The organism is Paraburkholderia kirstenboschensis, assembly GCF_032806925.1.
In the GTDB taxonomy this organism is placed as follows: Bacteria; Pseudomonadota; Gammaproteobacteria; order Burkholderiales; family Burkholderiaceae; genus Paraburkholderia; species Paraburkholderia kirstenboschensis.
The window spans coordinates 2414861-2472133 of sequence record NZ_CP136513.1; the positions used below are offsets into that span (position 1 = coordinate 2414861).

Sequence of the window (57273 nt, forward strand, 5' to 3'; positions counted from 1 at the left end):
TGAAAAAGCGTGTTGCATAGCCGGCCGTGCCGAGCCCGTCGAGCACCGAGCGGCCGAGCGAGCTGATCAGTGAACCGATCATGACTGACCTCCGCCGACGCCGAAATCCGCCGCCAGCGGCGTCTTGCTCGGATAGTGAAATTTGAACGGGCCGTCTGGCGCGCCGTCGATGAATTGCCGCACCGTCGGATCATTGGACGCACGCAGTTGCGCGGGCGTGCCCTCGGCATGGACGCCGCCGTTGGCCAGGAAATAAACGTAATCGGCGATGGCGAACGATTCCGGCACGTCGTGCGTCACCAGAATAGACGTCGCGCCGAGCGCCTGATTGAGCGCCCGGATGAGGTTCGCGGTGATGCCGAGCGAAATCGGATCGAGACCGGCGAACGGCTCGTCGTACATCATCAGTTCGGGGTCGAGGGCGATGGCGCGCGCGAGCGCCACCCGCCGTGCCATGCCGCCCGAAATTTCCGACGGCAGCAGGTCGCGCGCGCCACGCAGGCCGACGGCGTTGAGCTTCATCAGCACGAGGTCGCGGATGAGTTCCTCGGGAAGCTCGGTATGCTCGCGCAGCGCGAACGCGACGTTCTCGAACACCGACATGTCTGTAAACAGCGCGCCGAACTGGAACAACATGCCCATCTTGCGGCGCAGCGCGTACAGGCCTTCGCGCGTCTGTGCGCCGACGTTCTCGCCGTCGAACAGGATCTCGCCGCGCTGGGCGCGCACCAGACCGCCGATCAGCCGTAGCACCGTGGTCTTGCCGCAGCCCGAGCCGCCCATGACCGCGACGACCTGACCGCGCTTGAAGCGCAGGCTCAGGTTCGACAGGACGAGCCGGTCGCCATAACCGAAGTCGACATTGCGCAGCTCGAGTAAGGTCTCGGAGGGGGAAGACACTGACTGACAGTCCTTTTACACGGAAGGCCGAATTATAGGGCCATCATGCAAAAGTTGCCGTGAGGGGCCCTGTGCCTTAACGAATCATCCGGATTATCGCGTAAACCCTTGCTGCAGTGCGGAAACCGCGGCAGCGGGATCGGCTGCTTCTGTCACGGCGCGCACGACTGCAGCGCACCCTACACCGGTTGCCAGCACTTGAGGCAGCACCTGCAGATCGATGCCGCCGATTGCGACCAGCGGCACGACGCCGTCCAGCAGACGGACATAGCGCGCGAGGCGCTTGAGGCCCTGCGGCGCGGTAGGCATCACCTTGGTCGTGGTCGGAAACACCGCGCCCAATGCGATGTAACTAGGGCGAAAATGCAACGCCTTCAGAATTTCGTAGAACCCGTGCGTTGAGAGTCCGAGCCGCACGCCGGCCGCGGCGATCGCCGACAGATCCGCCGTATGCACGTCTTCCTGGCCTAGATGCACGCCGTAAGCGCCCGCATCGAGCGCGGACTGCCAGTGGTCGTTGATGAAAACCTGCGCGTCGTGCTGGCGCCCCGCAGCCACGCAGCGGGCGATTTCGCGCTGAAGCTCGTCGGCGGGATGGGCGGACTTCCGGCGCAACTGCACCGTTTTCACGCCGAAGCCCACCACCCGTTCGACCCACTCCGCGCTCGGCAGAACCGGATAGAGACCAAGCCGCTCCGGGCAGCGCGGAAAGGCCTGCGCTGGCGCCTGCGGCAAACCGGCAAGACGCGGGAAAGTCGCCAGATCGCAGGGGAAAGCGTCACCGTCGGCATTGCTCCGGGTTTCGTCGCCGTCGCGCCACGCGAGCGCCAGCACGAGCGCGTCGTGCGGATCGAAACCGCAATCGAGAAATGCGGCCAGCGCGGGAATCCAGTCTTCCGCGAGATGCCCTTCAAGGCGATATTTTTCGCCGCCCAAGTGCAGCGTGGCCTTGTTCTCGGCGGCTTCGACCACCGCCGCGCCCCTTACCAGCCAGTGCGCCATCTGCTCGCCGTGCCGGCCAGCGTCGGCGAGCACTATCAGGTCGCCGCCGTTCGGTTCGTCCGGCGCGGTCAAACAGATACGCCAGGGCGCGTGAGTAGGCGGCCAGTCGCCGAGGCGCGCGCGGATGCGCTCGGTCGCCTCAGTGAGTTCGTCGGCGGGCGGCCAGAACAGGTCGCGGTCTTTCAAAGCCAATGTTTGCGTCATGCGGCGCTCCCGTCCTGATGCCAGAACGGCATGCCGACCACCGGCGTGCTCGCGTGCGCGCTCTCGCGCTCGGCCATCGGTCCCGCGAGAAACGCCTGGCGCCCCGCTTCGACGCCCAGCGCGAAAGCGCGCGCCATCGCGTCCGGATGCGTGGCCTGCGACACGGCCGTGTTCAGCAGCACCCCGTCGAAGCCCCATTCCATCACCTGCGCCGCATGCGACGGCACGCCAAGTCCGGCGTCGACGATGAGCGGCACGTCCGGCAGCCGCTCGCGCAGCACGCGCAAGCCGTACGGATTGATGACGCCCTTGCCGGTGCCGATCGGCGCGCCCCAAGGCATCAGCGCTTCGCAACCGGCATCCAGCAGACGGCGGCCGATCACCAGGTCTTCGGTGCAATACGGCAGCACCTTGAAGCCGTCTTTGACGAGCTTCGCGGCCGCTTCGATCAGACCGACCGGATCGGGTTGCAATGTGTAGTCGTCGCCGATCAGTTCGAGCTTGATCCACTCGGTTTCGAAAATTTCGCGTGCCATGTGCGCGGTCGCCACGGCCTCGCCGACGGTCAGGCACCCTGCCGTATTGGGCAGCAGCGGCACGCCATGGCGCTTGAGCAGATCGAAGAAGCCGGCTTCGGCGCCGCCTTCGTTCATCTGCCGGCGCAGCGCGACCGTCACCATGCCGGGTCGGGCGGCGTCAATGGAATCCGACAGCGATTGCAGAGACGGGTAACGCGACGTGCCAAGCAGCACGCGGCTCGCGAAGGGTTGGCCGTACAGCGTGAGCGCGTCGGCGGCCTGTGGGGTAGTCATTTGCATGGTCCTGGTCTCCTGCAATGCGTGGCGGCTTTAGCCGCCGGCCACGGGTTGCACGACATCGAGCTTGTCGCCCGGTTGCAGCGCGCGCGCCGCGTGCTGCGCGCGCGCGACGAAATCGCCGTTCAGCGCGACGGCGAACGGCGGCCGCGCGCCGTAAGCGGCGAGCGCATCGGCGACAGTCGCGCCTTCGGGCAGCGACAGCGGCTTCTGGTTGATGTGAATGTCCATGATGTTCAAATACGGTTCAGTCGATGGCTAAAGCACAAGCGTGCTAACGGCACTGCAGCACGGTTCGGCGCTCATGCCGGCTCCCGCGCACAATCGTGCTGGAAAAGCTCGCTCCAGCGCGCGCCGCGCTGCCAGTCCGCGAACGCGTCGGCGTTGCCGATGCGCCCGTCCAGCAGCGCCGTCGCGAAGCGCATGGCTTCGTCGGCGACTTCGGGCACGATCATGTAGCCGTGCCGGTAAAGGCCGTTCACCCGCAGTGTCTGCGCGCCGTCCCACAGCAACGCCGGCCGATGATCGGGCAAGGTCGGGCGGCACTGCGAATTCAGCTCGAGAATGCGTGCCTCGCCAAAGCCCGGATGCACGGAAAACGCAGCGCTCAGAAGCTCCAGCGCGGAACGCACGCTGACGGGCGACATGTCCTCGCCTTCCACCTCGGTCGCGCCGATCACGTAGAGGTCGTCCTGCTTCGGCGCGATATAGAGCGGATAGCGCGGATGCAGCAGCCGCACCGGGCGCGCCAAGTTGATGCCTGGCGCATGCACGCGTGCGACCTCACCGCGAATGCCGCGCAGCGTCGGCAGCACGGGTTTGGCGCCGAGTCCGCGGCAGTCGACGGTGACGCGTGCGGGCGGCAGCGCGCCGTCGCTGACGGGCGTATTCCAGTGGGTCTGAACGCCGCGTTGAGCAAGCCCCGCCGCAAGCGCGCGAAGCACCTGGCGGTTGTCGAGCTGGCCTTCGCGCGGCAGGAGCCACCCCTGACTGAAGCGTCCCGCCAGCGCCGGCTCGGCCGCGCCGAGCTGGGCGCCGGACAGCGTGACGAAGCCGCCCTCCAGCAATTCGGCCGGCGCGTTCGAGCGCACACGTCTTTCGAACAACGGCGCCTCGGTGCGATCCGCGTGATGCCAGACGACGAGCGTGCCATTGCGCTGAAAGAACACCGGTTCGGGCAGTTCAGCCAGCACTTGCGGCCAGGTATCGAGCGAGGCCGCGCCCAGTCGCGTGATCAAAAGTTCGGCACTCGCCGCTTCGGCAAGCGGCGCGAGCATCGCTGCGGCGACCCACGCCGCGGCTTGCGAGCCGGCTGCGTCGCCGCGCTCATATAGCGCAACGCGATGCCCTTGCCCAGCAAGCCGCCACGCGACGAGACGCCCGCACAGGCCGCCGCCGAGCACCGCGAAATCGGGTTGTGCGGCGCGGCTCATCGTGCGCGCTCCAATTCGATGCAACGGGCAATGGCGAGGCAGTGCACGCCACCGGCGACGCGACAAGGGGCAAGAAACATAACTGAAGAATAGGCGGTCATCGAGTCCTTTCCGTACGGCCAAAAAGAAGCGCGTACCCAGGACGAAACCGGCGGGCAAGGCCGGCCAGGCAATAGCGTGCTCCAATGAAGAACGCCGCCCGGCGGGGAATGGAAGACTGGCTGCTTCCGGAAACTTCCCGCGCCGGTATTACCCGGATCGGGTGCAAAGGGTCTCTCTCAGCCTCGCTGCCGCAGCGTGAAAATCACGCCGCTCAAGTGCGAAGCACCCCTGTTTCGTCGAAGGTCATTAGACCATAAAAGGCGCGGCGCTCGCAAACGAGCGGCGCGCGATATCGCACGCCCTTGATCCGGCACCGCGTTTGGCGTCACCGATATCGGCGGCGCGGCGCTCTGGCACAATGCCAGCAGAGATGGCGCGGCGAATGCGGCAGTACGCCGGGCCCGGCGGCGCGAAGTTGCGGCAACGCATGCACGACACCCGCAGCGTGATCGTCGGGAAGACTTGCGCCGATCATTAATTTTCGCTTAAGGGCTTCGCGCCAGAATCGGCGATCGTACCGGCGGGGCTCGCCGGATGTCGCGACCCGCACAGACACAAATACCCGCAATGGGCCGGCCTGCGTGGGTCAGCCCGAATGGAACAGCACTCCTCAGGACGCTCATGACAACGAATACATCCGTCAGCCCCGCGCTGCCGCCCGACGAGAAAGTCTCCGCATGGAGCCTGATCAAGCCCTACTGGGTGTCGGAAGAACGCAAGACGGCGTGGGCGTTGCTCCTCGCGATCATCGTGATGAATCTGCTGGTCGTGTGGATCAACGTCCGGCTCAACCGCTGGAGCGCGGACTTCTACAACGCGCTGCAAACCAAGAATGTGCGGGACTTCCCGCATCTGCTGATGGTGTTTTCGGGGCTGGCGTTCGGCTACATCATTCTCGCGGTCTATGGCCGTTATATGCGGCAGATGCTCGGATTCCGCTGGCGTCAGTGGCTCACCACGCGCTATCTGAACGAGTGGCTGCACGACAGCGCGTTCTACCGGATCGAGCGCGACCGCCTCGCCGACAACCCCGACCAGCGGATCAGCGACGACCTCCAGTCGTTCGCCACCACCACGCTGTCGCTCACGCTCGACCTGCTGTCCACTGTCGTCACTCTGGTGTCGTTCATCACGATCCTGTGGTCGCTCGCCGGCGCGCTGACCATCACGCTCGGCGGCGTCCCGCTGCACATCCCCGGCTATATGGTGTGGGCGGCCGCGCTTTACGCGGTGGTCGGATCGCTCGTGATCCAGAAAGTCGGCCACCCGCTCGTGCCGATCAACTATCAGGCGCAGAAAGTCGAGGCGGATTTCCGTTTCGGCCTGATCCGTCTGCGTGAAAACGCGGAGCAGATCGCCTTCTACAACGGCATGGACACGGAGAAGAAAAACGCGCATTCGCTGTTCGGCCGGATTCGCGACAACTGGTGGCAGGTCATGAAGTACACGAAGCGGTTGACCTTCGTGCTGAGCTTCTACGGCCAGATCGCGATCATTTTCCCGCTCGTCGTGGCCGCGCCGCGCTACTTCGCGGGCGCCTTCACGTTCGGCGTGCTGATGCAGATTTCGAGCGCGTTCGGCACCGTCAGCGATTCGTTCTCGTGGTTCATCAACAGTTACTCGACGCTCGTCGAGTGGCGCGCGACCGTGAACCGGTTGCGCGAATTCAAGCGGGTCGTGCATGCGCCGCGTCTGAAGGAATCGGTGTCGCCCGCCACCGCGCACGGCGGCATCAACCTCCATTTCGTCGATGCCGACTCGCTCACCACCGACGGCCTCAAGCTCGCGCTTCCCAACGGCAGTCCGCTGTCGCGCATCCGCGATATCGCGATCGAACCCGGCTCACGGTGGCTCGTGCGCGGCGCATCCGGCTCGGGCAAGAGCACGCTGATGCGCGCGCTCGCCGGCCTCTGGCCATTCGGCGACGGCTCGATAGACGCGCCGGTCAACGCGCGCATGATGTTCATCCCGCAGGTCAGCTACATGCCGATCGGCACGCTGAAGGCAGCGCTCACCTATCCGTCGGCAGCCGACACTTATACCGACGACGAATGCCGCGAGGCGCTCGTCACCTGCCATCTGTCGCACTACGCGGACCGTTTGCAGGAATCGGGGCACTGGACGCGCATGTTGTCGCCGGGCGAGCAACAGCGTCTCGCCGCCGCACGCGTGCTGTTGCACAAGCCGGACTACTTGTTCCTCGACGAAGCGACGAGCGCGCTCGACGCCGAAAACGAAGCGCGGCTCTATCGCCTCTTCACCGAGCGCCTGCCGAAGGCGGCGATTGTCAGCGTCGCGCACCGCGAATCGCTTGCTGCGTTCCATGACGAGACGCTCGAAGTCGAGCGCGCCAGCGAAGCGGTCGCCGCATGATTTCCGACAACGACGCGGCGAGCGGCAGCAGCGCGGCTTTCGAGCGCGTCATACTGATCACCGGCGCGGGGTCGGGAATCGGGGCGGCGCTGGCCCGGCGGCTCTCTGCCCCGCGGACGGCCGCCTTCCAGATGGCCGCCCCGGGGACAGGCGCCGCGTCGACCGCCGCGCCCTTGACCGGCACCCCACGCATTGCGCTGATGCTGCACGCACGCGGAGCCGATCACGAATCGCGTCAGCGTCTCGCTCAGGTCGCCGCCGATTGCAGCGCGAATGGCGCGGCCTGCGCCACCGTCTTCGGCGACCTTGCCGAGCGAGGCGCGGCCGAACATGTGGTGCATCAAACGCTCGCAACCTTTGGCGCGCTCGATCAACTGGTCGCCAACGCGGGTCACGCGCACCGCCAAACCCTGCAGACACTCGATCCCGACACGTTGAGCGCGGCGTTCGGCGCGATGCCCGCCGCGTTTGCAGCGCTTGTGAAACGCGCCACGCCGGCACTGGAAACGTCGAGGCGCGGACGCGTGGTCGCGCTCAGTTCGTTCGTCGTACATCGGTATCGCGCCGACGCGCCGTTTGCCGCCACAGCGGCCGCCAAGGCGGCGCTGGAATCGCTCGCGAAAACCGCGGCCGCCGAACTCGCGCCGCATGGCGTGACCGTCAATTGCGTCGCGCCCGGCTATACGCGCAAGGATCGCGGGCCGAGCGCCGATAACGCCGCAGTGTGGACGCACGCGGCCGAGTCGACGCCGCTTGGCCACATCGCCGAACCGGCCGACGTCGCAGCGCTGATTGCATTTCTGCTTTCCGACGAAGCGCGTCACATCACCGGCCAGGTGATTCACGTCGACGGCGGATTGACCTTGGGCTGAACCACCGAGTCGAACGAGGGACGCGAGCAACGCGCCGGAACAACGGCCGTAAGCAAAGAAGCGGGCGACACGCGGGCCGCACAACGGCAACATCCGGAAACACGCGAGAACAGTTCGAAAGCATTTGCGAAGCGGGCGAGCTTTTCCGCCCTTTGAAAAGAGCCCACTACAGCGACGATAGTCGTGCGAGCCCTCCCCGCGGCCCGCAGCCATTCACTGCTAACGGACTCTTCGCTCATGTCACTCGATCGCCGCTCTCCTCAGTTCAGTCACCGCCTCGCGCTTGCTCTCGGCACAGCCTTGCTGCTCGCGAGCGCCGCGCAAGCAGCACAAACCACTCCGCCGAACGAGCCGGCTGACGTGTGCCCCGCGCTCAAGCACATCGTCGAGGCGTCCGACTTCAAGCAGTTGCATACGCAACCGGCCGCACAACTGCCGGGCGTCGCAAGTGCCGAAGATTGCCGCTCCAACGCGCACGCATACGATTGCCACTGGCGCGCGCATTGGCAGGCCGACGGAGTGGTCAACGATCCGCTCGAAGAAATCGGCGCGGACATCGCCGCCTGCTTTCCGAACGTCGTGCACGACGTCAATACGCCGACACGCCAGCACTTTGTCGTCACGACCGCCGAGCGCCGCGTCAACGTGACGGCGAGCGTGCAAGGGCAAAACGAGTTGCGCCTGCGCGTCACGCGCTAAGCGTCGGGGCGATGCGCGTCTTCCTGCGTCCCGCGCATACGGTTGATCTCTGTTGCTTGTCCTCATCGTCACCTGGTTCTGCTTCATGACCTTCCTGCCCCGCACACGCGCTAACGCGTTCACGCAAGCCCCTCGCGCGGCCTGGGTCAGGTTGCGGCGGCCGAGCGCACGGCTCGTCGCCTGTACCACGCTGACAGTGGGACTGAACGGCTGCGCGTGGACGCTGATCCAGGCAGCCGACGCCACCGGCTCCGTGATCCAGGCCGGCTACGCGATTGCCGCCCACTATTCGTCGCCAACCTTCGTGAACGGCCGTCCCGCCGATGTGCGCCATGTTTGCATTGAAGTGAATCAGACGGTGTCGGTGGGCGACTTCGTGCCGGCGCTGCAACTCGCGCTGGATCGGCGCGGCATTCGTTCGGACGTCTACAATCCCGGCACTTCGCCCGCCGGCTGCGAGGCGCGCCTCGTCTACAACGCCGCGATCGACTACGGCCGCCGTTCGTTCAGCGACGAGTCGATCCAGTACCTGTCGATCATCGACCTGACGCTCGTACAGAACGGCCGCATCCTCGTCACCGCCCGCTATCAGACGGGCGGCCTGAACACCGACCGGTTCTCTTCGGCGTCGACCAAGCTCAATGGACTCATCGACAAGATGGTCGTCGATCAGACCGACTTCAGCCGCCAGACCCTGCAAACGATTCAGACCTCGCAAGTCAATTGAACCGCGCTCATGGCTCTCTCTCATTTCTCTCCTTACGCAGGAAAGGTTTGGAAAGCATCAGCCGCTTTGCTGCGCCCGCGCCGCTCACTAAGATGATCTGAATGAACCAATCCATTCTGGTCGTCGACGACGACCCCGTCGTACGTGAGCTCGTCAGCCAGTATCTGGAGGGGCGCGGCTTCAAGGTCGCCACGCTCGAGCACGGCATGGCGCTACAGCGCAAGCTTCAGGACGAGCGCCCGGCGCTGATCGTGCTCGACATCATGATGCCGGAGCTCGACGGCATCAGCGCGCTGCGCGCGTTGCGCGTCGCGGGCGACGATATTCCCGTGATCCTTCTCACTGCGCGCGCGGATCCGATCGACCGCGTGATCGGTCTCGAACTCGGCGCCGACGATTACCTCGGCAAGCCATTTGAACCAAGTGAACTGGTCGCGCGCATTCGCACGGTGTTGCGGCGTCGCGGCTCGATTGCGCCGAGCGCACCCGAACAGCGTGCGCCGTATCGCTTTGGCCGCTTCGAAGTCAACTTCCCGGCGCGCGAACTGCGCCTCGACGGCGAGCGCATCACGCTGCGTTCGAGCGAATTCGCGATGCTCAAAGTGTTCGTCACGCACGCGATGACAGTGCTCACGCGCGCGCAGTTGCTCGAAAAATTGCACGGCAATAGCGAGGCGCATCGCAATCGCAGTCTCGATGTGTCGATCTGGCGCTTGCGCCGTCTAATCGAGGTCGATCCGTCAGAGCCGCGCTATGTGCAAACGGTGTGGGGGCGCGGCTACGTGTTCGTCCCGGACGGAGAAATCGGCGCGGCTGAGCGCGGCCCAACTGCTCTTTCACAGTAGGCGGGCAAGAGGGTGACAAGCGCCGCGGCAACCCGCGGCTCGACTCGGACACGGCGCAGACACAATAGAGAGGCGGCGCAAACACGGCGCGCCGCATTGCGCCGTGTCCACGTCAAAAAGTCAGAACGCTGAGAAACATTCGTTGCAGCCAGCCCATGGTCGTCGCATCGGAGATCATCCCCACGCCCGCCTGTTCGATGCGTGCATTCGCGACCTTGCTCGAAGCCACGTAGTTACCTGCTTCGATATCCTTAGGATTGATGACGCCCGACAGACGCAGGCGGTCGCGGTTACCGCTCATCGAAATGATCTTTTCACCCGACACCACCAGGTTGCCGGTGGGCATAGTGCCGATCACCGTGACGGCGAGCGTGCCGGTCATGCCGCTCGCGTCGGTGAGGCTGCCTTGCCCTTTGAACTCGGTGCTTGCTGAGCCGACGTTGAAGAGCCTTGCGAGCCGGGCGGCGGCTCCGCTCGAATGATCGGCGGCATCAGCAGTGATGCTGCTTGCGCGGCTCGCCGCTGCCGTCGAGCTATTGTTGCCGCTATATGACTCCGACAGTCGGATCGTGAGCACGTCGCCAATGTGCTGCGCGCGCGGCGTCTCGTACAGCACCATCAGCGTCCCGGCCTGGTAGATGGCGCCCTGCGTGTTGACATTCAGCGGCGCGGACACGAGCGGCGGCGCCATCGGCGTTTCGACGATCGACTTCTGTCCGCCGGCACAAGCCGATAGACCCAACACCGCGCACATTGCGACGGAAAAACGAAGCGTAGGCATTGTTTGACTCCCTGGCCTGATCGGCCTCATCTTCGAGTGCATTGGCTGTAAAGGCCGCATGGCGCATCAACCGGCTTCCGCATCGCTTGCCTGCCACTGTCGCACGACCGACTTGACCCACGCGTCCGAACCCTTGAGCAGGTAAGTCAGCGTGCCGTTGCGAGTGCCCGGCAAAAAACACAACGTGATCGAACTGACCGCGTTTTCCCATACGTAGACCGGCAGCGCGCCGGGCGCCGACACGTTCTGCGTCGCGTGACGCGGCGGCCCGTAGCGCTCCGCGAGCGCCTCGCGCAAGTCCTCGGCGGTGACTTCGTCGATCACGAAGGAGATTTCGTAGAGACGCAGCGCGCTTTGTTCTTCGCGCTGTTCTTCGCTCCGACCTTCGCTTCGACCTTCGCTTCGACCTTCGCTTCGTCCCGCGATACGCGCGAAGCGCAGCACGTGCTCGGCCGCCGGCGCGCCGTCGACCACCGCTTGCGACAACGCCCAACCGTTGTCGTCGCGATGTGCCCAGCGGCACGCGACTGTCAAACTCTCGTGCGACTTCAGCCGCATGCCGAGCACGCCCGCCTGCACATCCGTCTCGCAGACGGGCACACTGCCGATCGGCGTCGCACGCACCTTCGAGCCCGCGCGGAATTCGTCGAGCGTGATGCCAAGCGCAATGCCGCGGAAAGCGAACGGCGTGTCCTGCGCACGCCGCCGCGCGTCGGCCAAAGCGTCCTTCGATGCGGGAGCCGACGCGCTCGCTTCGCGCGCCGCCGGTTGCGCCGGCACGGTCAGTGAAAACGTGCTGCAAACGAGCGCCAACGCGCAGGCAATCCGTTGGGGAGTCATGATTCAGTCGATCGCGGATGAACACATGTCGAACGGGCTGGCCGCCGCATGGCCGACGACCGGGATAATTTTCAGCGTGGCTGAAGTGAGCCGGCAGGGCAGCGCGGCAACGGCGCAGCCGCCGAGCGGCAGCAGCGCCGCGCCAAGCGCGAGCCACGCAGCGGCGCGGATGAAACGCTCAAGGAGTCTCGGAGTCGACACGCGGGCCTCGGCAGGTCAGGCCGTCGTGTTGACGTGGTGGCCCACAAGGCCCGCGGGCATCGAGGGCTGCGGCTGCGTTGCGGAGCCCTTGGCTTGTGCAGTGCCGGCGGCACTTGTGGAACTGCCCGTAGACGCGGGCTTTTCCGTGGCTTGAGTGGGCGCGACTGCAGAGAAGCGGGTGGAAGTGAGGTTGCTTGGAACGGTCATGATGAGCCTCGCGTGGTTTGGCGGGATATCGGTCTTGCGCCGTGTTTCCCGGACAGAGCCGTTGGGCTCTTCCGGCGTGCGGCGCAACGTATTGCAGGACGAATCATCCCGCCGCCGGGGCCGTCGCGATACACGAAGAAAGACGCGCTTTTCGGCGGTTCTTACGACCGGTTTCGAGCGATTTCCACTACTTCCTGTTGCGCGCAAATTGTTTCCGGAAAGCGGCCCGCGGCATGAGAATGCCTTCGACGCAACGCGCGAGACGTCGGTGGCCGCATAGCCACCGCGTTGCCAACCGCGTTGCCAAATATGGCAGGGGTGAAATATGATGTGCGCCTTGGGTGACGGGAGTTGCGCGCCAACGCGCCGAATCCGCGCAGCGCCGGGTAAGCATTGGTAAGAAAACAGTCGGCCGCGCGTTGCGCGCGTCAGTCTAGAATTTCGCCATGAATCCACAGGTCCTTATCGTCGACGACGATCCGGTCGTACGCGATCTGCTTTGCAAGTTCTTGCAGTCGAACGGCTTCGACGCGTCGGTGCTGCATGACGGCACCCATCTCCAGCGCCGGCTCGAGCGCGAACGGCCATCGGTCGTCGTGCTCGACATCATGATGCCGAACACCGACGGCCTACGCGCGCTCACCGCGCTGCGCGCCGCCGGTGACGACATTCCGGTGATCTTCGTCACGGCGCGCGGGACGGTGGCCGACCGCATAGTCGGGCTCTCGCTCGGAGCAGACGACTATCTGACCAAGCCGTTCGATCCGCGCGAACTGCTCGCGCGCATCCACACGGTTCTGCGCCGCCGCGGCCCGTCGACCACGAGCGCGCCGGAAGCGCGCAAACCATACAAGTTCGGCCCGTTCGAACTGGACTTCGCCACGCGCTCGCTGTCGCGTGCGGACTCGAAGCTCCCGTTGCGCGACAGTGAGTTCGCGCTCCTGAAGATCTTCGTGAACAATCCGTATAAGGTGTTGTCGCGCGTGCTGATTCACGACCTCGTGCATCGCGACAATCTCGCATTCCGCGACCGCAGTCTCGACGTGCCGATCTGGCGGCTGCGCCGCGTGATCGAGGACGACCCGTCTAATCCGTGCTACGTGCAAACAGTGCGCGGCAAGGGTTATGTGTTCGTGCCCGATGCGGACGGCACACCGTTCTCCGACGAGGCCGCCTCGAACGCATGAGAAACCCGCTGAACACGCTGTTCGGCAGAATGGCGTTGCTTTCGACGGCGGTGCTATTCGCGATTCAGGCCGGCTGGTTCGTTCTCGTGGTGATGCAGCCGCCGCGTCATGAAATCGACGGCTTTGCGCGCGGCATCGTGCTGGTGCTGCAGGCGATCAACGGTGAGCCGATCAAGGGCGCCGCCCTCGCGCCCGCCATGCGCGTGCATCTCGTTCCGACCTGGAACATGCCGCCGAGCATCCATCTGCACGAACCGGCGGAACGTCTCGTCGCCGACCTGGCGCGGCGCCTGCGTGACGATCTCCCGCCCGGCACGAAGATCGCCGTCGACGACCTGCGTCCGCCGCAACTTTGGGTGCTGTTTCCCGGCAAGTCGAACTGGGTGGTGCTGCCGGTCGACCTTCCGCCGCCGCGGCGCTTCCTGATCGAATCCGTTTCGATGCTGGCCGCCGCGCTGATCCTGTCGCTCTTCGCGGTCTGGCAGATGCAGCGACCGCTGTCGCGCGTCGCCGATGCCGCGCGTGAGTTCGGTTCGGGCGTGCGGCCCCAACCCGTCACAGTGCAAGGTCCGCGCGAACTGCGCGATCTGATCGGCTCGTTCAACGACATGATGCGGCGCCTGAACGAAGCCGGCGACGATCAGGCCGTCATGCTCGCCGGTGTCGCGCACGACCTGAAAGCGCCGCTCACGCGCCTGAAGTTGCGCGCGAGCGTGCTGGTAGAGGAAAGCGAACGTGCGGGCTTGATACGCGATGTGGACTCGCTAACGAACATCGTCCAGCAGTTTCTCGAATTCGCCGGCCAATCCGCAGACGCGGGGCCTGCAGTAGAGGTCGACGAGTTCCTGCGCGAACAGTTTTCCGCCAGCGACAGCGTCGCCGAACATACGGACAGCGGCGACAACATGGACAGCACTTCCACCACTGCCGAGACGCCGCTCTTCGCGCTCGATCTGCGCGCTGGCCCGTCGTTCACGCTGCCGCGCACGCTGCTTGACCGGCTCGTGACGAACCTCGTCGACAACGCTTTGGAACACGGCGCGCCGCCCGTCGACATCGCCACCGAGCGCAGCGACGGACATTGGATCATCAGAGTGCGCGACCATGGCGCGGGCATTCCCGACGAGCGCATTGCCGCGGCGATGAAACCGTTCGTGCGGCTCGACGCCGCGCGTGGCGGCGAAGGCCATTGCGGCCTCGGCCTCGCGATCGTCGCGCGGCTTGCGCACGATCGCGGCGGACGTTGCCATGTACGCAATCACGCGCAAGGCGGTCTGGAGGTGTGTATCGAATTGCCGGCGGCGGCGGCGTCCACATAAGGCACTGGCTGATGCCGTGAACGAGCGCCGCCACCGATGCGCTTACGTCACCGTACCGGATCGTCTATCGCGTGGCCCGCGGCCGTATAGTTGGCCCCGGCAACCTCGATGCCGCCCTTCTCAGTCCGCCCGCTTATTCGGGGCGGATTTTTTTTGCACGCGGTTTCACGCGCGGGTTTTATGCGCGATTTTCGCCGGCTCTGACGAAGGACCTTTCCCTGCGCCGTCAGACGACAAGCCGGCTGCGCAAACTCTCGATAGCCGACTCCGACACGCCAAGGCCTTCGGTCAGATAGCGCGTCATCGTGCCGTAGCTTGCCTGCACCTGATCGAAGCCCGCCTGCAGAAAGCTATCCTGAACGCCGAGCAAGGGCTCCTGGATCGCGGCGAGCGCATCGCCGTCCTGCGCACGCAAAGTTTCTTTCTGCGACCTGATCGCCTGTGCGCGATAGACGTTGCTCAACAGGTAGTCCTGCATGATGACGTCGAGCGGCACGTTAGCAATGCTCTGCAGCAACGCGGCAACCCACCCCCCGCGGTCCTTACCGGCGTTCGAATGGAAGAGCTGCGCGCCCGCGCCATCCGCCAGCTGGCGCAGCAGCGCGCCATAGTTCGCCCGCTGCGCGCCGCCGGTTACATAGGCGCGAGCCTCGGACTCCATGAACGCCGCCGCCCCGCCCGCAGAATTGAAAGCGGGCGTGATGAAGTCCCGCACGCCAAGTACGTTCAACGTTTGCGATACCGTGGCACGAGGCAAGTTATCTGCCGTCCGCCCGATCTCGCCTGGCGTGCGCAAATCGAAGACGCTGGCAATGCCGAGTCTTTCGATCTCCGTCTGGTCAGCCACGCTGAGCGCGAGCACGTTGGCGCGAAAGAACACGCCCCGGCGCATCGTTTTCCCGTCGACGGTCGGATAGCCTGCGGCTGCGCCCGCGACATCACGGAAATTGTCGACCGAGGCCAATCGCGGCGTTTCGCCCTGCTTGTTGTCGAGGTTGCCGCCGCCGCACGCGGAGAGCAGCGAACCGCTGATGCCGGACACCAGCAGCACGCTTGCGGAACGCTTCAGAAACGTCCGGCGCGACCCGCACGCGGCAAGTTGGCGCGCGGGCGCGGCCGCGCGCGCAAAGTGGCGGCGAGGTTCCGGGCAGATTTTCGCGGTGGCGGACATTAGGCGATTAGATGTAGCAGGCGCAAGTGTGAGCAAACAATGTGCAGCCGATGCGCTGCGCGCGCAGTGTAACGGTGTTCATTATTCTTTTGGTTACGGCGTATTAGTTCGTAAGCAACGGCTTTCGCGAGCTTGCGCCGTCCTGCATGCATTGGCCGGGATGCCGTCCGGGATGCCATCGCCCGATCCGTTTCTTACGCATCTCGTCTGTTATCTGCTGCTTACCGCTTGCCGCCATGTTCGCTGCCATACTTGCTGCCAATTTTGACCACAACTGGCCGCATCTTGCCTCGTCCCCGTAGAATAGAACGACCTCCCACGAGCCGCCGGCACACAAAAAAACCTGGAGAACACAACAAACATGCCCTCTCTCCAATGGTTCACCGAACTGACGCAGCGGGAACGCCGCACCCTGTACGCCGGATTCGGCGGCTATGCGGTCGACGCGTTCGATTTCATGATCTACTCGTTCCTCATTCCGACGCTGATCGCGACGTGGGGCATGACCAAAAGCGAAGCGGGCATGATCGCCACGAGTTCGCTGATCTCGTCGGCGCTCGGCGGCTGGCTTGCCGGGATTCTGGCCGATCGGTACGGCCGCATCCGCGTGCTTCAATGGACGATTGCCACCTTCGCGCTATTCACGTTTCTGTCGGGCTTCACGCATTCGTTCTGGCAGCTGCTTGCCACGCGCACGCTGCAAGGAATCGGCTTCGGCGGTGAATGGTCGGTCGTGACGATCATGATGGCAGAGACGATCCGCTCGCCGCAGCATCGCGCGAAAGCCGTGGGCACCGTGCAAAGCAGCTGGTCGTTCGGCTGGGCGGCGGCGGCCATCGTCTACTGGGCGTTTTTCGCGTTGCTGCCGGAACAGTATGCGTGGCGCGCGTGCTTCTGGATCGGTCTGCTGCCCGCGGCCTGGATCATCTACATTCGTCGCAACGTCAGCGATCCCGACATCTATCTGCAGACGCGCCGTGCGCGTGAGAGCGGCTTTGAGACTGCGCATTTCCTGCAGATTTTCTCGGGGCCGCACTTGCGCACCACACTGCTTGGCAGCGTATTGTGCACCGGCATGCTCGGCGGTTATTACGCGATCACCACGTGGCTGCCCACCTATCTGAAGACCGTGCGTCATTTGTCCGTGTTCAACACGAGCGGCTATCTGATCGTGCTGATCGTCGGCTCGTTTACCGGTTATATCGTCGGCGCGATCTTGTGCGACAAGATTGGACGGCGCGCGTCCTTCATTCTGTTCGCAATCGGCTCGTTCGTGCTCGGCATGGTCTACACGATGTTGCCGATCACCGACGGCATGATGCTTGCGCTCGGATTTCCGCTCGGCATAGTCGTGCAAGGGATTTTCGCGGGTGTGGGCGCCTATTTGTCGGAGCTATATCCCAATGCGATTCGCGGCTCCGGGCAAGGCTTCTGCTACAACCTTGGGCGCGGCTTCGGCTCGTTCTTTCCGATTCTCGTCGGCACGCTTTCGCAGGGCATGTCTCTGGTGAAGGCAATGGGCATCGTCGCCGGCGCGGGTTATCTGCTGGTGATCGTCGCCGCGTTGTGCCTGCCCGAAACGAAGGGCAAGGTGCTTGGTACGGCCAGTCCTGCCGCCTGAGCGCGCCGCTGACATTGCCGCTGACCTTTCCCGTCTACGCATATGAAAACGATTGTTCTGGGAGGCGGCGTGATCGGCGTCGCCACCGCTTTCTACCTGCGCCAGCAAGGCTGCGAGGTCACGGTGATCGAGCGGGAGCCGGACGTCGCGCTCGCCACGAGTTTCGGCAACGCGGGCGTGATCGCGCCCGGCTACGTGACGCCGTGGGCCGCGCCTGGCATGCCGGCCAAGATCCTCAAGTATCTGTTCAAGCCGGCGTCGCCGCTGATCTTCCGTCCGACCTTCGACCCGGCTCAATGGCGCTGGATCGCGCGCTGGTTGCGCGAATGCGACCTTGAACGCTTTCGCGTCAACAAGCAGCGGATGCAGCGGATCGCCTATTACAGCCGGGACTGCCTGCACGAATTCCGCAGCCGTCATCCGTTCGACTACGGGCGCAGCCAGGGCTATCTGCAACTCTTTCGCAGCGAGTACGACGTCGAACTCGCGCAGCCGGCGCTCGCTGTGCTGCGCGACGCGGGCATCGCGTATCGGGAAGTGAGCGCCGCGCAATGCGTCGATATCGAGCCGGGCTTGCGCTGGGCCCGCGCGACTCCCGTGTCGGGCATTCATCTTCCCGACGACGAAGCCGGCGACTGCGCCCGCTTCACGCGCGAGTTGCGGGCTATCTGCGAGCGCCACGGCGTGCACTTTCGCTTCGATACACGCGTGACATCGCTCGACGTGCAAGGCGGTGCGGTGCGCGGTGTGCGTGTGCAAAGTGAAGCCGGTGGAGAACCGCGCGGCGCAACCGGCGCCGCTGAGATCGTGCAGGCCGACAGCGTCGTGGTGGCGCTGGGTGTCGACAGTGCGGCGCTGCTTGCACCGCTCGGCGTGAAGGTGCCGCTCTATCCGGTGAAGGGATATTCGGCGACGCTGCCCGTCATCGATCATGAGAAAGCCCCGCGGGCCGCGCTCATGGACGAGTCGCTAAAGACAGCGATCACGCGCTTCGGCAACAACCTGCGGGTGGCCGGCACCGCGGAGCTGGGCAACCGGCAGACCACACTGCGCGAGCAGGCGCTACAAACGCTGATGAAAGTGCTGGATGACTGGTTCCCCCACGCCGCCGCGCCGACATCAGCGCACTTCTGGGTGGGTCGCCGCCCAATGACGCCCGACGGCGCGCCATTGCTCGGACCTTCGGGCATCGACAATTTGTGGCTCAATCTAGGCCACGGCTCGACAGGCTGGGCGATGTCCATGGGCTCCGCACGTGTCGTTGCCGATCTGATCACGCAGCGCAAGCCGCAAATCGATCTCGACGGGCTGACGTTGGCACGTTACGGCAAGTGATGTCGCAGGCCGGATCTCGCAAGACGCACGTTAAAAAGCCGGGTCGCCCTTTCGGGCGCCCGGCTCTGCTTTACCGCCTTGATGTACCGCTTGACGTGCCGCTTGATGCACAGCTTCATGCACCACTCAACGGGGCACGTCGTCGTCTCCACCTCTTCCTGCAAACATTAACCGGCTTGCGCATCACGAACAGCAGTTGCGGCAAACCGGCAGCGACGCTTAGCGCGGCAGGTCCGAATGGCCCATCAGGAAAGCGTCGACCGAACGCGCGCACTGACGGCCTTCGCGAATCGCCCACACCACGAGCGACTGGCCGCGGCGCATATCGCCGGCAGTGAAAACCTTGTCCACCGAGGTGTAGTACGCCTTGTCGCCTTCGGTGGTGGCCCGCACGTTGCCGCGCGCATCCTTGTCGACGCCGAAGGCTTCCAGCACCGGCGACGCCGGCTGCGTGAAGCCCATGGCGAGCAGCACGAGGTCGGCCTTCATTTCGAACTCGGAGCCCGGCACTTCGACCATCTTGCCGTCCTTCCATTCGACGCGCGCCGCGATCAACTTCTCGACCTTGCCGTTCTTGCCTTCGAGGCGCTTGGTGGCGACAGCCCAATCGCGCGAGCAGCCTTCTTCATGCGACGATGACGTGCGCAGCTTGATCGGCCAGTACGGCCACACGAGCGGCTTGTTCTCTTCTTCCGGCGGTTGCGGCAGCAGTTCGAACTGCGTGACGCTCTTAGCGCCGTGACGGTTCGACGTGCCCACGCAGTCCGAACCGGTATCGCCGCCGCCGATCACCACGACGTGCTTGCCCTTGGCGAGCAACTGGTTCGGAACTTTGTCGCCGGCATTGACCTTGTTCTGTTGCGGCAGGAATTCCATCGCGTAATGGATGCCTTCCAGCTCACGGCCCGGCACCGGCAGATCGCGCGGCGTTTCCGAACCGCCCGCAACCACGACCGCGTCGAAGTCTTCCTTCGACCGGTCCGGCGTGATGGTTTCCTTCGCGGTGTTGGCGATGTAGGCCGGCAGCGAATCCGCCTTACCGACGAACACGTTGGCGCGGAACGTCACGCCTTCGGCTTCCATCTGGCGCATGCGGCGATCGATCAGCCACTTCTCCAGCTTGAAGTCGGGAATGCCGTAACGCAGCAGGCCGCCAACGCGGTCATTCTTCTCGAACACCGTCACATCGTGACCGGCGCGCGCGAGTTGCTGAGCGACCGCCAGACCGGCAGGACCGGAGCCGACCACGGCAACCTTCTTGCCGGTCTTGTGCTTCGGCGGCTGCGGCGCGACCCAGCCTTCGGCCCATGCCTTGTCGATGATCGCGTGTTCGATCGACTTGATGCCGACCGGGTCGTCGTTGATGCCGAGCGTGCATGCCGCTTCGCACGGCGCCGGGCAGATGCGGCCCGTGAACTCCGGGAAGTTGTTCGTGGAGTGCAAGACCTCGATCGCCGTCTTCCAGTCCTGTTGGAACACCAGGTCGTTGAAGTCCGGAATGATGTTGTTCACCGGGCAGCCGTTGTTGCAGAACGGAATGCCGCAGTCCATGCAACGTGCGCCTTGAATCTTCGCTTCGTCGTCGGTGAGTGCCGCGACGAACTCCTTGTAGTGCTTCACACGCGTGAGCGGAGCTTCGTACGCCTCGTGGCGGCGCTCGAACTCGAGAAAACCGGTTGCCTTGCCCATGTGGTTCTCTTCTCTATCTGTATCTAGGGGGTGATCTGAACCCGCCGCAGCGCGCCGTTGAACGGTCGCGCGCGGCAGGTACGGCTAAAGGTGACGTCTACTGTGCGAGAGCAGTCGGCGAGCGGTCTGCGCTCAGGCGGCGAGAACTTCGTTATTCGCCTTCTTCGCTGCCATTTCGCCCAGCGCGCGCTTGTATTCGGTCGGGAACACCTTCACGAATTGACGGCGCGACGCGTCCCAGTTTTCGAGCAGCGCTTTTGCACGCGGCGAGCCCGTGAACTGGAAGTGACGTTCGACGAGACCCTTGAGCAGCGCTTCGTCGGTCGTGCCGGCGTGCCACAGGCTCTTGTCGACCGTGCGCTCCTGTTCGGCCTGCTGCAGAACCGGATCGAGCGCAACCATCGACTTGTTGCACTTGCCCGCGAACGTGTTGTCCGGGTCGTACACGTAGGCGATGCCGCCCGACATGCCGGCCGCGAAGTTACGGCCGGTTTCGCCGAGCACGATGACCGTGCCGCCCGTCATGTATTCGCAGCCGTGGTCGCCCGTGCCCTCGACAACCGCCGTCGCACCCGAGTTACGCACGCAGAAACGCTCGCCGGCAACGCCGCGGAAGAATGCTTCGCCTTCGATCGCGCCGTACATCACCGTGTTGCCGCAGATGATGTTCTCTTCCGACTTGCCGCGGAAATCGTTCGTGGGACGGATGATGATGCGCCCGCCCGACAAGCCCTTGCCGACGTAGTCGTTGCCGTCGCCGACCAGATCCAGCGTGATGCCCTTCGCGAGGAACGCGCCGAAGCTCTGACCCGCGGTGCCCTTCAACTGGATGTGAATGGTGTCGTCGGGCAAGCCGTCATGGCCGTACTTCTTCGCGATCGTGCCGGACAGCATCGCGCCGACCGTACGATTGACGTTGCGCACCGGCTGGATGAACGAGACGTGCTCGCCCTTCTCGATGGCCGCCTTCGCTTTTTCGATCAGCGTGTGGTCGAGCGCGCGGTCCAGACCGTGGTCCTGCTCTTCCACATGCTTGCGCGCGACTTCAGCCGGCACTTGCGGCAGATAGAACACACGCGAAAAGTCGAGACCCTTCGCCTTCCAGTGCTCGATGCCCTTCTTCGTATCGAGCAGTTCGGCGTGACCGATCAGGTCGTCGAACTTGCGGATGCCCAGTTGCGCCATGATTTCGCGCACTTCTTCGGCAACAAAGAAGAAGAAGTTCACGACGTGTTCCGGCTGGCCATTGAACTTGGCCCGCAGCACCGGATCTTGCGTCGCGACGCCGACCGGGCAGGTGTTCAGATGGCACTTGCGCATCATGATGCAGCCTTCGACGACGAGCGGCGCCGTCGCAAAGCCGAACTCGTCAGCGCCGAGCAGCGCGCCGATCACGACGTCGCGGCCGGTCTTCATCTGACCGTCGGCCTGCACGCGGATACGCCCGCGCAACTGGTTGAGAACCAGCGTCTGCTGCGTTTCGGCGAGACCGAGTTCCCACGGCGTGCCGGCATGCTTGAGCGACGACAGCGGCGACGCGCCGGTGCCGCCGTCGTGGCCTGCAATCACGACGTGGTCGGCCTTCGCCTTGGCGACGCCCGCTGCAACCGTGCCGACACCCGATTCCGACACCAGCTTCACCGACACGCTAGCCGCCGGATTCGCGTTTTTCAGGTCGTGAATGAGCTGCGCCAGATCTTCGATCGAGTAAATGTCGTGGTGCGGCGGCGGCGAAATGAGACCGACACCCGGCACCGAGTAACGCAGCTTGCCGATGTACTCGGATACCTTGTGGCCCGGCAACTGGCCGCCTTCACCCGGCTTCGCGCCCTGCGCCATCTTGATCTGGATCTGATCCGCCGAGGCGAGGTATTCCGCCGTCACGCCGAAACGGCCCGACGCCACCTGCTTGATCTTCGAGCGCAGAGAATCGCCATCCTTCAACGGGATGTCGACGATCACTTCGTCGCCGATCACGGACTTCATCGTGTCGCCGTTCTTGATCGGGATGCCGCGCAGTTCGTTGCGATAGCGGTTCTCGTCCTCGCCGCCTTCACCGGTGTTCGACTTGCCGCCGATGCGGTTCATCGCGACCGCCAGCGTGGCGTGCGCTTCCGTGCTGATCGAGCCGAGCGACATTGCACCGGTGGCAAAACGCTTGACGATTTCCTTTGCCGGTTCCACCTCGTCGAGCGGAATTGCCCTGGTCGGGTCGAGCTTGAATTCGAACAGGCCGCGGAACGTCATGTGACGTTTCGTCTGGTCGTTGATCAGATGCGCGTATTCCTTGTACGTCTGATACGAGTTGCTGCGCGCCGAGTGTTGCAGCTTGGCGATCGCATCCGGCGTCCACATGTGTTCTTCGCCGCGCACGCGGTAGGCGTACTCGCCGCCCGCGTCGAGCATGTTCGCGAGAATCGGGTTGTCACCGAACGCGTCGCGATGCAGACGAATCGCTTCTTCGGCGACGTCGAAGAGACCAATGCCGCCGACCTTCGACGAGGTGCCCTTGAAGTACTTCTGCACGAGATCTTCAGCGAGGCCGACGGCTTCGAAAATCTGCGCGCCGGTGTACGACATGTAGGTCGAAATGCCCATCTTCGACATGACCTTCTGCAGGCCCTTGCCGACTGCCTTCGTGAAGTTGTAGACCGCCTTCTCCGGCGACAGGTCGCCCTTCAGGCCGGCTGCGAGCTGGCCGAGCGTTTCCATTGCCAGGTACGGGTGCACGGCTTCCGCGCCGTAGCCCGCGAGCAGCGCGAAGTGATGCGTTTCGCGCGCCGAGCCGGTTTCCACGACGAGACCCGTGCTCGTGCGCAGTCCTTGCTGCACGAGGTGCGTGTGAATCGCGGCGGTGGCGAGCAGCGCCGGGATCGCGACGTTGTCGCGGTCGGTCTTGCGGTCGGACACGATCAGCATGTTGTAGCCGGACTTGACGGCGTCGACGGCCTCCGCGCACAGCGACGCGAGACGCGCCTCGATGCCTTCCTTGCCCCACGCGACCGGATAGCAGATGTTCAGTTCGTACGAGCTGAACTTGCCGCCGGTGTACTGATCGATCGCGCGGATCTTCGCGATGTCCTTGAAATCGAGCACCGGCTGCGACACTTCCAGACGCATCGGCGGGTTGATGTTGTTCGTGTCGAGCAGGTTCGGCTTGGGACCGACGAACGACACGAGCGACATCACCATGTTTTCACGGATCGGGTCGATCGGCGGGTTCGTGACCTGCGCGAACAGCTGCTTGAAGTAGTGATAGAGCGTCTTGTTCTTGTTGGACATGACCGCGAGCGGCGAGTCGTTGCCCATGGAGCCGACCGCTTCTTCGCCGGCTTGCGCCATCGGCGCCATCAGGAACTTGAGGTCTTCCTGCGTGTAGCCGAACGCCTGCTGGCGATCCAGCAAAGCAGCGGCTTCGCGGCGCTCCGTCGCGACGTCTTCGGCCTTCGGCTCGATTTCGTCGAGCTTGATGCGCACGGCGTCGATCCAGCTCTTGTACGGCTTGGCGTTCGCGAGGTTGTCCTTCAGTTCCTTGTCGTCGATGATGCGGCCGTGTTCCATGTCGATCAGGAACATCTTGCCCGGCTGCAGACGCCACTTCTTGACGATCTTCGACTCGGGAATAGGCAGCGTGCCCGCTTCGGACGCCATGATGACGAGGTCGTCGTCGGTGACGATGTAGCGCGCCGGACGCAGACCGTTACGGTCGAGCGTCGCGCCGATCTGGCGGCCGTCGGTGAACGCGATAGCGGCGGGGCCGTCCCACGGCTCCATCATCGCGGCGTGATATTCGTAGAACGCGCGGCGGTTGTCGTCCATCAGCGTGTGCTGCTCCCAGGCTTCCGGGATCATCATCATCATTGCGTGGACGAGCGGGTAGCCGGCCATCACCAGCAGTTCGAGACAGTTGTCGAACGAGGCGGTGTCCGACTGGCCCGGATAGATCAGCGGCCACAGCTTCGGCAGGTCGTCGCCGAGTACGTGCGACGCGATTGCGCCGGTACGCGCGTTCAGCCAGTTGACGTTGCCCTTCACCGTGTTGATTTCGCCGTTGTGGGCGATCATCCGGTACGGGTGAGCGAGTTCCCAAGCCGGGAACGTGTTGGTCGAGAAGCGCTGGTGCACGAGCGCGAGCGCCGACACGGTGCGCTCGTCCTGCAGGTCGCGGTAGTAGACGCCGACCTGACCTGCCAGCAGCAGGCCCTTATAGACGACGGTGCGCGCCGAGCATGACGGCACGAAGTATTCCTTGCCGTGCTTGAGCTTGAGCGCCTGGATGCGGTGGCTCGCGGTCTTGCGGATCACGTACAGCTTGCGCTCCAGCGCGTCGGTCACCATGATGTCCTTGCCGCGGCCGATGAAGATCTGGCGGATCAGCGGCTCGCTCGCCTTGACAGTCGGCGAAATCGGCATGGTGTGGTCGACCGGCACGTCACGCCAGCCGAGCACCACCTGGCCTTCGGCCTTCACCGTGCGCTCCAGTTCCTGTTCGCAGGCGAGACGCGACGCGTGTTCCTTCGGCAGAAACACCATGCCGACGCCGTATTCGCCGGACGGCGGCAACGTCACGCCCTGCTTTGCCATTTCCTCGCGATAGAAACCGTCCGGAATCTGGATCAGGATGCCGGCACCGTCGCCCATCAACGGATCTGCGCCGACGGCGCCCCGGTGATCGAGGTTTTCGAGAATCTTCAGGCCCTGCTCGATGATCTCGTGGCTCTTCTTGCCCTTGATGTGGGCAACGAAGCCGACGCCGCAGGCGTCATGTTCGTTTTGCGGGTCGTACAACCCTTGCGCGGCGGGAACCGGATGAGCCGGTTGCTGGTGATCGTTCATGGGGACACCGTCTGTGAGGGGCCGACAGGCCGTTAAACCGTTTTTCTATTGCCGCACGTGCACACCCGCGACGGCCGAGACGCTTTTTGACGCTGCGAAGTACGCATATCAAAAACGCCGGAATTCGGAATATACGCGACGAATCAACGGAATAGCAAATAAAACGTTATGGTCGATCCCCAATTATCAATTTGGTGCATTGCGACCATTTTTTATTGGTTCCACATCAAAGAAGGGCAAAATAAAACGGCATGTCGGGATGCCGTTTAAAAGACAAACTATTGATTCAACTAGCTTATTGCGCCTGCGGAGTCTCCCGGACCTTGCGAGGCCGACCACGGGGCAGCGGCGATACGCGCCGGTTCGCCGCGCGGGCCGCCCATTCACGGTATGTGTCGCTGCCGAGCACCCAGCCTTTTAGCGTGGCCTGCTGAAGCTGGCTTGCCTCGCGTTCGTCGAGCGGCTGCTCGCACAGTTCACGGTACGCGCGCTGCCGCTCGAACGGCGTATTGCCAAGTGACCAGTAGAGCGGATGGTCGGTGATCAGGCTGTCGAGCGTGAGACCGATGTGATGACGGTAGCTCGACCAGCGGTAGTCTTCTGGCGCGCTCGCGATCTGCATGCGCACCGGACACATTTCGACGACGCGGCTCGCCAGCAGAAAATACCGCTCGCCCTCGATCACCGTGGCGCGATAGCGCCCTTCCCACAACGTGCCGCGCCGCGCGTAACGGCGGTTGAAGTGCGCTACATAGCGACGCCCGACTGCCTGCATCGCTTTCGGCAGGCTCGACTCCTCCGTTGGAGTGACGAGCAGTTGGACCGCGCCCGGCATCAACGCGTAAGCGTGGATCGATAAGTGATGATCGCGCGAAGCCGCTTTCATACAGTCGATGAACAACTCGTAGTCCTGGTCGTCGACGAACGCAGGCTGCTGATCGAGTCCGCGGAGGATGACGTGCTGCGGCTGGTCAGGAACATAAAGACGTGCAAGCCGTGCCATGCTGAAGTATCCGATAGTCGCGTTGGTACATACCCGAAGGTCTGAGGAGCCGCATGCGCCGGAGGTTCGACGCGGCGCGGCCAGGCCAGGAAGCGCGCCCGGCTTAGGGAGAAAACTCTAACCGGCGCGTATGGTTAGTTTCAAACGTTGTGGTCATAATGAGCGGGCCTTTTTTGGAGGAGCACATATGAAATTAAAACAGGCCGTAACGGGGATCGCAGTGCTAGCCAGCATGACAACAGCAGCGCATGCGCAATCGGCCGGTAGCTTTTTCGTCTCAACAGGCTGGTTCCATCTTGCGCCTCAATCGAGTAGTCAGCCCCTGCGAGTGACAAGCATCGGCGGCAGCCCGACCGACATCACAGAAGCCAATACCGGAGCCTCACTTGGTTCAGCCGACACAATCGGTGTGACCGCGGGCTACTTCGTCACCGATCACATCGCGGCCGAATTCGTGATTGGCTACCCGCCTACGTTCGACCTGAACGGCACCGGCAGCCTGGAACAATTCGGCAAGCTGGGTCAGGCGAAACAGTGGAGCCCAACTCTGCTGTTCAAGTACTACTTCAACGCTCCCACTGCCACATTCCGTCCGTATCTCGGTATCGGCGTGAGCCGTATCTGGTTCACCGACGAGAAGATCACCAACGGAGCATTCCAGTCGAACGTCCTGCATGGTCCGACCAGCGTGACTACGGATAGTTCGTGGGAGCCGGTGTTTAATGCGGGTTTCACTTACGCGTTCAATCAACACTGGTTCGCGGGCGTGTCCGTGTCGTACCTGCCGCTCAGCACGACGGCCAAACTGAACACCCAGGCGCAGACGCCGGTCGGTACGCTCAACGTGCAATCGCAAACCAAGATCAAGCTGAACCCGATCGTTACCTACGTCAATATCGGTTACCGCTTCTAACACGGCTTCTCACGCGTGATGGAACAGTGCTGTGGGTTTAGGGTAGTCGAATTCGCCGGGCTTGAACAACGCCGTCATTCATCCAATGGCGGCGTTTTTTATTTTGTGCGCGCAGGAAGGCACCGCGCCGCCTTTACCGATGCAGTGCGCAGCAGTGTCGGCGTCTTTGTAAAACTGACCCGCAGGCGTTGTGCTTCGTGCAATATCTGCTGACTAATCTGGCTTGACGGCTCCGTCTGCCGGGCATTTGGGTTTGGCACCGAAGTTGCGTCCTGCTGGTGTTTCCTGCGTTGCGATGTGGTTTAAGCGTAACCGTGAACGTGGGCCTTTTTTACCCTCATCGACGGAGCGACCATGACAGCACTTCCGAATACGCGAGATGCCCTCGGCGAATCCTGGACCAGCACGAGCCGCCGCGCGCGGCGTATTGCCCGCCACAGCCGCGATGCGGCCGAAGACATTGCAGGCGAACTGCGCACGCTAATGTCCGAGTTGGAATCCACCCTCGCCGAAGGAACCCAGGCCGATGCAGTAGCGCTGCGCGGCAAACTGCGCAAGCAGCTCGACAATGCGCGCGCCCGCATGAACGACACGCGGGAGGCCGTACGCGAACGCGCGAACGTAGCGCTCTCCGACGCGGACGACTATGTGCACGAAAATCCGTGGCAGACACTCGCGATCGTTGGCGGCGTCGCGTTGATCGCAGGGGCGTTGTTCGCCTCGCGCATGCGCTGAACGTTGCGCTGAATCGCGCTTGAGCTTGCGCGGAGAAGAGCGCTGGCTCAAGCGCGCGGCGGGGCTGCATGGCGTTGCCGTCTGGTTGTGTTGACGCTGCGCAGCCCAGTGCGCACGCGCTGACTGGCGTGCGTGTCGGGATCATTACCCCAGCCGGTTGCCGTGCCTCGTGTGCCGTGCCTCGTGTGCCGTGCCTCGTGTGCCGTGCCTCGTGTGCCGTGCCTCGTGTGCCGTGCCTCGTGTGCCGTGCCTCGTGCGCCGTGCCTCGTGCGCCGTGCCTCGTGCGCCGTGCCTCGTGCGCCGTGCCTCGTGCGCCGGGCCTCGTGTGCCGGGCTCGCCCGGCCACGCTCCTTGCCCGTGGCCCCAGCTTGCCACGGCCCGTGTTCACTCAGTTATCGTCGATCACGAACAGACGCTGATACTCCTTCAGCGCGTACCTATCCGTCATGCCCGCGATGTAATGCGCGATAAGCCGTGGTTGCTGCACGGCGTCGGTGGACTGGTAACTTGGCGGCAGCAGCCGCGGATCTTCGGTGAACGCGTCGAACAGACCGACAACCACGCGGCGCGCCTTGTTGGCCATGCGCATCACGCGGTAATGGCGGTACAGGTTCTTGAACAGAAAACGCTTGAGCGCCGCAGCCTGAGCCGCGACTGCTTCGCTATGCGCGACGAGCGCCGGTGCGGCGCGCACGGCATCGAGCGAATCCGGCGCGTGACGGACCAGATTCAGTTTCGTGGTCTCGATCAGATCGACGATCAGCGTGTTGATGATGCGCCGCACCGTCTCGTGGATCAGCCGGCGGCCCTCGATCCGCGGAAAGTCGCACCGCGCGGCTTCATAGTGTGTTTGCCAGAGCTCGACTTCGGCGAGTTGCTCGACGGTGAGTAAGCCGGAGCGCAAGCCGTCATCGACGTCGTGATTGTTATACGCAATCTCGTCGGCCACGTTCGCGATCTGCGCTTCGATGGACGGCTGACGTCCTTCGAGAAAACGCTCTCCCAGAGCACCCAGCCGCCGTGCATTCTCGCGCGAGCAATGCTTGAGAATGCCCTCGCGCGTTTCGAAACACAGATTCAGGCCGTTGTACGCGCCGTAGTGCTCCTCGAGATCGTCAACCACCGCGAGGCTTTGCAGATTGTGCTCGAAGCCGCCGTGCTCGCGCATGCATTCGTTCAGCGCATCCTGGCCCGCATGCCCGAAAGGCGTGTGCCCGAGATCGTGCGCAAGCGAAATGGCTTCGACGAGGTCTTCATTGACCCGCAGGTTGCGCGCCACGGAACGCGCAATCTGCGCGACCTCGAGACTGTGTGTGAGACGCGTGCGAAACAGGTCGCCCTCGTGATTCACGAATACCTGAGTCTTGTATTCGAGCCGGCGGAACGCCGTCGAATGAACGATGCGGTCGCGGTCGCGCTGGAATTCGGTGCGCGCGCTCGGCGGTGCTTCCGGATAGCGGCGCCCGCGCGAGTGCGCCGAATGCGCGGCATACGGCGCGAGGTGCGCTTCGAGCGCTTCCTGCGTCGGGACGCCGAGCGCTGCGGCCTGTGCCGCGGGTTCCTGCTTTACATCGTCGCTGCGCCTGTCTGTCACCGGGTTCTCCGAAACATGGGCGGCGCCGGTCGACGCCGTGCGCGGCGCCTCGCTGCTAAAGCCGGCCTTGTCAGACGGCGGCGGCCAGCGTGGCGTGCACCTCGGCGTCGGGCGCCTGGGTGATGAGCGTCTCACCGAAACGCTTCAGCAGAATGAATTTGATCGCGCCGGCTTCCGCTTTCTTGTCGACCTGCATCAGTTCGACATAGCGCGATTCGCCGAGCGCCGGCGCGCGGGTCGGCAAATGCGCGGCGACGATGACGTCGACGAGCCGCTTGCGCGACGCTTCGTCCAGATACCCGAGGCGCACCGACAGGTCCGCTGCCATCACCATTCCGCAGCCGACCGCCTCGCCATGCAGCCACTCGCCGTAGCCGAGTCCGGCTTCGATCGCGTGGCCAAACGTATGGCCGAAATTGAGAATGGCGCGCAGTCCGCCTTCGCGCTCGTCCTGCGCGACCACTGACGCCTTGATCTCGCACGAGCGCTTGACCGCTTCGGCGAGCGCTTCTGGCTCGCAGCGATTCAAAGCCTCGACATTGGCCTCGATCCAGCGGAAAAAACCGGCGTCCGCGATAGCGCCCGTCTTGATGACCTCGGCCACGCCCGCCGCCAGTTCGCGCGGGGGCAGCGTGCGCAACGCGCCGATGTCGGCGATCACGGCCTGCGGCTGATAAAACGCGCCGATCATGTTCTTGCCAAGCGGATGATTGATGCCGGTCTTGCCGCCCACCGACGAATCCACCTGCGAGAGCAGCGTGGTCGGCACCTGAATGAACGGCACGCCGCGCATGTAGCAGGCAGCCGCGAAACCCGTCATGTCGCCGATCACGCCGCCGCCCAACGCAATCAGCGTGGTCTTGCGGTCGGCGCGCGAGCCGAGCAGCGCGTCGAAGATGAGGTTCAGCGTTTCGAGGTTCTTGTGGGCCTCGCCGTCCGGCAATACGACAGTGGACACCTGCTTGCCGAGCGGCGCGAGCGAGGCGCGCAGCGTGTCGCCGTAAAGCGGGTCGACCGTGGTATTCGTGACGACGGTGACCGAGTTGCCGGCGATGTGCGGCGCGAACAATGCGGTCTGACCGATCAGATCGGCACCGATATGGATGGGGTAGGCGCGTTCGCCCAGTTCGACATTGACGGTAATCATACGGCCCATTATGACGCAGGATGTTTGGCGACGCCGGCCATCTCGAGCTGCATCAGAACCATATTGACGAGTCCGTTGACCGAAGGCCGGCCGGTTTCGATCACGAAATGTGCGCATTCGCGGTAGAGCGGGTCGCGTACTTCGTAAAGCGCTTCGAGGCGCGCTTTGGGGTCTTCGGTCTGCAAAAGCGGGCGATTTTTGTCGCGCCGGGTTCGCAACCACAGATCGTGCGGATTGGCGCGCAAATAGATCACCACGCCCCGGCTTTGCAGCGCCTGCCGGTTTTCCGGCCGCAGTACCGCGCCGCCGCCGGTCGCCAGCACGATTTCGTCGCGCCCGGTGAGCTCCGAAATGACGCTCGCCTCACGCTCGCGAAAGCCCGCTTCGCCCTCCAGCTCGAAGATCACAGGGATGCGCGCGCCCGTGCGCGCTTCGATTTCGTGATCCGAATCGAAGAACGGGCGATCGAGACGGCGCGCAATGGCCCGGCCCACGGTGGTTTTTCCCGCCCCCATGAGCCCTACAAAAAATACATTGGCGTGTGCGTCCCGCGCTTGCAACGGTGTCCTCTGGCTAATCCGGTATGGTTCGTGCCGCAGCTTACTGGCAAAGCGGCTGCCTTGTCGAGCCTGCGCGCCGCCGCGTTCCAGCGGCGGCAGCGTGCCCCTAATTCGTCTGAACGACGCGCGGCGTGATGAAAACGGCCAGTTCGCTGCGCTGGTCGCGATGAGCCCGATGTCGGAACAGCGCGCCTAGAATCGGTATTTTGCCCAGGACCGGCACCCGAGTCACATCGTCCCGGCCGTCGGTCGCGTAGATTCCACCAATCGACACCGTACCACCGTCTTCCACCTCGACGCGCGTCTGCACGTGCTTCGTGTTGATCGCAGGCCCGGCGTCGGTCTGTTCGCCGACGCTGTCCTTGGCAACATCCAGGTCCAGCACCACGCGGCCGTCCGGCATGATCTGCGGCTCGACTTCGAGCTTCAGCGTGGCGCGGCGAAACTGCACACCTGACACTCCCTGCCCGACCTTCGCCTGATAAGGCAACTCGGTGCCTTGTTCGACCACAGCCTTCATCCGGTCGGCGGTGACGACGCGCGGACTGGAGACGATTTGCCCGCGACCCTCGGCTTCCAACGCACTCAACTCGACGTTCAGGAGCCGCGTCGCGCCAGCCGCGAACAGCGTCAACCCGGCCGTCGCCGCGTCGAAACCCGCAATCGGACGTGCCGACAGATCGTAGACGAGACCGTCCTTGCCGCCGCTCAAGCCTCGCGTGGTGCCGTCGGCGTTCGTACCGGCCATCGAGAGCCGCACGCCGAGATTGCGAGAAAAACCATACTCACCTTCGACGATGCGCGCCTCGATCAGCACCTGGCGCGTAGGCCGGTCGACGGAATCAAGCAGCGCGGCAATCTGCGCGAGGCGTCCCTCCAGATCCGTTACGAAGAGGAGATATTGGTGCGCGGATCGGCGGTCACCGCGCCGCGTTTGGACAACACCCGCTGGTTGCCCGAGCCTGTCAGCAGGCGCCGCACGTCCTCGGCGCGCGCGTAGTGCAATTCGAACGTGCGGCTTGCGAGCGGCTCCAGATCGGCGGTCCGCGCATGCGCCTCGAAGCGCTGCCGCTCGCGCGCGGCCAGATCCGCGATCGGCGCAACCCATACCACGTTGCCGTGGCGCTCCATGGCAAGACCGTTGACATCGAGCAGAGTGTCGAACGCGACGCGCCACGGCACCTTGTCGAGGCGCAGCGAAACGGCCCCGCGCACCCTCTCGCTTGCGACGATGTTCAAACCGGTGAACTGTGCGAACGCGTTCAGCACGGCGCCGAGTTCGGCGCGCTGAAAGTTCAGCGAGATCGGCTTGTCGTCGGCGGCAAGCGACGCGTCGGCGGCAGTTTTCGGTGCGCCGCTCAGGCGCGCGAGCGGAGGCAACGGCACTGGCGGGCCTTCGAGCGCCGACGCGGTCGCGCCCGCCTCCCTGGCGGCGGTTGCCGATTGCCGTCCAAGAGGCACCGAGCCGTCGGCGTCGTCCATTGCATCGTCTGTGCGGCTTTGCCCGGCCTCTGTCGGCGTGCGCGAGACGGCGGTGGCATCCGCGGAATCCTCGCGAAACGGGTTCTGCGTTTCGGCGATTGCACCGCGAGGCAGCGGCGGCGCATTGTATGGCGAGTCGGACGCTGCGACCGCATCGTCGAGCGGCATGTAGGCAGGCAACGGAGGCAGCGATGGAATCGCGGCCTCTGCCTCGCCGGTGTTTAACGCCGCGCCAAGAGACAACGTCACCGACAGCCCGACGCGAACGCAGGCACGAACGCTCAAGACCGCGGCAGCACCGACAGGTCCCCGCCCGTCGACGCGCAACAGCTCCGCTATGCTCATGACGAAGCCTCCGCGAGCTCAAGCGTCCGCGTTGCAGCGCCTCTGGCGAGCGTAATGCCGAACATGTCGAAGCGCGTGACGCGCTCGTCGCCGATCTGCTGCCCGGACGCGACAGTGGTCGCGCCCTCGGGCGTATCGAACAATGCGAGACCGCGTGCGCGATCGTGCAGCAATCCGACAAGACGAAGTTGCGTCTGTCCGGGCAGCTCGATCGTCGCTTGCATCTGCGCGGGCGAGAATGGATCGAAGAACACCACATCTTCTTCGTCATCCGAATCAAGGCTCGCGTCGGCAAGCTCCTGCATCGTCAGGCTGGCAGGCGCCGGGCGTAAGCCGCTGTAGATGCGCAGTGCCGCGCTCACCGAAAGCGCAGACCCGTCCCGCTTGATGACGACGTCGACGGGAACCATCAGCACCGGCAGCTCGGTCAGTCCGCGCATAAACGACATCAGGTGAATGAAGTCGGTGCGCGCGGCAAGCCGCAGCGGACGCTCGCTCCGAGCGCCCGTACCGCTCGCGGCGCCGGGCTCGACGGCCAGCAACACCACACCGTTTTGCGCGGCGAGTTCTGAAACCACGCGCACGTCGTCGGCCGAAGTCCATTGCTTCGGCGCACGCGAAACGGTGACCATGGCCGTGGTGGCCGCGCCTGCCGCCGCGGCTTCACGGCGCAGCAACGGCAATTGTGCAAGCGCACGCCGTGCCTCGGCCAGATGCTCCGCGCTCGCCTGCAGTGCCGCGCGGCTCGCTGCCACACGCCCTAAATCGGCCACGATCCAGCCATGCGCCCCAAGGCTGAACACGACGAGCGCAATCAACAAAGCAATCGCCCAGCGGCGACGCGGGCTCCACGTGTGAAGCGGCGTGCGCAGACGTCTGATTAAATGCGACAGCGACACGCGCGGCTGTGGTACGCCGCCGAACCCGGCAAAAGTCGTACTCATTTCGAACCTCCAATGTGATCGGCCTTTGCTTTTTGCGATGCCGCGGCGCTAGCGCCTTTGTCCGCCATATTTGCAGCGCCCTCCCAACGCAGGCGTGCGCCGAACTCGATTGCGGCGGCCGCTCCTGCGCTTGGATTTGTATTTGGATTCGCACGCGGCGACGAGCTATGCGACTCGCTCATTTCCGCACCGGTAACGCCGGGAATCGCACCGAGACGCTTAAGCCACTGCGCCGAATCGATATGCGCTCGCGATGTCGCCACCAGTTCCGTCTCGCGCTCGTGCTGGCGAAGCTGCTGCAACAACACGCCGTCGCCGGGTTCGAAACTCAGCGCGTCGAGCAGGTCGCGCAGATAAGTGAGCGGCTCGGACAAACGCTTCGCGCGAGCGGCTTCGTCGCGTTGCTCGTCGCGCGCCCGTAGCAGACTTGCATGCTCGGCCAGCGGTGCGGCGAGTTGCGCAAGCGATTGCTCAATCGACGCACGCTGCGCATCGAGCCGTACCTTTTCTATCGCCTGATATCCGGCTAGCGCGAAGACCGCTGCGAAACCGGCCAACGCTGCAATAGCCCATGTCAGCAGACATCGCCGGCGGGTAAACCGCGCCTTGCGTTGTCGATGAGGCAGCAAGTTGAAGCCGCCGAGCCACGGCTTGACCGGACGGACGGCGTGCAGCCTACGCATGTCGTGCTCGACATGTAGTTGCGCCGCTGCGTTAAAGCGCCCTGCATCGAAAACGGCGGCGCTCATTCGAATACCCCGCGCAACGCAAGTCCGAACGCGACAGCGCCCGCCGCTTCATGCAGAAGCGGATCGTTCACTTCACGTGCAACTGCGCCCAGCGCCGCGCACTCGAACGGCAATACAGTGCAGCCCAGAATGTCCGCGATATCCGCAATCGAGAAGCCAACGCCCTCCAGCAGTTCCACCTCGCCGCTTACGAGCGCGCAGTCGAGCATCGGACCATGCACGAGGTCGCGCAACGCGTCTGCGAGGTCCGAATGCTCCGGCGCGGGGTAACGCATCTCGGCTGTGATGGTGTCGTCGACGAGACGCCAGGCATGCACGCCGTCCGTGCCGATCCATAACGCGACATACGGTTCGTGCGGATCGAGTTCGTGACTCGCGGCATAGCGCATGGCCCGCAGCGCAGCATGCGGTTCGCCGTCGATCGCCGTGAGTGAGATGCCGGCGGCGGCCGCGCATTCGATCCGCGCTTCAAGATGCTGACGCCCGGTCGCCGCGATCGTCACGGAGCGAACGGGCGACGGCCTGTCGTCGACGAACCAGTCGACGGCCAGCGCATGGCGCTCGAGTCCTGCAATGCGTTCCACTTCGTTCATTACCGCCGGCTCGAGTTCGGCGAGTTCGTGCCCGCCGTCTTCCGCGCAACCGCTTTGCGCCGCGAGCCGCGCTAGCGGCACGGTGGCGGTCAACGTCGCTGACGCGGGCACGGCCATCGCGCATCGCAACGCCTGTGTCGCGCACGAGTGAGGCATATCGGCAAATGCGTCACGCAACGCGCGAGCGACTGACTGGCGGTCAGCGATCTCGGTGCCGGCCATCGCATTGGCGGGAAGCGGCACTGTGCACGCATATTCGATTTGCAACGAAGCGCATGCGCGCGCACGCTGACTCACCACGACGAGCCGCAGGTTCTGCGTACCCACGTCGATACCGGCAGCGAAACGCTGCACCCCTGACTGCACGGCTTCCAGCCATGAATTTCTTAACGTCATACCGCCCTCCCTGAGACTCACGCGGCGAACCATTCGAACGCGAGTAGCGAGGAAGAATTGTGCGTAAGCACGCCCCTGAGCGACACTCAGCCAAACGGCTAACGTTACGGGCCGGCCGCCCCGACTATCCTCAAAGCAGCTACAGTGAAGCGTCATTTCACGCGGTGCAGAGACTTGTAAAGAACTGTCGGTAAGCATGCCGAAAGCTGAAAAGCTGGGCGGCTATAATCGCGGGACTGTTTTTTGGTGCCTATATGCAATCCACGTCTCCCACGTCTCCGCCGCCCGCGCCGCAGAAGCGCAAACGCCCGTTGTGGCTCAAGCTCCTGCTGGGCTTTTTCGGGTTGATCGTCGCGGGCATTGCGTGCGTGCTGCTGGTGCTCGGCTATGCGCTCGTCGTCGCCACGCCCAACTTGCCTTCGCTCGACGCACTCACCGACTACCGGCCGAAAGTGCCGCTGCGCATTTATACCGCCGACCATGTGCTGATCGGCGAGTTCGGCGAAGAACGGCGCGACATCGTCCGCATTCAGGATGTGCCCGACAGTCTGAAGAAAGCCGTGCTCGCAATCGAAGACGCGCGCTTTTACGACCATGGCGGCGTCGACCTGACCGGCATCGCGCGCGCCGGCATTGTCGCGCTGACCAATGGCCATGCGACGCAAGGCGCGAGCACGATCACGATGCAGGTAGCGCGCAATTTCTTCCTTTCGAGCGAGAAGACCTATACGCGCAAGATTTACGAGATGCTGCTCGCCTACAAGATCGAGTCGAAGCTCACGAAAGATCAGATTCTCGAGGTCTACATGAATCAGATCTATCTGGGCCAGCGCGCGTACGGTTTCGCGAGCGCGGCGCGGGTTTACTTCGGCAAGGACATGAAGGATCTGACGCTCGCGGAGTCCGCAATGCTGGCTGGCTTGCCGAAAGCGCCGTCCGCGTATAACCCGGTGGTGAATCCGAAGCGCGCGAAGGTGCGTCAGGAGTACATCCTTCAGCGCATGTACGAATTGCGTTACATCAACCAGCAGCAGTACGACGAAGCGAGCCGTCAGGCGCTCGTCGTAAAGGGCGCGGGCAAGGAATTCAGCGTCCACGCCGAGTACGTGGCGGAAATGGTGCGCCAGATGATGTACGCGCAATACCGCGAGGAAGCGTACACGCGCGGTCTCAATGTGGTCACGACGATCGACTCCGCGGATCAGGACGTCGCCTATCGCGCATTGCGCAAAGGCTTGATGGACTATGAGCGGCGCCACGGCTATCGCGGCCCGGAAGCGTTCATCAACCTGCCGTCCGACGCGGACGACCGCGAGCAGGCCATCGACGACGCATTGCTCGAACATCCAGACAACGGCGAAATCATTGCTGCGGTCGTGACGGCGGCGAACCCGAAGCAGGTGCAGGCGACGTTCATCGACGGCAATGTGGCGACGGTTCAGGGCGACGGACTGCGCTTTGCACAGTTTGCATTGAGCGCGCGCGCGCAGCCGAACCAGCGCGTGCGGCCGGGTGCGGTCATTCGCCTCGTCAAGAACGACGACGGTGAGTGGGCAATCACGCAATTGCCACAAGTCGAAGGTGCGTTTGTTTCGGTGGTGCCGCAAGACGGTGCGATTCGCGCGCTCGTCGGTGGCTTCGATTTCAACAAGAACAAGTTCAACCACGTCACGCAGGCATGGCGTCAGCCGGGCTCGAGCTTCAAGCCGTTCATTTATTCGGCGTCGCTTGAAAAAGGACTGGGGCCTGCAACCGTGATCAACGACGCGCCGCTATTTTTCAGCGCAGCGGAGACAGGCGGCCAGGCGTGGGAACCGAAGAACTACGGCGGCGGCTTCGACGGCCCGATGACCATGCGCACCGCGTTGCAGAAGTCGAAGAACCTGGTGTCGATTCGCATCCTGAACCATATTGGTACGAAGTACGCGCAGCAGTACATCACGCGTTTCGGGTTCGATGCGGACCGTCATCCGGCTTATCTGCCCATGGCGCTCGGCGCGGGTCTCGTCACACCGCTGCAAATGGCGGGTGCATTCTCGGTATTCGCGAACGGCGGCTATCGAATCAACCCGTATCTGATCGCGGAAGTCACCGATCCGCGCGGCGTCGTGGTCGCGCATGCGCAACCGCTCGTCGCCGAGCAAAGCGCGCCGCACGCGATCGAACCGCGCAACGCCTATGTGATGAACAGCCTGTTGCAAAGCGTCGCGCAGCGAGGCACGGGTGCCAAGTCGAACGCGCTCAAGCGCACCGACCTCGGCGGCAAGACTGGCACGACGAACGATTCGCGAGACGCGTGGTTCGCCGGTTATCAGCACACGCTCACCGCAATCGCGTGGATCGGCTACGACAACCCGCGCAGTCTGGGCGACAAGGAAACCGGCGGCGGCCTCGCGTTGCCGGTCTGGATCGAGTACATGGGGCGCGCGCTAAAAGGCGTGCCGGATTACAAGATGCCGATGCCCGACGGAGTGACCGAAGTTGGCTCAGAACTGTATTTCGACGAGTTCACGCCGGGCCACGGTTTCGTTGCGACGGTCGGCATCAGTCAGGCGGCACTCGACGAATCAAGCGCTGCGTCCGCCGCACCGGGACAGGTCGGCGAGCAGGAGAAGCAAGACATCATGAATCTGTTCCGCGGGCACTAACGCAGCGACCTGCGTGCCGCAAAAAAAAGCCGCCGCGCTGGAACTGCGCGGCGGCTTTTTTCGTTTGATCTGCGTTCAACAGCTCGATGTTGGTTCAGGCTTTGAAATGCACCGGCTCGCCGGCCTGCTGCGTTGCGTACTCCGACAGCGCCGCGAAAAATTCGTTGCCGCCGCGCGTGTCGCGCCACTCGCCGTCTACGAAACGGTAGTGGAAACCGCCCGCTTTCGCGGCAATCCAGATCTCGCTCATTGGCGGTTGCAAATTCACGATGATCTTCGAGCGATTCGCAAATTCGAGGGTCAGCACGTTGCCGCTGCGCTCGAGTTCGATGTCGGCCTCGGTGTCGTCCAGCGCGCGTTCGATGGCGGCTAGCGCGGCCTCCGCACGGGTCAGGTAATCACTATCGGACATGCTAAACTCCATCGATTATTTATTCAGGGACAGTCATGCGAGTCGTATCTCGGATGCGCGCGGCGGCGCCCGGCCGCGCGATTGTAGCGGGTTTAGCCATTCTCGCAGGTTGCGCACTCGGTGGCTCGCTTGCCGGCTGTGGACAACGCGGCTCGCTCTATTTGCCCACCGTGCCGCCTTTGCCGGCCAAGCCTATCGACCGCACGCAGCCGCCGTCTCCTGACGAAGTACAACCCGGCGCCGAAACCGCGTCCGACGCAGACTCCATTCCTGACACGTCCGGCACGCCGCTCTCGCTCGCGCCCGCAAACGAACTGTCGGCGTCTCCTTCAAGTGCGGGTTCTGCTGCTTCGGCCTCGCAGCCCGCTTCCGCCGCCACTCCCGTTCAATAAGACTTCCGCATGACTCGACCTGCATTTGACTACGTCAACGGCGTGCTTCACGTCGAAGGCGTGTCCGCCGTTTCGCTCGCCGAACAGTTCGGCACGCCGCTTTATGTGTACTCTCGGGCCGCGCTCACCGACGCGTGGAACGCGTACGCGGGCGCGTGCGCCGGCCGTCGCGCGAGCGTGCACGTGGCTGTGAAGGCCAATAGCAATCTCGGGGTGCTGAACGTGTTCGCGCGTCTCGGCGCGGGCTTCGACATCGTCTCGGGCGGTGAACTGGCTCGCGTGCTGGCAGCCGGTGGCAAAGCGGAAAACACTGTGTTTTCCGGCGTCGGCAAACACTCGAACGAAATGCGCGAGGCGCTCGCGGCGGGCGTCAAGTGCTTCAATGTCGAATCCATTCCGGAGCTCGATCGCCTGAACGCGGTGGCCGCCGAAATGGGCAAGAAGGCGCCGGTTTCGCTGCGCGTGAATCCCGACGTCGATGCGAAGACGCATCCGTACATCTCCACGGGGCTGAAGTCGAACAAGTTCGGCGTCGCGTTCGAAGAGGCGCGCGCCACGTATCAGGCGGCAGCAGCCATGGCGAACCTTGAGGTTGTCGGGATCGACTGCCATATCGGCTCGCAGATAACAGAAGTCGCGCCTTATCTGGACGCAGTGGACAAGGTTCTGGAACTGGTCGAACAGATCGAGAAGGACGGCATTGCGATTCGTCATATCGACGTGGGCGGCGGCCTCGGCATCACCTACGACGACGAAACGCCGCCGGACATCGGCGAGTTCGTACGCACGGTGCTCGATCGCATCGAGGCGCGGGGTCACGGCCATCGCGAAGTGTATTTCGAGCCGGGCCGCTCGCTAGTTGGGAATGCCGGCGTACTGCTCACGCGCGTCGAATTCCTGAAGCCGGGCGCTGAGAAGAATTTCGCTATCGTCGACGCGGCCATGACCGAACTCGCCCGCCCGGCGATGTACGAGGCGTACCACGCTATCGACGCCGTCGTTGAGCGCGACGTGCCCGCGCATGTGTACGACGTCGTCGGACCGGTGTGCGAAAGCGGCGACTGGCTGGGGCGCGAACGGCTGCTCTCCGTCGAGCCGGGCGACCTGCTCGCGATTCGCTCGGCCGGCGCCTACGGCTTCGTGATGAGTTCGAACTACAACACCCGCCCGCGTGCAGCGGAGGTGATGGTTGATGGTACACAAGCGCACGTAGTCCGCGCGCGAGAAGAAGTCCAGCAGTTGTTTGCGGGCGAAACGGTTTTGCCGGTGTAACCAGCCTCGCAAATCGGCTGCATATAAAAAAGGCGATGCCGTTGCGGCATCGCCTTTTTCATTAGCGCTTACGCTTGCGCGCAGTTAGCGCGGCTTCAGCTTGCTGCGCTCGCGTAGCCAGACAATCAGACGCCAACCCAGCAGAGCCAGCATGATCGCGCCGTAGATTTTCGGCAGGATCAGGTCGTGCTTGCCCGCTTTCATCCACCAGAAATGCAGAATCGCCAGCGCGCCGATGGCATAGATCGCGCGGTGCAACGTCTGCCAGCGGCGGCCGAGCTTACGCACCATTGCGCGCGGCGACGTTGCGGCCAATGCGATCAGCAGCACGAACGCAGCAAAGCCCACAGTAATGAACGGCCGCTTGCCGATGTCCTTGACGATCTCCGCGACGTCGAACCATTTGTCGAACCAGAGATATGTCGTGAAATGCAGCGTCGCGTAGAAGAATGCGTACAAGCCAAGCATGCGGCGAAACCGCACGAATGCCGCAATGCCCGTGATCCGGCGCAGAGGCGTCACGGCCAGCGTGATGCAGAGAAACACAAGCGTCCACAGGCCCGTTGAGCGCGTGATGAACTCGATCGGGTTCGCGCCGAGCCGGTCGGTCATGCCGAACAGCACGATCCGGGCAAGCGGATACCACGCCGCGATGAACACCGCAATTTTCGCGGGCACGACCCAACTCGAGCCAGCGGCGGGACGTTTTGCCGGCGCCGTAGGACGTGCATTGTCTCGCGGCGCATTGCGCCCGGTGCGAGTGACCGATTGGGTATCGGAAGCCATCGTCATGTCGCTCAGAAATTCTTCTTCAGGTCCATGCCCTGATAAAGAGACGCCACCTGATCGCCATAGCCGTTGAACAGCAACGTCTTGCGCTTGGGCGTAAAAAAGCCGTCTTCGCCGATGCGCCGCTCGGTCGCCTGACTCCAGCGCGGATGGTCGACATTCGGGTTCACGTTCGAATAAAAACCGTACTCGCTCGACGCATAAGTGTTCCAGCTCGTCGCCGGCTGTTTTTCGACAAAGCGGATTTTCACCAGCGACTTCGCGCTCTTGAAGCCGTATTTCCACGGCACTACCACGCGAACCGGCGCGCCGTTCTGGTTCGGCAGCACCTGACCGTACACACCCATGGTGAGCAGCGTGAGCGGATTCATCGCCTCATCCATGCGCAAGCCTTCCGAATATGGCCAATCGAGTATCGGCGTGGAAAGTCCCGGCATCTGCGAGGGGTCGGCCAACGTAATGAACTGAACGTATTTCGCGTTGCCCGTCGGCTGCACGCGCTTGATCAGCTCGGCGAGCGGCACGCCGATCCACGGAATCACCATCGACCACCCTTCGACGCAACGCAGCCGATACACGCGCTCCTCGAGCGGCGCGAGCTTGAGCAGTTCGTCGATGTCGTAGACCTTCGGGTTCTTGATCTCGCCTTCGACGCTTACCTTCCACGGCCGCGGGCGCAGTGTTCCAGCGTTGTGCGCCGGATCGGACTTGTCGGTGCCGAACTCGTAGTAGTTGTTGTACGAAGTGATGTCCTTGAACGGCGTGATCTTGTCCAGCGCGACGAACTTCGCGTTCGTTTTGGCCGCCAGTTTCTGCGCTTTCGGATCGGTCGAGGTGTAAGCCGCCAGCGCCTCGCCGTTCACGCCGATCAAACTGCCGAGCGCCAGCGCGCCTGCCGCCTGCAGCACGCGCCGCCGGTTCTCGAAAATGTGCTGCGGCGTGATTTCGCTACGAGCGATATCGTCGCCGATGAGTTGAATCCTGTCGCTTCGCTTGATCCACATCATGCTGCTCCTTGCCGGCCGCCGCTTCAGACATCTAACGGGGCCGTGGTGATGATCGCTCGTCGGGCCATCCATGCGTACTCTTATGACGAACACATTCGGCGCGCAAATATTCCGTCGGCCATAAAAAAAACCGCCGGTGCGAAACACGCGGCGGTTCTTTGTCGGTTTGGAACAGCGGATATTACAGCTTGCCGTAACTATGCAAGCCCGACAGGAACATGTTCACGCCAAGGAACGCAAAGGTCGTCACGAGCAGGCCGGTCAGCGCCCACCACGCGGCGACCGCGCCGCGCAGGCCCTTCATCAGACGCATATGCAGCCAGGCCGCGTAGTTCAGCCAGACGATCAGCGCCCACGTCTCCTTGGGGTCCCAGCTCCAGTAGCCGCCCCAGGCTTCCGCCGCCCACAGCGCGCCGAGAATCGTCGCAATCGTGAAGAACGCGAAGCCGACGGCGATCGACTTGTACATGACGTCGTCGAGCACTTCGAGCGCCGGCAGGCGGTCGGCCAACATGCCGCGCTCCTTCGCCAGATAAGCGACTGCGACCATTGCCGACAACGCAAAGCTACCGTAGCCGATGAAGTTCGCCGGCACGTGGATCTTCATCCACCAGCTTTGCAAAGCCGGAACGAGCGGCTGGATCTGCTGCGCGTCGCGGGCGACCGAATACCACATCAGGAAACCGACGGCGGCGCTGATCACCAGCAGCACGAACGCACCGAGCGCGCGCGTGTTGTAGTGCTGTTCATAGTAGAGATAGAACAATGCGGTGATCAGGCTGAACAGCACGAACACTTCGTACAGGTTCGAAATGGGAATATGGCCGACGTCCGCGCCGATCAGATACGACTCGTACCAGCGCACCATCAGACCGACGAAGCCCATCAGAACGGCGGCCCAGGTCATTTTCGAGCCGATCGCGGCGCCAGTGGGCGAGCGCGAGAGCAGGCCGATCCAGTAGAAAACCGTGGCGAACACAAAAAGCGCACTCATCCACAGAATCGCGGACTGGCTCGACAGGAAATACTTCAGGAAGAAGGCGTTGTCGGCCCGGCCCAGATCGCCGTGATAGATCTGAATGGCCAGCAGCGACAGCGCCGCAATGCCCACCATCAGCGGACGCACGGGTTTCCAGCGCCAGCCGAGCACGACGAATACCGGCACCGCGCACACCAGCACCAGTTTGTCGTAGTAATTCATGAACGGGTAATAGCGCGACAGCGCGAACCCGGCGCCCGCGACCATGGCGAGAGCGAATAGCCAGTCGACGATGCCAAGCCGCTTCAGGAACGGCCGCTCGTCGTATTGGGCAACGTTGAACGCTTCGTCCGCGGACGCCTTGGAGGGCCGGGCGGATGAAGGAGAAGATGAGGAAACCTGAGTCAAGTCCATGGTATTACCGGGTCGAATCTTGTGAGCTTGCGGACGGCGTGCCGGCGTTGCCGGACGATACATCGGTGAGCTTCGCGCCCAGCGCGGCGCCGACTGCGTCGCGCGTCTGAACAAATTCTTTTTCGAAGTCGAGCGTTTTGCGCGCGCTCGACATGGCCATCACGACATTTGTGCCGTGCTCAGTATCTTTGAGCCAGAACCAGAGGCGCCGTTCGCGGACGTAGAACATCGAAAAGATGCCCAACACGAGGAGCAGGCTGCCAAGATACACGACTTTTTTGCCGGGTGCGCGCGTCAGCTGAAATACCGAGGCTTGCACCTGCTTGAATGAGTCAAGCTGCAAATAGACCGGCGATCCATACAGAAAGCTGTCGGATATTGCATTGATCGAGCTTTGTACGAAGCGGCTTGAATCCGCGTTGGCCTGCGCTTCTGGCTCGCCTAGTTGCTGGCGCGACAGTTGCCAAAGGTCCCACATCGAGCCTTCGAGCATGCGCAGCAAGAGGCCTGCAGCCTTTTCCTGCTCGCCTTTCGGCACCGAATGGTCGATGAATCCGGCGATGGCCTGGAAGCCGCCGACTGGCTGGCCGTTCGGCATTTTGACGGTGTTGTCCGCGCCGGCAAAAAGGGTCAGGACGCGCAGCGCGCTTTCTTCCAGGTGCTGCTGCAATTCCGTGTTCGCTTCGGGCACCGAGCGCTGGGCGAAGCGGTGAGCGGCTTGCGCGCGCATTCCCGGGTTCTCGAGCGTTGCGCGCAGGTTCATCCAGTCCTTGACGGTTCCACCGCTGTCGGCGGGAATGCGCAGATAGCGGAACGGATCGTCGGGATTCAGGCGCATGCCCGCGAGGAAGAATCTTTCCCCGGCAACCGCCACCGGCAGCATGTAGTTGTTGTACTCGCGCGCCTGACCGTCCTTGTCTCGCACCTTGTACTGCACCGAGGGACCGACGTTATGCAGATCGAGCGGCTTTGAGGTCTTTGCGCCCGAGCCGAGGCGCTCGTCGAATGCTTCCTTTAGCGAGCGGTGGGCGGCCACGCCGCGGGCGTCCGTCTGGCCGCTGCCATTGGAGATGTTCTCGACGTTGATCGCGCGGAAGTCGGTGAATTCGACCGTCTGCCCGTCGGCGAGCGACGTGGCCGAACTCAACGGCGCATTGCCTCCGATCGTGCCGCCGAACGGCGCGGTTTTCGCGCTTGCGCCCGTCATCGGATAGGCCGTCATCTGCATTTGCGAGCCGCCGTCCTGGAAGCTCGATTGATAGATCGACACGCCGTCGTATTCAAACGGCTTGTTCACTTCGATGCGAGCCGGCACGCGCGCGCCAGTCTTGTGATCTACCACGACGATGTCGCTAGCGAACAGCTTCGGCATGCCCGTGGAGTAGTAATCGACAATGAACTTCTGCAACTCGATCGAAAACGGCAAGTCCTGAATCAGCGAGCCGTCCGGCTGGTTGAGGATCGCAGTGGACACGTGCTGCCCCTCCGGCACCCATGCGTAACCGCGGAATGTCGGGTTCGATTGCGACAGACGATGTTCCGGCGGGATGTCATTGATTACGGTGTTCGCCCGGATCGGCGATTTGTCGAACAGCCACATTTGCAGCTTGATCGGCAGATTGCTGTCGAGCAGGCCGCCAAGGCAAATCACCACGATCGCAATGTGCGCGGAGATGTAGCCGAGCTTGGTCAATGCGCCGCGCTTGGCCGCGATCAGCGTGGCGCCGTCGGACTCGCGCGTGACGAACTTGTAGCCGAGCTTGGCGGACAGTTTGGCAAGCTGCGCCGCCGTCTGCGCACGCGTGCCGTGCACCGCGAATTCGCCCTTGTGATGGAACGCGCGGAGGCTGGCTTCGCGGACCTTGTCTTTCCAGCTCTTCGTGTCGGCGATCATTTTGGGCGCGTTGCGGATCACGCACAGCGACACCGACACCATCAGAAAGCCGAGGATCAGCATGAACCACCACGAGCTGTAAACCGTGTAAAGGCTCAGCGCGCGGAAGATATCAGCCCAGAATGGGCCGAACTGGTTGACGTAGTTGGGATAGGGATCGTCCTGCGTGAGGACGGTGCCGATAATGCTGGCGATCGACAGAATCACGAGCAGCGCAATGGCAAAACGCATCGAACTCAATACTTCGACGACGCTGCGCACGATGCGATTGCTCGACTTCGACTGCAAACCCGACGTGGTGACGCTCATTCATACTCCGACTGAACAGCAAAAAAGGGTGAAGGGCGACCGTTGACACGACGCCCCCACCCTTTTCTTGTTTTTTACCGGCCTCGGCGGGCCGGTTGCAGTTGCGCGCGGACCTCTTAGTGCAGGCCCGCGATGTAATCGGCCACAGCTTTGATTTCGCTGTCCGACAGACGCGATGCGACAACATGCATCGCCTCGTTGTTGTTGCGCGCTCCGGGGCCCTGCGTGAACGCGTTCAGCTGCGCCACCGTGTATTCAGCCCATTGGCCCGACAAGCGCGGATATTGCGACGGAATGCCTTGACCCGTGGGTCCGTGGCAACTCGCACAGGCCGGCACGCCCTTGTCCGCAATGCCGCCTCGATAAATCTTCTGCCCGAGCGGCACCGTGTCCTTGTTGTGCGCATAGCCGGCCTTCGGAGCCTGCGCCGCAAAATAAGCAGCGACGTTGACCATATCCTGGTCGGACAGCGCGGCCGCCATAGCCGTCATGATCGCATTGTTGCGCGCGGGCTGCTTGGCGCCGGGCTGCGGCTTGAAATCCTTGAGTTGCTTGACGAGATAGTCGGGATGCTGACCCGCCAGCTTTGGGTATGCGCCGCCGGCACTGTTGCCGTCTGCGCCGTGACATGACGCGCAAACCTGCACTGCGATTGCCTGCCCCCGATTGACGTCCGGCTTTGCCGGATCTGCTGCTCGTGCCTGAATTGCCAAACCTGAAAGACCTGCTGCTACATGAAAAACCATCAGAGCCTTGCACAGTCGATTCATTCGCACACCCTGTCTCGTCTTGTGGGATTTTAGAGGTTTTGCACAATACGACGGCGACCCGAGTGACCGCCAGGAGCCGCCGAGGCACGCGGGCTGGCCCCCTCAGGTTTTCAGTAAACCATCGTATTGTACAATAACTCGCTAATCGCTAAGACGCCAGTCGGGCTTGACCCGTCCCCACTCCGGGTTCCCCGGCGTCTCGAAATCCGGCCTGATCATGTCCTTCCTGCTCCACCAATCCCGCTTTTTCACGACCGTCAATCACCTTCGTGATCTGCCGGCCACCGCTCAGCCCGAGATTGCTTTTGCCGGGCGCTCGAATGCAGGCAAGTCGACAGCCATCAATATCCTGTGCAATCAGAAGCGGCTTGCATTCGCGAGTAAGACGCCGGGGCGCACCCAGCACATCAATTACTTCTCCGTCGGCAAGGCGGACGAGCCCACGGCCCATCTCGTCGATCTGCCTGGCTACGGCTATGCGGAAGTGCCTGGCGCAGCCAAGGCTCATTGGGAAGCGCTGCTTTCCACCTACCTGCAATCGCGTTCGCAATTACGCGGCATGATCCTCATGATGGACTCGCGCCGGCCGCTGACCGATCTGGATCGGCGAATGATCGAGTGGTTCGCTCCTACCGGCAAGCCGATCCACACGCTGCTCACCAAATGCGACAAATTGACGCGCCAGGAAAGCGTAAATGCGTTGCGGGCGACACAGAAGGGTTTTGCCGAATATCGTGCGGCGGGTTACCGGGGCGAACTGACGGCGCAACTCTTCTCGGCGCTCAAGCGGGTAGGTATCGACGAAGCGCACGAACTGATTGAAAGCTGGCTGATCCCCGAAATGAAGGGCGAAACGGACGCTGCGCAGTAACCGCGCGGCGCGTTTTCCTGGAGCGTGCACGCGCTCTTTCTGCCGCCCATAAAAAAACCCGCCGCTTTAACGGCGGGTCAAACAGCCTAATCGAAAAACGACAGGCACCCGCTCAGGGAGGAGAAGCGGGGAGGTCAGCGCCAAGCGCCTTGCTCGATCAGTATGATATACCATTGTCTTGAAAAGTTTCCGTGAGTGGGCACCGGCTCCCGAGCGCCACTCGCGTCACTGCCCCACGTCAAGACATCCACGATCTTCAATTCCATGAGCTTCTACCCGCACTTCCGTCCTCGCCGCATGCGCCGCGACGACTTCTCGCGCCGCCTGATGCGCGAGAACATTCTCACCACCAACGATCTGATTTACCCCGTCTTTGTTGTCGAAGGCACCAACGTGCGGCAAGCCGTGCCGTCGATGCCTGGCGTCGAGCGGGTTTCGGTCGACTTGCTGATGAAGGTCGCCGAACAATGCGTCGAGCTTGGCGTGCCGGTGCTGTCGTTGTTTCCTGCGATCGAGCCGTCGCTGAAAACGCCCGATGGCCGTGAAGCCACCAACGCCGCGGGTTTGATCCCGCGGGCGGTGCGCGAGTTGAAAAAGCACTTCCCCGATCTGGGCGTGCTCACCGACGTCGCGCTGGATCCGTACACGAGCCACGGCCAGGACGGCGTGCTCGACGAAAACGGCTACGTGATCAACGATGAAACCGTCGATATCCTGATCGAACAGGCACGCGCGCAGGCTGAAGCCGGCGTCGATATCGTCGCGCCCTCGGACATGATGGACGGCCGGATCGGCGCCATCCGCGAAATGCTGGAAAGCGAGGACCACGTCCACACACGCATCATGGCTTATGCGGCCAAGTTCGCGTCCGCGTTCTACGGCCCGTTCCGCGATGCCGTCGGCTCCGCGACGAACCTCGGCAAGAGCAACAAGATGACGTACCAGATGGACCCCGCCAACTCCAACGAGGCCTTGCGCGAGGTGCAAGCGGACATTAACGAAGGCGCGGATATGGTGATGGTCAAGCCGGGCATGCCGTACCTGGATATCGTGCGCCGCGTGAAGGACGAGTTCCAGTTCCCGACCTACGTCTATCAGGTCAGCGGCGAATACGCGATGCTGAAGGCAGCGGCTCAGAACGGCTGGCTGGATCACGACAAGGCGATGATGGAATCGCTGCTCGCCTTCAAGCGCGCGGGCGCGGACGGCATTCTGACCTATTTCGCGCTGGATGCAGCGCGGATTCTTCGCTCGCAGAAGTAGTTCGCGCCCCGCTTGGCGGCAACGAGTTCGTCTGGCTGGGCCGCGGGATTCATGTGTGAGGTCAGCAGGGCGCAGAAAGTAAAACGGAGGCGGACTTTCGGTCACGCCTCCGTTTTTTATGCACTCGCGCTTGAGTCCGCTCGTTCATGCGGTCATTGCAATCACGCCTGAGGTCGGCTCGCCCGTTCGAGCGTGCGCAGAAATTTGTCGGCGGACTCATACCCGACAACGCGCAGTACCTCCTTGCCGCCGCGGTCGAAGAAGATAATTCCCGGCGGGCCGAAAAGGCCGAAGCGCTTCAGCAGCGCCTGATCGTCGGTATTGTTGGCCGTCACGTCGGCGCGCAGCAGGTTCATCTCCTTCAATTTCGCCTGGACGCGCGGGTCGCTGAAGGTGAACTTCTCCATCTCTTTGCAACTGACGCACCAGTCGGCATAAAAATCGAGCATGGCCGGCTGCGCGGCAGCTTTGACGGCCTGGTCCAGTCCGACGGACGAGCGCACCGGCTGAAACGCCAGATCGCCCTGCGACGCATTCTGGGGCGAGCCAGCCGCACGATCCGGCACCGGCGCGCCGCCGCGCGTTGCCAGCACCGCCAACGGACGCAATGGATCTGACGACCCCGCCGCAAGTCCGACAAGCAGCACCGCCGCCCAAACGGCCAAGGCGGCGCCGATACCGCGGCCAAGCCGGCGCCATATCGACGCTTGCGCCAAAGGCGCCGAAAAGAGGCCCAGCGATGCCGCGGCGATCAAGAGCCAGAGCGCGCTCAGGAGCATGGCTGCCGTTGCTCCAAGCACCGGCCAGACGATCCAGAGCGCCGCTGCGAGCAGCACGACACCGAACAGCACCTTGACGCCGTCCATCCACGCGCCGGCGCGCGGCAGCAAGGTTCCGGCGCCAAATCCGATGATAAGCAACGGCACCCCAAGCCCAAGTCCCATGGAGAACAGCGCGGCGCCACCGAGCACGGCATTCCCCGTGTGCGCGATGAAGGCGAGTACCGCGAAAAGGGGCGCGGTCATGCAGGCACCCACGACCAGCGCAGACAGCGCGCCCATCGCAGCAACGGCCGCAAACTTGCCGCCCGAGCGTCGCGCCGACGCATGTGAGACGCCATCCTGCCAGCGCTGCGGCAATGCAATATCAAAACCCGCGATCAGCGTGAGCGCAAAAGCGGTCAGTAATACGCCGAACGCACCCAATACCCATGGGTTTTGCAACCACGCGCCCAGACTTTGCCCAACAAGCGCGGCGGCGATTCCGAGCGCGGTGTAGACGAGCGCCATGCCGATTACATAGGCGAGAGATAGCGCCAAGCCCCTCGCGCGCGTGACCCGTGCGCCCTCGCCGATGATGATTGCCGAAAGAATGGGAATCATCGGGTATGAGCACGGCAGCAGGCTCAGCACCATGCCCGCGACAAAGTAAAGTCCGATGATCGTGACGAAACCGCCGCCCTGCAGCAACGATTGCGCGTAGTCGGCGTTGGTGGCCCGCTCGTACCACGGCGTATCGCTCGGACCAGATTGCTGCGCAGCTGCGCTGCCCGCCGGTTGCAGCGCGGCGCCGCTTACATGGTAGACGCGCTCCGTCGGCGGATAGCAGATGCCGGCGTCCGCACAGCCTTGAGATGTCACGGCCAGATCGAACCCTCCTGCCGCCTGCTTGACCGGAATGCGGATCGTCAGCTCGTTGCGATAGGTCTCGACGTTCTTGTTGAACGTCTGGTCGAATTTGATATGGCCCGCCGGCAACTGCGGCTCGCCGATTGTCGCGCTTCCACTGCGAGTCGCGAACGCGAAACGCTCGCGGTACATGTAGTAGCCGTCAGCAATTTTGTACGTGACGTCGACTTCGCCCGGCTTTTCTGCCGCGCTGAACTTGAACGCTACCGCCGGATCGAGGAAATCGTCTGCCGCACGGGCGAGGGTGCAGAACTGCCCGAAGATCAGGCTGGCAAGGAGAAGGAATGCGGCACGAAGCGCATGGCGCGCGCGTCCGTCGAGACAGTTAAACATGTAGAGGGCGTTGGGTTTCTGCAAGGATCCACTGACCATAGGCGGCCGAGGCCATGCCTTGCCACGACAGAACTTCCGGCGTGTCGTACGGATGATGCGTCTGTATGTACTGCTCAAGCTCAAGTGCGCGCGCGGCGCTCGTCTTGAACAGCAACTGGATTTCTTGTGCCGTTTCGACGCGACCCTGCCAGTGGTAGTGCGATTGCACGGCGCCGAGCTGCGTTACGCAGGCGCACAGCCGGGCGGCGAGCGCGTCTGCGGCGAGCTTGTCGGCAACGGCCGTGTCGGGCACCGTCGTCAGAATCAAGGTAACACTCACGCTCACAGAAAGCTCCAGCAAGGCACGGTTCGGGTGCCAATATCGTATCACCTAGCCTTGAAGTGCCGCAGGCAGCTCAGGTCCGCACATGCGGCATTTGGTCACCGCTGATTGACTGGCGCCGTCGTTGCACTTGGATCCCCGAAGCGGAAACTGGGCTGGTGGCAGCTTGGGGGCATTCATACGCGGCTGCGGCCGCTTAGTCACGCGTGCTCAGGCCCGCCATTGCCCTTTTCGATTGCCTTTTCTTGCGAAGCGCCGCTTCACGGCAACATTTGCCTCGCCCAAAAGACAAAACCCCACGCTCCGAGAAACGTGGGGTTCGTCAGCATTCTGTAGCCAAGCTTGATGCCTGGCTTTTTAGTGCTTTGAAGCTTACTCGGCTTCTTGCACTTCAACTTCTTCAACTTCCGGACGGTCGAGCAATTCGACCAGAGCCATCGGTGCATTGTCGCCGACGCGGAAGCCGAACTTCAGCACGCGCAGGTAGCCGCCCGGACGGGTAGCATAGCGCGGGCCGAGGACTTCAAACAGCTTCGTGACCGAGTCACGATCGCGCAGGCGGTTGAATGCCAGACGACGATTTGCCAGCGACGGCTTCTTGCCAAGCGTGATCAGCGGCTCGACAACTTTACGGAGTTCTTTCGCCTTCGGCAGCGTGGTCTTGATGACTTCGTGCTCGATCAGCGAGTTGGACATATTACGGAGCATTGCCAGACGGTGGCTGCTCGTGCGGTTCAGTTTCCGCAGACCATGACGGTGACGCATGTTGATTCCTTCGATTCAGAGTTTTGGTCCAGCTCTTCTATCGCGCTCGATCTACTACGAATAGCGAGTGCACGGGCCGGTAGCGAAAAAGGCAAGACACGGATTTTAAAGGAAAATCCGCGTCTTTGCCAGTGCAGCGACGGGTTCTATCCCGAGACGAAGCGCCGACTTACTTGTCCAGCCCGGCGGGCGGCCAATTTTCGAGCTTCATGCCGAGCGTCAAACCACGCGACGCCAGGACTTCCTTGATTTCGTTCAGCGACTTGCGGCCCAGGTTCGGCGTTTTGAGCAACTCGTTTTCCGTGCGCTGGATCAGATCGCCGATGTAGTAGATGTTCTCGGCCTTCAGGCAGTTCGCGGAACGAACCGTCAATTCGAGATCATCGACCGGACGCAGCAGGATCGGATCGATCTGCGGCGCGCGCGACGGCGCTTCAGCCGTTGCTTCGGTGCCTTCCAGTGCAGCGAACACCGACAGTTGATCAACCAGAATGCGAGCCGATTGACGGATCGCTTCTTCCGGCGAGATCACACCGTTCGTTTCGATGTTCATCACAAGCTTGTCGAGGTCGGTACGCTGTTCGACGCGAGCGCTTTCAACGGCGTAGCTCACGCGGCGAACCGGCGAGAACGACGCGTCCAGCACGATACGGCCGATGATCTTGGCCGACTCTTCGCCGTAACGACGCACATTGCCCGGCACGTAACCGCGGCCCTTCTCGACCTTGATCTGGACGTCGAGCTTACCGCCCTTCGACAGATGCGCGATCACGTGATCAGGGTTGATGACTTCGCAATCGTGCGCGAGTTCGATGTCGCCAGCAGTAACAACGCCTTCGCCTTCCTTGCGCAGCGTAACCGTCACTTCGTCACGGTTATGCAGCTTGAACACCACGCCCTTCAGGTTCAGCAACAGGTTGACCACGTCCTCTTGCACACCGTCGAGCGTCGAATACTCATGTACGACGCCTGCGATCGTCACTTCGGTCGGCGCGTAGCCGATCATCGACGACAACAGCACGCGCCGGAGCGCGTTACCCAAGGTGTGGCCGTAACCGCGTTCAAACGGTTCCATGACCACTTTCGCGTGGCTTTCGCCCAGCGATTCAACTGCGATGATCTTGGGTTTCAACAAACTGGTTTGCATAGGTTTTCCTTTTCAATACCCTCGGCTCGTTACACCGATAAGGCTGACCGGTAACAACCTGAAAATAAACAGCCGAGACTCCCCCTTGCGCAACGCAATCGGGTGCCCCGGCCGTTAATCCGATTACCGCGAATACAATTCGACGATCAGGCTTTCGTTGATATCGCCAGCGATGTCGCTGCGTTCCGGCTTCGACTTGAACGTGCCTTCGAACTTCTTCGAATCGACAGCGACCCAGCTGGGCATGCCGCCCTGCTCAGCCAGCGACAGCGCTTCGAGAATACGCGCTTGTTTCTTCGATTGTTCGCGCACTGCGACGACGTCGCCTGCCTTCACTTGCATCGACGGAATGTTCGACACGACGCCGTTCACCGTGATCGCCTTGTGGCTCACGAGCTGACGCGCTTCAGCGCGCGTGGAGCCGAAGCCCATGCGATACACGACGTTATCCAGACGCGATTCGAGCAATTGCAGCAGGTTTTCACCCGTGTTGCCCTTCAGACGGTCTGCTTCAGCGAAGTAACGGCGGAATTGGCGCTCGAGGACACCGTAAATGCGCTTCACTTTTTGCTTTTCGCGCAACTGCGTGCCGTAGTCGGACGTACGTGCACCCGAGGTGCGGCCGTGCTGGCCAGGCTTGCTGTCAAGCTTGCACTTGTCAGCGAGCGAACGACGGGCGCTCTTCAGGAACAGGTCAGTGCCTTCACGGCGGGACAGCTTGGCCTTAGGGCCGATATAACGTGCCACGTTGATTCCTTCGTTGATTGATCACGCGAATGCAGGCACTCGCGCTAGTCCGAACCCTTTGGGTCGAACAGTGGGCTTAGTCAATTCAATAGCGCAAGCAGCCTGTTCCGCCGGTTACTAGACCCGGCGCCAACAGGCGCTAGCGAAAACAGCGTCTTAGATACGACGACGCTTCGGCGGACGGCAGCCGTTGTGCGGGACCGGAGTTACGTCGGAGATCGCGGTGATCTTGATGCCAAGACCATGCAACGCGCGCACCGCCGACTCACGGCCAGGACCGGGGCCCTTGATCCGCACTTCGAGGTTCTTCACGCCGTATTCCATCGCCACGCGGCCAGCCGATTCGGCTGCCACCTGGGCTGCAAACGGGGTCGATTTACGCGAACCCTTGAAGCCCTGACCGCCCGACGTTGCCCAAGCAAGTGCATTGCCTTGACGATCGGTGATCGTGATGATGGTGTTGTTGAACGACGCGTGAACGTGAACCACGCCCTCGGCGACGTTCTTCTTGACCTTCTTGCGAACGCGTTGCGCCGCGGAGTTGTTCGAAGCCTTAGCCATTACGTTTTCCTGTAACTGTCAGTTCCGCTTACTTCTTCAGCGATTGCGCTGCACGACGCGGACCCTTGCGCGTACGGGCATTCGTACGCGTACGTTGGCCGCGCAGGGGCAAGCCCTTACGATGCCGCACGCCACGGTAGCAGCCGAGATCCATCAGGCGCTTAATGTTCATCGTCGTTTCACGGCGCAGATCGCCTTCAACGATGAACTTGCCGACTTCTTCACGCAGCTTTTCGAGGTCTGCGTCGTTCAGGTCTTTGACCTTCTTCGAAAATGCCACACCAGCAGCGACGCAAATGTCGCGCGAGCGCGTGCGGCCTACACCGTAAATTGCCGTCAGGCCGATTTCGGTATGCTGGTGATTCGGGATGTTAACCCCTGCGATACGAGCCATTGTTTTTCCTCAAACAAAAAGCGCAGCAAAAAGCGCGGCGTTCAGCCTTGACGCTGTTTGTGGCGCGGATCAGAGCTGCAAATCACGCGCACAACGCCTTTGCGCTTGATGATCTTGCAATTGCGGCAAATGCGCTTAACCGATGCCATCACTTTCATGATATTACCCTTTTTTCAAATCACTTCGCCCGGAACACGATCCGCGCACGCGACAGATCGTAAGGCGTCAATTCAACCGTCACCTTGTCGCCCGGCAGGATTCGGATGTAGTGCATCCGCATCTTGCCGGATATGTGTCCCAATACGACATGGCCGTTTTCCAGCTTCACCCTGAAGGTAGCGTTAGGCAGGTTTTCGATGACTTCACCCTGCATCTGGATAACATCGTCTTTGGCCATAAGTCCTTTCAACGCATCGGGACGCCGCCGCCTTTGAAATTAGCTTTCTTCAGCAGCGATTCATACTGTTGCGACATAACGTACGACTGCACCTGCGCCATGAAATCCATTGTGACGACGACAATGATCAGCAGCGACGTTCCACCAAAATAAAACGGCACGTTCCAGCGCAGCACCAAGAACTCGGGCAGCAGACAAACAAACACGATGTAGATCGCACCGGCCAGCGTCAGACGCGTCAAGATGCGGTCGATATATCGCGCCGTTTGATCGCCCGGGCGGATGCCAGGAACGAATGCGCCACTCTTCTTCAGGTTGTCGGCCGTTTCCCTGCTGTTGAACACGAGTGCGGTGTAGAAAAAGCAAAAGAAAACGATCGCCAACGCGTACAGCAACACGTACACGGGTTGGCCGGGCTTGAGGGCTTCGGCCACATTGTGCAGCGTGTCTGCGAACCAGCCGGAACGCGACCCCGAACTAAACCAGTTCAGGATGGTTGCCGGGAAGAGAATGATCGACGATGCAAAGATCGGCGGAATCACGCCCGACATGTTCAACTTCAACGGCAAATGCGAGGATTGACCGCCGTAAATCTTGTTACCGACTTGCCGCTTTGCGTAATTCACAAGGATCTTGCGCTGGCCGCGTTCGATGAACACCACCAGATACGTTACAGCAGCAATCAGCGCGACGACGATAATCGCCGAGATGATGCTCATCGAGCCGGTTCGCACCAGTTCGAAAAGACCGCCGATTGCATTCGGGAAACCCGCTGCAATACCGCCGAAAATGATGATCGAGATACCGTTGCCGAGTCCGCGCTCCGTGATCTGCTCACCAAGCCACATCAGGAACATCGTGCCCGTTACCAGCGTCACGACCGTCGTCAGCCGAAACACCATTCCCGGATCAATCACCAGAGCCGGCTGATTTTCCAATGCCACGGCGATGCCGAATGCCTGGAACGTCGCCAGCAAGACCGTGAAGATACGCGTGTACTGCGTGATCTTCCGCTGCCCCGCCTGCCCTTCCTTTTTCAGCGCTTCCAGCTGCGGCGAAACAATTGCCAGCAACTGCATGATGATCGACGCCGAGATATACGGCATGATCCCGAGCGCGAAAATCGTGAACCGCGAAAGTGCGCCACCCGAGAACATGTTGAACATGCCAAGGATGCCGCCCGACTGGCTCTGGAACAACTTCGCCAGTTGGTCCGGGTCGATACCCGGCACCGGAATGTGCGCGCCGATACGGTAGACAATCAGCGCCAGCAGCAGAAACACTGCCCGCCGACGCAGATCACCGAACTTCGCCGCGCTGCGACCGGGTTTTGCGAGACTCGGGCTGTTAGCCAAGTACCTTCTCCGATGCAAATGCTAGTGACGGCAAATAACTTGCGCGTTACTCGGCAAAGGAGCCGCCGGCTGCTTCAATAGCAGCGCGCGCACCCTTCGTCGCACCCAGACCCTTCACAACGATCTTGCGCTTGAGCTCGCCCGTCGCGATGATCTTGGCGCTCTTGATCAGCTCGCCAACCAGACCGGCTTGCTTCAGAGCCAACAGATCGACTTCGTCGACCGGCAGCTTTTCCAGATCGGAGAGACGCACTTCACCAACGAATTCCTTCGTCAGCGAGGTGAAGCCACGCTTCGGCAGGCGACGTTGCAACGGCATTTGACCGCCTTCGAAGCCAACCTTGTGAAAGCCGCCCGAACGCGACTTCTGACCCTTGTGACCACGGCCGGCGGTCTTGCCGAGGCCGGAGCCGATGCCGCGACCAACGCGACGCTTTGCGTGCTTCGCGCCTTCAGCCGGCTTCAGGTTATTCAATTCCATTATCAACTCCTTGAGTCCCGGTCAGCCGCTTAGCTGATGACCTTAACGAGGTACGAAACCTTGTTGATCATGCCGCGTACGGCCGGCGTGTCCTGCAACTCGCTAACCGAGTTGAGTCGGCGCAGACCGAGGCCACGCACCGTTGCACGGTGCGTTTCGCGGGTGCCGATCAGGCTCTTGACGAGCTGGACCTTGACAGTTTTATCAGACATGGTGTCCACCTTAGCCCAGAATATCTTCGACGGACTTGCCGCGCTTCGCCGCGATGTCACCCGGCGTGGACTGCTTGCGCAGACCGTCGAGCGTTGCACGAACGAGGTTATACGGGTTCGTCGAACCGTGGCTCTTGGCCACAACGTTCTGCACGCCCATCACGTCGAACACTGCGCGCATCGGACCGCCAGCGATCACACCGGTACCGTCCTTCGCCGGAGCGAGGAGGA

At 62.7% G+C, this 57273-nt stretch carries 54 protein-coding genes, 1 pseudogene and 1 riboswitch (2 of these 56 only partly in view); of the genes and pseudogenes, 16 read left to right on the forward strand and 39 right to left on the reverse strand.

The features are described 5' to 3' along the window. From mlaE to RW095_RS33515, 6 genes are all read right to left on the reverse strand, one after another. Positions 1-70, reverse strand: partial view of a lipid asymmetry maintenance ABC transporter permease subunit MlaE gene (gene mlaE / locus RW095_RS33490; protein ID WP_128595913.1) — the 5' end (the start) only. Its footprint begins 698 nt before the window's first position; the window shows 70 of its 768 coding nt (coding positions 1-70); the start codon lies at positions 68-70; its stop codon lies off the left edge, out of view. Between the two features lie 8 nt (positions 71-78). Further along, positions 79-900 carry an ABC transporter ATP-binding protein gene (locus RW095_RS33495; RefSeq protein ID WP_317020167.1) on the reverse strand — a complete coding sequence of 274 codons (822 nt, stop codon included), beginning with the start codon at positions 898-900 and terminating at the stop codon, positions 79-81. Between the two features lie 93 nt (positions 901-993). Beyond that, positions 994-2106, reverse strand: coding sequence for a thiamine phosphate synthase (gene thiE / locus RW095_RS33500; protein ID WP_317020168.1), 1113 nt, complete (start codon positions 2104-2106; stop codon positions 994-996). Continuing rightward, positions 2103-2918 (reverse strand): thiazole synthase, encoded by an 816-nt coding sequence (locus RW095_RS33505; protein ID WP_027779477.1) that lies wholly within the window; start codon positions 2916-2918, stop codon positions 2103-2105. The genes thiE and RW095_RS33505 overlap by 4 nt, the downstream gene beginning before the upstream one ends. Before the next feature lie 36 nt (positions 2919-2954). Next, a complete protein-coding gene (gene thiS, locus RW095_RS33510; protein WP_020070630.1) occupies positions 2955-3152 on the reverse strand; it encodes a sulfur carrier protein ThiS in 198 nt (65 codons plus the stop codon). Between the two features lie 71 nt (positions 3153-3223). Then, positions 3224-4354, reverse strand: a complete 1131-nt coding sequence (locus tag RW095_RS33515; RefSeq protein WP_317020169.1) for an FAD-dependent oxidoreductase — start codon at positions 4352-4354, stop codon at positions 3224-3226. A gap of 218 nt (positions 4355-4572) precedes the next feature. After that, positions 4573-4696: riboswitch (TPP riboswitch) on the reverse strand. A 381-nt stretch (positions 4697-5077) separates the two neighbouring features. On the opposite strand from RW095_RS33515, the gene RW095_RS33520 reads away from it, so the two are divergent. The 5 genes from RW095_RS33520 to RW095_RS33540 all read left to right on the forward strand — a co-directional run bounded on the left by RW095_RS33520 (position 5078) and on the right by RW095_RS33540 (position 9972). Beyond that, a complete protein-coding gene (locus tag RW095_RS33520; protein ID WP_317020170.1) occupies positions 5078-6829 on the forward strand; it encodes an ABC transporter ATP-binding protein/permease in 1752 nt (583 codons plus the stop codon). Continuing rightward, complete coding sequence (locus tag RW095_RS33525) at positions 6826-7701, forward strand: SDR family NAD(P)-dependent oxidoreductase (RefSeq protein ID WP_317020171.1); 876 nt, start codon at positions 6826-6828, stop codon at positions 7699-7701. Before RW095_RS33520 ends, RW095_RS33525 begins: the two co-directional genes overlap by 4 nt. Before the next feature lie 237 nt (positions 7702-7938). Next, positions 7939-8400 (forward strand): hypothetical protein, encoded by a 462-nt coding sequence (locus RW095_RS33530; protein WP_317020172.1) that lies wholly within the window; start codon positions 7939-7941, stop codon positions 8398-8400. Between the two features lie 85 nt (positions 8401-8485). After that, positions 8486-9127, forward strand: a complete 642-nt coding sequence (locus RW095_RS33535; protein WP_317020173.1) for a hypothetical protein — start codon at positions 8486-8488, stop codon at positions 9125-9127. Between the two features lie 101 nt (positions 9128-9228). After that, on the forward strand, positions 9229-9972 hold the full coding sequence (locus RW095_RS33540) for a response regulator (protein WP_128592005.1): 744 nt from the start codon (positions 9229-9231) through the stop codon (positions 9970-9972). Positions 9973-10084: 112 nt separating this feature from the next. Here RW095_RS33540 and RW095_RS33545 read toward each other — a convergent pair whose 3' ends face one another. From RW095_RS33545 to RW095_RS33555, 3 genes are all read right to left on the reverse strand, one after another. Then, the gene (locus RW095_RS33545; protein WP_317020174.1) at positions 10085-10753 is read right to left on the reverse strand and encodes a flagellar basal body L-ring protein FlgH; all 669 of its coding nucleotides are present in this window, start codon (positions 10751-10753) and stop codon (positions 10085-10087) included. A 66-nt stretch (positions 10754-10819) separates the two neighbouring features. Next, entirely contained in the window at positions 10820-11593 is a 774-nt protein-coding gene (locus RW095_RS33550; protein ID WP_317020175.1) for a hypothetical protein, read from the reverse strand. A 3-nt stretch (positions 11594-11596) separates the two neighbouring features. Then, positions 11597-11764, reverse strand: coding sequence for a DUF6726 family protein (locus RW095_RS33555; RefSeq protein ID WP_317022775.1), 168 nt, complete (start codon positions 11762-11764; stop codon positions 11597-11599). 683 nt (positions 11765-12447) lie between these two features. On the opposite strand from RW095_RS33555, the gene RW095_RS33560 reads away from it, so the two are divergent. Together RW095_RS33560 and RW095_RS33565 are read left to right on the forward strand one after the other, a co-directional pair. Continuing rightward, on the forward strand, positions 12448-13188 hold the full coding sequence (locus RW095_RS33560; RefSeq protein WP_020070618.1) for a response regulator: 741 nt from the start codon (positions 12448-12450) through the stop codon (positions 13186-13188). Beyond that, complete coding sequence (locus RW095_RS33565; RefSeq protein WP_317020176.1) at positions 13185-14507, forward strand: ATP-binding protein; 1323 nt, start codon at positions 13185-13187, stop codon at positions 14505-14507. The genes RW095_RS33560 and RW095_RS33565 overlap by 4 nt, the downstream gene beginning before the upstream one ends. A gap of 226 nt (positions 14508-14733) precedes the next feature. Here RW095_RS33565 and RW095_RS33570 read toward each other — a convergent pair whose 3' ends face one another. Continuing rightward, positions 14734-15678 (reverse strand): tyrosine-protein phosphatase, encoded by a 945-nt coding sequence (locus tag RW095_RS33570; protein ID WP_317020177.1) that lies wholly within the window; start codon positions 15676-15678, stop codon positions 14734-14736. Between the two features lie 361 nt (positions 15679-16039). Here RW095_RS33570 and RW095_RS33575 point away from each other — a divergent pair, with 361 nt between their 5' ends. Next, positions 16040-17299: an MFS transporter gene (locus RW095_RS33575; RefSeq protein WP_317020178.1), complete on the forward strand. Its 1260-nt coding sequence runs from the start codon at positions 16040-16042 to the stop codon at positions 17297-17299. A gap of 42 nt (positions 17300-17341) precedes the next feature. After that, entirely contained in the window at positions 17342-18634 is a 1293-nt protein-coding gene (locus tag RW095_RS33580) for a D-amino acid dehydrogenase (protein WP_317020179.1), read from the forward strand. Positions 18635-18853: 219 nt separating this feature from the next. Here RW095_RS33580 and RW095_RS33585 read toward each other — a convergent pair whose 3' ends face one another. The 3 genes from RW095_RS33585 to RW095_RS33595 form a co-directional block, all read right to left on the reverse strand. Beyond that, positions 18854-20323 (reverse strand): glutamate synthase subunit beta, encoded by a 1470-nt coding sequence (locus RW095_RS33585; RefSeq protein WP_317020180.1) that lies wholly within the window; start codon positions 20321-20323, stop codon positions 18854-18856. Positions 20324-20455: 132 nt separating this feature from the next. Further along, a complete protein-coding gene (locus tag RW095_RS33590; RefSeq protein WP_317020181.1) occupies positions 20456-25159 on the reverse strand; it encodes a glutamate synthase-related protein in 4704 nt (1567 codons plus the stop codon). A 295-nt stretch (positions 25160-25454) separates the two neighbouring features. Next, positions 25455-26162, reverse strand: coding sequence for a transposase (locus RW095_RS33595; protein WP_110405672.1), 708 nt, complete (start codon positions 26160-26162; stop codon positions 25455-25457). A gap of 187 nt (positions 26163-26349) precedes the next feature. Between RW095_RS33595 and RW095_RS33600 the strand changes: the two genes are divergently transcribed. Next, entirely contained in the window at positions 26350-27075 is a 726-nt protein-coding gene (locus RW095_RS33600; RefSeq protein ID WP_317020182.1) for an OmpW/AlkL family protein, read from the forward strand. 354 nt (positions 27076-27429) lie between these two features. Continuing rightward, positions 27430-27810 (forward strand): DUF883 family protein, encoded by a 381-nt coding sequence (locus RW095_RS33605; protein ID WP_020070608.1) that lies wholly within the window; start codon positions 27430-27432, stop codon positions 27808-27810. Between the two features lie 388 nt (positions 27811-28198). Here the strand turns inward: RW095_RS33605 and RW095_RS33610 are convergent, their stop codons facing one another. The 7 genes and pseudogenes from RW095_RS33610 to pilM all read right to left on the reverse strand — a co-directional run bounded on the left by RW095_RS33610 (position 28199) and on the right by pilM (position 35620). Beyond that, entirely contained in the window at positions 28199-29404 is a 1206-nt protein-coding gene (locus tag RW095_RS33610) for a deoxyguanosinetriphosphate triphosphohydrolase (protein WP_317020183.1), read from the reverse strand. Between the two features lie 70 nt (positions 29405-29474). After that, positions 29475-30560: a 3-dehydroquinate synthase gene (gene aroB, locus RW095_RS33615; protein ID WP_317020184.1), complete on the reverse strand. Its 1086-nt coding sequence runs from the start codon at positions 30558-30560 to the stop codon at positions 29475-29477. Further along, on the reverse strand, positions 30560-31111 hold the full coding sequence (locus RW095_RS33620) for a shikimate kinase (protein ID WP_128595931.1): 552 nt from the start codon (positions 31109-31111) through the stop codon (positions 30560-30562). Before RW095_RS33620 ends, aroB begins: the two co-directional genes overlap by 1 nt. A gap of 106 nt (positions 31112-31217) precedes the next feature. Continuing rightward, positions 31218-32938 (reverse strand): annotated as a pseudogene (gene pilQ, locus RW095_RS33625) (type IV pilus secretin PilQ). Continuing rightward, entirely contained in the window at positions 32935-33882 is a 948-nt protein-coding gene (locus RW095_RS33630) for a hypothetical protein (protein WP_317020185.1), read from the reverse strand. Before RW095_RS33630 ends, pilQ begins: the two are co-directional and overlap by 4 nt. Next, positions 33879-34631, reverse strand: a complete 753-nt coding sequence (locus RW095_RS33635) for a fimbrial assembly protein (protein ID WP_317020186.1) — start codon at positions 34629-34631, stop codon at positions 33879-33881. Before RW095_RS33635 ends, RW095_RS33630 begins: the two co-directional genes overlap by 4 nt. After that, on the reverse strand, positions 34628-35620 hold the full coding sequence (gene pilM / locus RW095_RS33640) for a type IV pilus biogenesis protein PilM (protein ID WP_317020187.1): 993 nt from the start codon (positions 35618-35620) through the stop codon (positions 34628-34630). Before pilM ends, RW095_RS33635 begins: the two co-directional genes overlap by 4 nt. A gap of 254 nt (positions 35621-35874) precedes the next feature. On the opposite strand from pilM, the gene RW095_RS33645 reads away from it, so the two are divergent. Next, positions 35875-38268 (forward strand): penicillin-binding protein 1A, encoded by a 2394-nt coding sequence (locus tag RW095_RS33645; RefSeq protein ID WP_317020188.1) that lies wholly within the window; start codon positions 35875-35877, stop codon positions 38266-38268. Positions 38269-38362: 94 nt separating this feature from the next. Here RW095_RS33645 and cyaY read toward each other — a convergent pair whose 3' ends face one another. After that, positions 38363-38680: an iron donor protein CyaY gene (gene cyaY, locus RW095_RS33650; protein ID WP_317020189.1), complete on the reverse strand. Its 318-nt coding sequence runs from the start codon at positions 38678-38680 to the stop codon at positions 38363-38365. A gap of 35 nt (positions 38681-38715) precedes the next feature. Between cyaY and RW095_RS33655 the strand changes: the two genes are divergently transcribed. Next, a complete protein-coding gene (locus RW095_RS33655) occupies positions 38716-39072 on the forward strand; it encodes a lipoprotein (RefSeq protein ID WP_110405661.1) in 357 nt (118 codons plus the stop codon). 9 nt (positions 39073-39081) lie between these two features. Next, positions 39082-40344 (forward strand): diaminopimelate decarboxylase, encoded by a 1263-nt coding sequence (gene lysA / locus RW095_RS33660; protein WP_317020190.1) that lies wholly within the window; start codon positions 39082-39084, stop codon positions 40342-40344. An 84-nt stretch (positions 40345-40428) separates the two neighbouring features. Here lysA and msrQ read toward each other — a convergent pair whose 3' ends face one another. The 5 genes from msrQ to RW095_RS33685 all read right to left on the reverse strand — a co-directional run bounded on the left by msrQ (position 40429) and on the right by RW095_RS33685 (position 46506). Further along, positions 40429-41130 (reverse strand): protein-methionine-sulfoxide reductase heme-binding subunit MsrQ, encoded by a 702-nt coding sequence (gene msrQ, locus RW095_RS33665; protein ID WP_317020191.1) that lies wholly within the window; start codon positions 41128-41130, stop codon positions 40429-40431. 11 nt (positions 41131-41141) lie between these two features. Beyond that, entirely contained in the window at positions 41142-42137 is a 996-nt protein-coding gene (gene msrP, locus RW095_RS33670) for a protein-methionine-sulfoxide reductase catalytic subunit MsrP (RefSeq protein ID WP_317022777.1), read from the reverse strand. A gap of 184 nt (positions 42138-42321) precedes the next feature. After that, positions 42322-43533, reverse strand: a complete 1212-nt coding sequence (gene ccsB / locus RW095_RS33675) for a c-type cytochrome biogenesis protein CcsB (RefSeq protein ID WP_317020192.1) — start codon at positions 43531-43533, stop codon at positions 42322-42324. A gap of 4 nt (positions 43534-43537) precedes the next feature. After that, the gene (locus RW095_RS33680; protein WP_317020193.1) at positions 43538-45736 is read right to left on the reverse strand and encodes a cytochrome c biogenesis protein ResB; all 2199 of its coding nucleotides are present in this window, start codon (positions 45734-45736) and stop codon (positions 43538-43540) included. Between the two features lie 116 nt (positions 45737-45852). Then, complete coding sequence (locus tag RW095_RS33685; protein ID WP_317020194.1) at positions 45853-46506, reverse strand: c-type cytochrome; 654 nt, start codon at positions 46504-46506, stop codon at positions 45853-45855. A gap of 217 nt (positions 46507-46723) precedes the next feature. On the opposite strand from RW095_RS33685, the gene yihA reads away from it, so the two are divergent. Both yihA and hemB read left to right on the forward strand, forming a co-directional pair. After that, on the forward strand, positions 46724-47377 hold the full coding sequence (gene yihA / locus RW095_RS33690) for a ribosome biogenesis GTP-binding protein YihA/YsxC (RefSeq protein ID WP_317020195.1): 654 nt from the start codon (positions 46724-46726) through the stop codon (positions 47375-47377). A 264-nt stretch (positions 47378-47641) separates the two neighbouring features. Next, positions 47642-48640 carry a porphobilinogen synthase gene (gene hemB, locus RW095_RS33695; protein WP_128595939.1) on the forward strand — a complete coding sequence of 333 codons (999 nt, stop codon included), beginning with the start codon at positions 47642-47644 and terminating at the stop codon, positions 48638-48640. 161 nt (positions 48641-48801) lie between these two features. Here hemB and dsbD read toward each other — a convergent pair whose 3' ends face one another. The 13 genes from dsbD to rpsE all read right to left on the reverse strand — a co-directional run. Next, positions 48802-50661: a protein-disulfide reductase DsbD gene (dsbD, locus tag RW095_RS33700; protein WP_317020196.1), complete on the reverse strand. Its 1860-nt coding sequence runs from the start codon at positions 50659-50661 to the stop codon at positions 48802-48804. After that, positions 50654-50986, reverse strand: a complete 333-nt coding sequence (cutA, locus tag RW095_RS33705) for a divalent-cation tolerance protein CutA (RefSeq protein ID WP_394365164.1) — start codon at positions 50984-50986, stop codon at positions 50654-50656. Before cutA ends, dsbD begins: the two co-directional genes overlap by 8 nt. A 369-nt stretch (positions 50987-51355) precedes the next feature. Further along, entirely contained in the window at positions 51356-51748 is a 393-nt protein-coding gene (rplQ, locus tag RW095_RS33710; RefSeq protein WP_006052227.1) for a 50S ribosomal protein L17, read from the reverse strand. Between the two features lie 169 nt (positions 51749-51917). Continuing rightward, positions 51918-52895 (reverse strand): DNA-directed RNA polymerase subunit alpha, encoded by a 978-nt coding sequence (locus RW095_RS33715; RefSeq protein ID WP_006052226.1) that lies wholly within the window; start codon positions 52893-52895, stop codon positions 51918-51920. A 123-nt stretch (positions 52896-53018) separates the two neighbouring features. Further along, positions 53019-53642: a 30S ribosomal protein S4 gene (gene rpsD, locus RW095_RS33720; RefSeq protein ID WP_020070587.1), complete on the reverse strand. Its 624-nt coding sequence runs from the start codon at positions 53640-53642 to the stop codon at positions 53019-53021. A 156-nt stretch (positions 53643-53798) separates the two neighbouring features. After that, complete coding sequence (gene rpsK, locus RW095_RS33725) at positions 53799-54203, reverse strand: 30S ribosomal protein S11 (protein ID WP_006052224.1); 405 nt, start codon at positions 54201-54203, stop codon at positions 53799-53801. A 28-nt stretch (positions 54204-54231) separates the two neighbouring features. Continuing rightward, the gene (rpsM, locus tag RW095_RS33730; RefSeq protein ID WP_012434566.1) at positions 54232-54597 is read right to left on the reverse strand and encodes a 30S ribosomal protein S13; all 366 of its coding nucleotides are present in this window, start codon (positions 54595-54597) and stop codon (positions 54232-54234) included. Between the two features lie 41 nt (positions 54598-54638). Next, positions 54639-54755: a 50S ribosomal protein L36 gene (gene rpmJ / locus RW095_RS33735; RefSeq protein ID WP_004199844.1), complete on the reverse strand. Its 117-nt coding sequence runs from the start codon at positions 54753-54755 to the stop codon at positions 54639-54641. Positions 54756-54775: 20 nt separating this feature from the next. Next, positions 54776-54994 (reverse strand): translation initiation factor IF-1, encoded by a 219-nt coding sequence (gene infA / locus RW095_RS33740; protein ID WP_004521905.1) that lies wholly within the window; start codon positions 54992-54994, stop codon positions 54776-54778. A gap of 8 nt (positions 54995-55002) precedes the next feature. Next, positions 55003-56349, reverse strand: coding sequence for a preprotein translocase subunit SecY (gene secY, locus RW095_RS33745; RefSeq protein WP_128584688.1), 1347 nt, complete (start codon positions 56347-56349; stop codon positions 55003-55005). A 46-nt stretch (positions 56350-56395) separates the two neighbouring features. Then, positions 56396-56830, reverse strand: coding sequence for a 50S ribosomal protein L15 (gene rplO, locus RW095_RS33750; protein ID WP_013340733.1), 435 nt, complete (start codon positions 56828-56830; stop codon positions 56396-56398). 29 nt (positions 56831-56859) lie between these two features. Next, on the reverse strand, positions 56860-57042 hold the full coding sequence (gene rpmD, locus RW095_RS33755) for a 50S ribosomal protein L30 (RefSeq protein ID WP_007180126.1): 183 nt from the start codon (positions 57040-57042) through the stop codon (positions 56860-56862). Positions 57043-57052: 10 nt separating this feature from the next. Continuing rightward, positions 57053-57273 carry the end of a 30S ribosomal protein S5 gene (gene rpsE / locus RW095_RS33760; protein ID WP_006052219.1) on the reverse strand. It continues 298 nt past the right edge of the window, so 221 of the gene's 519 nt are visible here — the last part of the coding sequence; its start codon lies off the right edge, out of view; it ends in the stop codon at positions 57053-57055.

Coding starts and splice junctions, on each gene's coding strand:
- RW095_RS33580 (WP_317020179.1), top strand. CDS start 17,342: ATGAAAACGATTGTTCTGGGAGGCGGCGTGATCGGCGTCGCCACCGCT.
- RW095_RS33585 (WP_317020180.1), bottom strand. CDS start 20,323: ATGGGCAAGGCAACCGGTTTTCTCGAGTTCGAGCGCCGCCACGAGGCG.
- cyaY (WP_317020189.1), bottom strand. CDS start 38,680: ATGTCCGATAGTGATTACCTGACCCGTGCGGAGGCCGCGCTAGCCGCC.
- RW095_RS33530 (WP_317020172.1), top strand. CDS start 7,939: ATGTCACTCGATCGCCGCTCTCCTCAGTTCAGTCACCGCCTCGCGCTT.
- RW095_RS33590 (WP_317020181.1), bottom strand. CDS start 25,159: ATGAACGATCACCAGCAACCGGCTCATCCGGTTCCCGCCGCGCAAGGG.
- dsbD (WP_317020196.1), bottom strand. CDS start 50,661: ATGTTTAACTGTCTCGACGGACGCGCGCGCCATGCGCTTCGTGCCGCA.
- RW095_RS33550 (WP_317020175.1), bottom strand. CDS start 11,593: ATGACTCCCCAACGGATTGCCTGCGCGTTGGCGCTCGTTTGCAGCACG.
- rpsK (WP_006052224.1), bottom strand. CDS start 54,203: ATGGCTAAGGCTTCGAACAACTCCGCGGCGCAACGCGTTCGCAAGAAG.
- RW095_RS33685 (WP_317020194.1), bottom strand. CDS start 46,506: ATGAATCGACTGTGCAAGGCTCTGATGGTTTTTCATGTAGCAGCAGGT.
- RW095_RS33540 (WP_128592005.1), top strand. CDS start 9,229: ATGAACCAATCCATTCTGGTCGTCGACGACGACCCCGTCGTACGTGAG.
- rplO (WP_013340733.1), bottom strand. CDS start 56,830: ATGGAATTGAATAACCTGAAGCCGGCTGAAGGCGCGAAGCACGCAAAG.
- RW095_RS33505 (WP_027779477.1), bottom strand. CDS start 2,918: ATGACTACCCCACAGGCCGCCGACGCGCTCACGCTGTACGGCCAACCC.
- RW095_RS33565 (WP_317020176.1), top strand. CDS start 13,185: ATGAGAAACCCGCTGAACACGCTGTTCGGCAGAATGGCGTTGCTTTCG.
- RW095_RS33595 (WP_110405672.1), bottom strand. CDS start 26,162: ATGGCACGGCTTGCACGTCTTTATGTTCCTGACCAGCCGCAGCACGTC.
- RW095_RS33515 (WP_317020169.1), bottom strand. CDS start 4,354: ATGAGCCGCGCCGCACAACCCGATTTCGCGGTGCTCGGCGGCGGCCTG.
- RW095_RS33570 (WP_317020177.1), bottom strand. CDS start 15,678: ATGTCCGCCACCGCGAAAATCTGCCCGGAACCTCGCCGCCACTTTGCG.
- msrP (WP_317022777.1), bottom strand. CDS start 42,137: ATGTGGATCAAGCGAAGCGACAGGATTCAACTCATCGGCGACGATATC.
- yihA (WP_317020195.1), top strand. CDS start 46,724: ATGTCCTTCCTGCTCCACCAATCCCGCTTTTTCACGACCGTCAATCAC.
- hemB (WP_128595939.1), top strand. CDS start 47,642: ATGAGCTTCTACCCGCACTTCCGTCCTCGCCGCATGCGCCGCGACGAC.
- ccsB (WP_317020192.1), bottom strand. CDS start 43,533: ATGGACTTGACTCAGGTTTCCTCATCTTCTCCTTCATCCGCCCGGCCC.
- rplQ (WP_006052227.1), bottom strand. CDS start 51,748: ATGCGTCACCGTCATGGTCTGCGGAAACTGAACCGCACGAGCAGCCAC.
- RW095_RS33605 (WP_020070608.1), top strand. CDS start 27,430: ATGACAGCACTTCCGAATACGCGAGATGCCCTCGGCGAATCCTGGACC.
- RW095_RS33520 (WP_317020170.1), top strand. CDS start 5,078: ATGACAACGAATACATCCGTCAGCCCCGCGCTGCCGCCCGACGAGAAA.
- rpsM (WP_012434566.1), bottom strand. CDS start 54,597: ATGGCTCGTATCGCAGGGGTTAACATCCCGAATCACCAGCATACCGAA.
- rpmD (WP_007180126.1), bottom strand. CDS start 57,042: ATGTCTGATAAAACTGTCAAGGTCCAGCTCGTCAAGAGCCTGATCGGC.
- RW095_RS33545 (WP_317020174.1), bottom strand. CDS start 10,753: ATGCCTACGCTTCGTTTTTCCGTCGCAATGTGCGCGGTGTTGGGTCTA.
- RW095_RS33715 (WP_006052226.1), bottom strand. CDS start 52,895: ATGCAAACCAGTTTGTTGAAACCCAAGATCATCGCAGTTGAATCGCTG.
- thiS (WP_020070630.1), bottom strand. CDS start 3,152: ATGGACATTCACATCAACCAGAAGCCGCTGTCGCTGCCCGAAGGCGCG.
- pilM (WP_317020187.1), bottom strand. CDS start 35,620: ATGACGTTAAGAAATTCATGGCTGGAAGCCGTGCAGTCAGGGGTGCAG.
- RW095_RS33535 (WP_317020173.1), top strand. CDS start 8,486: ATGACCTTCCTGCCCCGCACACGCGCTAACGCGTTCACGCAAGCCCCT.
- rpmJ (WP_004199844.1), bottom strand. CDS start 54,755: ATGAAAGTGATGGCATCGGTTAAGCGCATTTGCCGCAATTGCAAGATC.
- lysA (WP_317020190.1), top strand. CDS start 39,082: ATGACTCGACCTGCATTTGACTACGTCAACGGCGTGCTTCACGTCGAA.
- msrQ (WP_317020191.1), bottom strand. CDS start 41,130: ATGGCTTCCGATACCCAATCGGTCACTCGCACCGGGCGCAATGCGCCG.
- aroB (WP_317020184.1), bottom strand. CDS start 30,560: ATGGGCCGTATGATTACCGTCAATGTCGAACTGGGCGAACGCGCCTAC.
- RW095_RS33575 (WP_317020178.1), top strand. CDS start 16,040: ATGCCCTCTCTCCAATGGTTCACCGAACTGACGCAGCGGGAACGCCGC.
- RW095_RS33525 (WP_317020171.1), top strand. CDS start 6,826: ATGATTTCCGACAACGACGCGGCGAGCGGCAGCAGCGCGGCTTTCGAG.
- RW095_RS33600 (WP_317020182.1), top strand. CDS start 26,350: ATGAAATTAAAACAGGCCGTAACGGGGATCGCAGTGCTAGCCAGCATG.
- RW095_RS33680 (WP_317020193.1), bottom strand. CDS start 45,736: ATGAGCGTCACCACGTCGGGTTTGCAGTCGAAGTCGAGCAATCGCATC.
- RW095_RS33655 (WP_110405661.1), top strand. CDS start 38,716: ATGCGAGTCGTATCTCGGATGCGCGCGGCGGCGCCCGGCCGCGCGATT.
- infA (WP_004521905.1), bottom strand. CDS start 54,994: ATGGCCAAAGACGATGTTATCCAGATGCAGGGTGAAGTCATCGAAAAC.
- RW095_RS33630 (WP_317020185.1), bottom strand. CDS start 33,882: ATGAGTACGACTTTTGCCGGGTTCGGCGGCGTACCACAGCCGCGCGTG.
- RW095_RS33635 (WP_317020186.1), bottom strand. CDS start 34,631: ATGAGCGCCGCCGTTTTCGATGCAGGGCGCTTTAACGCAGCGGCGCAA.
- thiE (WP_317020168.1), bottom strand. CDS start 2,106: ATGACGCAAACATTGGCTTTGAAAGACCGCGACCTGTTCTGGCCGCCC.
- RW095_RS33645 (WP_317020188.1), top strand. CDS start 35,875: ATGCAATCCACGTCTCCCACGTCTCCGCCGCCCGCGCCGCAGAAGCGC.
- RW095_RS33560 (WP_020070618.1), top strand. CDS start 12,448: ATGAATCCACAGGTCCTTATCGTCGACGACGATCCGGTCGTACGCGAT.